Origin of the sequence: uncultured Shewanella sp. (assembly GCF_947495455.1) — a bacterium.
Taxonomy (GTDB): Bacteria; Pseudomonadota; Gammaproteobacteria; order Enterobacterales; family Shewanellaceae; genus Shewanella.
This window is the reverse complement of record NZ_CANLZC010000040.1, coordinates 1-45,018: the sequence shown is the minus strand read 5'-3', so window position 1 is coordinate 45,018 and position 45,018 is coordinate 1. Positions and strand designations below refer to the sequence as shown.

Genomic DNA, 45,018 nt, shown 5'->3' with positions numbered 1-45,018 from the left:
GAGCTTATTATGGTTGTTTGGAGTATTTTACCTCAAAACCCTTGATGTGGCTGCTTTATATAAGGGGACACCTAAGGTCTGACATAGGTGCAGGCTCCGCCCTTTTGGCTATTGGCTATTGGCTATTGGCTATTGGCTATTGGCTATTGTTTTTACTAGTTTTTGCTCTTGGCTATTATTTTTACAACTAATTCAGTCACTCAGCCGCGCTAGGCTAACTCACTCAAGCATTCAATCAGTCGTCTGTTTCTGCTTTGCCTTAACCTTGTGACAGGCTCCGCCATCTTGAATGCTTATCTCATTCAATCACTTCACTTATCAATCAATGACCGCTCATCAAGTTTTTATTCAATCCATGCTTCAGGGAAAATAATAGGATATTCCCCCTGAGACCCGCCTTCGAAAAATGCACAACTATCTTGGATTTATGCACCACATTTGTACTACTCCAAAGGAGTTAATTATTTCGAGACGATAAGGAAAGAACAGCTATCCAACCTAAGTAAACCCACAAGTCTGGCCAACAATGCTGCAAGTATATGAAATTAATGAAGTTCAAATGTAACAAGATGTAATAGATATTTTAAAATAAACATGTTAGTAATATTGGCAACCACTAATGGTCTAATATTAAAAGGAATTTCTAATGAATTTTAAAAAAAATATTCATCCTCAATGTCAACCCTCTCAACGTAAAAGTGATAAGCCAAACACTCAGTCAACAAGGCTATGAACTGCATATTATAGAAAGGGATAACCTACAAAAATATACGCATATTCAACCCGAACTCATTATTATGGATCTCACCCAAACACACTCAGAGCATGTGACCTATGTAATCAAGGCACTCACTAAAGACTTAAGACAAACTTACTCTACTCTCCCGCCTGTTCTGGCCTTAACTGACTTCGATCACACTAAAAGGACATCACTCTTAGCCACTGACATTACTGATGTATGTTACTCGCCCCTCATCGAAGCAGAGTTACTGTTACGTGTGGATCAGGTTTGCTTAACGGCCAATAAAAAAAAATAACCTGTAAAGCCTGTATTGAAAAAGCACACCACAGTGTGAATCAAGCAGTACCGAAACAGGCCGATCCATTACTCACTCTGGCCGAGAAGACCGCTGCCTACTTGCTCTTAGAAATGAGCAATGAGGTCAACCTCACTCAAGTTGTGAGCAAAATGGCCACTAATCGCAATAAACTGTCTTTAGCCTTTAAAACCCATTACGGTGCAACACCACTCAATTGGCTTAAACAGCAGCGCATGGAAAAAGCATCGCAATTACTCATCCACACTCAGCAATCCATTGCTGATATTACATTTGCCGTGGGCTATAAAGATTCCAATCACTTTTCCACCGCGTTTAAGCAACATCATGGCGTATCACCTAAACAATACCGAGAGCAATATGCCACTTCTAAAGCAAAGAATAAGCGTTAAAACAGCACTAAAAATGCAGGAGCATCTAAGGGATATCCCGCGATATGTCTTTTATAAGGGAGAAGAGACAAGTTTAAAGCAGCACTAAACGTCATTCTCTCGTCGATCTCGGCGTGAATGCAGTGCATTCACGCTTTGATAGCACTTACCCGCTCACTGTCGATTGAGTAGGTAAGTTTTTCTTATTCCATAAAGAAAGTTTAGAATGTAGGTAGCGATAATAGAGAGTAAAGATGTTCACAATCACCTTCATTTCACACTAAAGATAAAATACGCCAGTGATGAATGGACTAGGCCTATTCACCATTGGAGTTTATGTTTATCGAAACTGGCCATTTATTTTTTAGATAACGTACTGGATATTTAAATGTTATCGCTAACACAGAATGTTGAACGCCTTCTTTATAGTCGCGCTAATATTTCAGCCTGTTCACTCATTCCATTCTCAGTTAACGCTTCTCAATTAGAGCCTTGTTGAAACTCACCACAATCATCCACCCCTTTGCTTGAAGTGCGCCTGATCTGTATTACACTTTATATCTGTAAAGTGCGTCATGCTCAAAAAACCGTGCATTTTGTCATTTAGATAGGTTGAACAATGGAAGATACGAAAAGCAGCAGGATCATTGAAATTATTTGTCCCAATAAATTAAGGCCCACACCCACAGGCATCAAGTTCAACCACTTTAATGATCATGGCAAGGTGACTCTTCCCAAAGACTGCCAGTTTAATCGCTTCATTTGTCCATTATGCCGTGAGCAACATGACTGGACAATCAATGATGTCGTCGACTTTTAGCCAGCCAAAAGTGTATTGCAAGGCGTCATGACACTTAAGGACAAACATAGAATGTATATCGATAACATCACCTTTTGGATGACGTTTTACTTAATAATATTGGTGATATCGGCCCTCATTGGCCACCTAAAAGGCAATACGATTGCCGGTTTTTTATTAGGCTATGTACTAGGGCCTATCGGGCTGGTGTTAATCTTATTGAGTAAAAACAGACGTACCATTGAATGCCATGCTTGCCATGAAAAAATCCACAAACACTCTTATATTTGCCCACATTGCCAAACCAAAGTCCAGCATAAACACAATAAGCTGCTTAACTAACCTGATGTGATGATCTCATCCCTCACTACAGTATTACTCTGTCGTCATTGACCTTGTAAAATAAAATTAAAAGGTAAAAGAATAACTGATACTGATAGAACCATCGATAAAGCGGCCCGTGTCTTCCCCTCGATCGCTACTGTTCCAACGATTTCCAGAATAATTATTATATTGTATGGTGATGGTGCCTGGTCGCCAATCAAAATAGCCAAAACCATAGGTATAATCTGGGTTCCAAGGCTGTTTTTGTCCGCTATCTAAGTAATAAAATGCCGTACCATTCACATACCAATTACCAATAATGGCATATTTACACCCTAAACTGATGGTCTGCTGACCCGTGTGGTATTCCGATGAGGCTAAATCAAAAAACTCTGGCGTATAGTTGTAATCTAACTGACAGCCAATAGCCCCTTCCTCGGTAAAGGAAAACCAATCTCTCCAAGGCTCCCCCACAGGAAACTTCCAACCCAATGACCAAGTGCCTTGCCCAAATTCAGTGCTTTTTTGTCCCGGCTCAGGGGAAAATCGATTACCGCCATAATTCGAGTACAGCAAGCTTAAGGTATAAGGCCGCCAATCGCTGTAACCAAACACATAGGTATAATCCGGATTCCAAGGCTGCTGTAAATTTTCATCAAAATAATAATAGGCTGTCCCTGAAATAAACCAATTACCTAGAATCGAATATTTCAGTGATAAAGTCGCCGTTTTATTTTGATTACTCGGCCCAGACGTCGCTCCAGCAGGTAACACTTCTGGCGTATCCGCCAAGGGGTAACCTAGACTAATATTACCACTCCACCTTTTATACCAAGGCGTATCGGCATTCCAAGTGAAAAAAGGCAAGGCGAACGAACTGCTAACCCCCTGCCATACTTCATCAAAGGATGACACTTTTCGAGAAATATCTGTATTGCCACCAGCCGCCGTTAACGAAGGTTCTTGAGGCTTAGGCGCATGTTTGGCCATTTGGGTTTGATGGCCGCTTGCAAGAACAGGATTGGCAACACTTAGGGCAATGACAGCTAATAACGTGACCTGATTTCCCCAATATCGCCCTTGTTTTTTAACGTCCCTAGCCCTTGTTGTCATCATTTATTGTCATCATTTTATCGCCACAGTTTCATGATGTGTTATGTCTCAATACAGACTAAAATCACATCAAAATAGGAGTGTAGTTTCTCGATTTAAACCATAAGCTGACTAAAATTAATGCATTAGTATTAATATTATAAGCAACATTTTCCTTACCATCAGAAAATATTCCCGTGGGAACATGTCGATGTTTCAAACTGTGCTTGACCACTTGTTCTGCCAATAATCTGGCATAGTCATCATCAAACAACATGCTCATTGCAAATGCCGCTTTATTGCTGAACCTTTGCGTATCCTCTTTGGGCACATTTTTCCCTGATGATGACACGCTCCACCATGCATAACCTTGATAAAAAATATTATTATATAAAAACCACGGTCTTCGATTGAGTGAATCTTCGGCATACACTTTCAGCAAATTCACATTTTGATAATGCTGTTTATGTAATTGATATAAACGGTTAAGCTGGAACCAGCAGTCAGATGACAACCCCACTTCAATGGCATAAAGCAGATAAGGATCTAACGTAAAAAATGGCAAATTACGCTTATCAAGCAATAGGGTCACCCCTTCCACCTCAACCTCACCTAAATTGTCACAATCATAGGCTCGGTCTACATTGAGGCCTGCAAGTTGATAGCCTTTGGCCGCGTACTGTAAATATCCCAAACGGCCCTCTTGACGAAAATGCTCCCCTTTCGACGTTAACTTGACTCCAAAAAGGGTTTGATTTTTAACAGCATAATCAAGCTGCCATTTATCAGTAATGGCATCAACCTTTGATGATAATATTGGCTTTTGCTGCTTGATGACTTCCAGCCAAATATACAACCTACCTAAGTCTAAAGCAGACCAGCCATTCCCCTGATAACGGGACTGACTATAAGGACCCGAGGGCTTCCCTGTAACGGTATTATATTGTCGATTGGGCAGTTTATCATCGTATAAAGGCATACTCATTAACGTGGCTAACAACTTTTCAAGCCGGATCTGTGTCAGCCCCTTATCTGTCACCCCTAATGCATCTAAGGCTAAAATACCACTGATCGCACTGCCGAGATCCCACATCGTCGTTTGAGTATAACCATTCACCGAATCAATAAAACCTGTAGTCGCATTCCAGTTATCATCCATAAAACGTTGCGCTTTACTGAGTAACAATTTCTCTTGCCTTGTGAGGGGAAGGGTAATAGCAGATCCAGGGGACTTTTTGAGCTCTGAAGAAGCAACTTTACTCGTCTTGGTTTGAGCAGAATGATCTTGTGTTGGGATCACTGCTCGACGTTGAAAATGAAGCGTTTGTGGCTCACTAGAAGCTTCTGCCCCCTCGGCCTTCTTAGAAACAACTGGAGGTGAATCTGTTTTTGCTATATCAGTGTCAGTATTGGATGCCTCTGCAAACGCCCCCTTCTTAGGAAAAAATTGAGGGGGAGCTGTTTTTGCTATATTAGTGTCAGTGTTGGATGCCTCTGCAAACGCCCCCTTCTTGAGAACACCTTGAGGGGAGACTGTTTTGGCTGTACCCGTGTTGAATGCCTCTGAAGTTCTCTCTGCAGTTAATATGGCTGGGTTGCGTATGGATGACATTGATGGTTTTGAGGCAATTGAGCTTGATATATCAGAAATTGATTCTGTTGTGACCATGCCCTCCGTTAATTCAACTGAATACTCAGGCATCTCCCAAAGCAACCTGAAAGGCGCTTCCAGCTTCTCCATTATCACTAAAGGGTGGGGTAAATAAGGAAGAGGCTCATGAGCTAAGGAAGGATAAACAGGCCTCACACTGCGAGAAAAATTCGGTATTTCATTGAGCAAAGCTGTGGGTGGATTGTCTTTTGCTTCTTTTGCAATAGCGGACGAGATTGTGAGCAATATAGTGAATAATATTATCACTGCAAGGATAACCCCTCCCATCTGATACATTATCCTCATACTTTGCCTGTCGTGTATGTTTTTATCTTAACATTCAACCATCCAATCCTTTTTGCTCATACTGCTTTGCTTAACCCATTTATCATAACTACCATAACCTATTTACCATAACTCTTTTCACAACTTGCCCTTATTGCATTCCCACTTATCCCGCTTTCACTTGCGTTATCATCATACCTTGCCTGTCATATATCCTTTTATCTTAACATTCAACCATCCAATCCTTTTTACTCATACTGCTTTCCTTAACCCATTTACCATAACTTATTTAGCATATCCTATTTAACATAACCTATTTACCATAACTCTTTTAGCAACTTGGCCTTATTGCATTCTCACTTGCCCCGCTTTTACTTGAGCCAACCACAAAGATAAAGACTCGGGGGACATCAAGGCCTTTTTCCCTAAGGCACTATCAGGCACTTCATTAAGCTCAGGCGGTAATAAATCAATGATAAGCTCAAGATCTTTGACCGTTTTGACATGTTCATCAATCACTTTTGCCATGCCAGTATCATGCTCAATTTCTCTTGCTCGCACGGCTTTGACTAATCCCGTTAATAAAATAAGCCAAGTACTCATCGGCCCTTGCACCACAGAGGCTGACTCTGCTGCGGAATCAATAAAAGCAAAAGGGATCGTTTCAATGACCAATTGTTCTTTCATCGATGCTAGAATCCAATCGGTATCGAAAGAAAAATCAAACACAGTTGGTGCCGCCAAAATCATGGCAAGCGCATTTCGGCTAAATAATTTAAATGCCGCTTGAGTATCATGGATCCCTTTTGAGAAAATCTCTCTGCCCACCATGCGCTGCATATGCCTTAAGGTTTTAATACCAATCCCCCAGCGCTCCTCTTGTTTCACTAAAATAGATTGAGAATGCTTTCGGTTACCTAATACCACTTGTACATTTCGCTCTATAAAAGGCTCTAAAATTAATCCAAGCTGACCCAAATGCACAGAATTATCCGCATCGGTATAAATAATGGCATCCATCTCTTGCTCAAGCGCTTTAAGGCAGCCAAAAATAATCGCTCCCCCTTTACTGGAATCATCCGGTGATCTTAAATTTGCTAAAGGTCCATTATGTTCAATCAAGCCATCTCTTAAATGCAGTACATTGACGTGGCTTCCCTCCTCATGCTTACTGACAATATCTTGAGCGATATCATAGCTTTTATAGGGACAACCATCATCCACAGGATATAGGAACCAGTCCACCATGGAGCCCTGACATGCCCAATTTAATTGCCGAATCTTAGTGTTTAATGAATCTTCACCATTAGGGTTATGATCTGTTTTTTGACACAGCCGATTATGCTCTCCCCACATGGCATACACCACGCCAACATTAATGGGCTGACTAATCGTTAACATATAGCGCCTCGAACACACTAATTTAGCGGCAAGTTGAAACTCAAGAGGCGTATTGGGCTGTAAGGATAATTGGATCAGTTGACTGGATGAAATGTCATTTAACTCAAGTAATGCATCTGCCAGTGAAAGTAAATGATCTTGATGACTCGAATTTGTTAAATCAAAATGTTGATTGGCATGCTTAATCAGTGTCTCTAATCTTGATGTACTGCTCATAATGAATCCCTTCATATTGTTAACAAGTCTGGCGACATTTGATGACTCTATTTAACGCTTATTAAGGCCATCATTTTACCCACACTATCTGTCCTATATTAAGGCTAGTAATGACGACTCAAATTGCAAGTTATGCTCATATTCCTTCCCACGCTTTCCAGAGCACTTAAAGGCATGTGATTGTTAAATAGTGAATTCACTGTGCCTCTCATCTTCATTTTTCCAGCAAATGGATCCGCTAACGGCGTGTTTGACCGCTCATTGACTTCCGTTTTTGTATTGCCCCCTTATCTATAGATGATGTAGGCTTGGTCTTAGCACCATCGTTGCTTTCACTTCGGCTGTCATAGCGGCCTTCACTAAAGTTTTTACTAGCGCTTTTACTAGGATCACTAGAGCTTTTACTGAGATTAACAGGCTTATTATTTAACGGCGTATTTGACAGTCCATTGACTTCCGTTTGTATTGCTCCCTTATCTTTAGATGATATAGGCTTGCTCTTAGCACCATCGATGCTTTCACTGCTGCTTTCACTAACACTAACAGGCTTATTGTTTAGCGGCGTATTTGACTGTTCATTAGCCTCTGTTTGTATTGATAACTTATCTTTAGATGATTTAGATGATTTAGCATTGTTCTTAGCACCATCGCTAGTTTCATTCGGCACATCCTCTGCCAAGGGGACGGGTCGCGATGAATGTCGCTTCTGCCTCGATTCATATTTCTGCTCTTCAATAATAGACAAATTGCCCCTAGCCATTGGACTGGGCCTTGTGCTCACAGGCACATTCCCTTGAGCAGCAGAAGAGAGACTCGAATCACTTGAATTAATCACTGCACCTTTGGTCTCGATAGATTCCGCTTTATCAGGATTTCGATCTTTATCTAAGCTTGAGTCCGCATTCATCTTTTGGCTTTGTTCTGACTTGGCTGCATCCTCTGTCTCATTGCCAGCTATTTCTGTCACCGTAGGCGCGGTAATAAAGGACTGAGTCTGAGAAAAATTAGTATCAATCCCTGACAATTTCTTTTTTTGTCCACTGTTTTGCCCTTGGGAATGTGATTGAGTGCGATTCATTTGCCTCACATTGGTTACAGGCTGAGCATCTTGACTCGGCTCAACGTATTTTTTCAACCCAAGTTTAGGCGCCGTAAAAGCAAAAAAATTCAATTTCTCATCCCAAGCTTGCAATACAGAGAGTTCTTTCTCCAAGGACTCGTCCAGCCCTCCAGTCACATCATTGACTTGTAGTACGACTGACAATTGCGTATTGGCAGTTTCTAATCTTTGGTGCAGATGCGCTTGTACTTGTTGCCAATTAGTGCCCCCCGTTAATAAATATCGCGTACTATCGGCCCAATATTGGTACGCAATAGGGTCATTATTTTTATCTGCTGCAATACTGGCCAAAGCGGCCGCCAGTCCTGCTGATTGCCACATGGTTTGTTGATCAAGACCATGACGGTTGGCTAAAAACATGATGCTGAGTTTATCCCAATGCTCAGACACTTGTTTATAGCGCCCTTTAGACAATAAGTAGTTTGTTTTAGTGTAAGGTGAAAGATCTAACTCTTTGATCACGGCCTGAACGGCGGTGGGCCATGACAGACAAAATAGCAAGATTAACACCATAGCTTTTGCTAATGTCATCCTATTAGTCATGTTCATCTAAACGTCTCCACTAAACACTTACCGGGATGATAAAAACGAGAATCAAATTGAACATCACGGTATTCTTTATTGTTGTTCGCTTGATACAGTTTTCCATGGATCTTATAGAGCAATGCCTCCAACACTCCAGCATTGGTTTTTAATGTAATAATCTTTTCATAACGGCTTGAAGCTTCATAACGTCCTTCATACCACCCCCTCTGTGGGTTATACAGCTCTCTGACTAATGTCATTAGACGATCCGTATAATGGGTTTTCCAAAGCACCCACATTTGAAAAGCCACTCGAGTTGACACTAACGCCAAATGATCATGACTACTGCCGTCTTCTGCGACCGTGATCCAAGGTGTACCAAGGGCATAAATGGCGTCATACACAAAATAAGGCTCGCCTGAGACAACATGCTCACCACGGGCGGTATACACTCTTTCAACATCCCAACGGCTTTCTTGTACTTGATAGATCGAATCTGCCATGGCAGCTAAAATAGCATTACTGTGATTGGCATCAAATGAGCTATTATCATCAATTTCGTCCCAGTTGAACTCCAATCCCAGCCATAAAAAAGGTGTGGGAAAAACGGGCCTCAGCACATCATAATGACGGGGATCTCGACCATCGAAAAGCAAATCAATACCATTGATCGTTGTCACCTGATACGGCTCTAATGCAAGGGATTTACTGGGTATGATTTTCCAATCCATATAACCATATGACGCATATTCTTCAATGCCTAAACGCCCCTCTTTGTAAGTGGTCACTTGGCCATTATTAATATCTCCACCATATAACTCTCCTTTTCTGGACACCAACTCACAAAAATTCCAGCGTAAAACGGCTTTATCAATATACTCGGTAAATTCAGGATTACGTTGCTTTGTAAAGGCCAATGCAATTAACAAGCGTCCCGCATCAATAGCAGACCAGCCTATTTCAGCAGGTTGATTACCATAATCGACCATCTGCCCTGTCGTCGTTGAATAAACCTTATTGGGGACGCTTTTGCTCACCAATGGCATTGTCACCAGAAAATTAATGGCAAGCGTCAGCCTTTCATCATGCTCTTTGGAAGTGATCAGTTCAAATTGGCGGCCAGCTTCTAGTGCAAACAAATAATCTGCCAATGAGGATAAATCCATATTAGGATAATTATCGATAGAATTAACGAGTCCTGTGGCGAGTTGGGTATTGTTTTCGATATAAGTCCAAGCGATTTGTGCCCATTGCAACTCTTGCTCGGTGAGTGCCCCATAGCGACCTTGCCGAATCCACTGTGACTCATTGAAGCCCGTGACCCCCGACTGTACCCCTTGATATAGAACGCCACATGCCGATAGCATGTATAATCCTACCAATAGAACAATGTGAAAAATGACCCGTTTCAATGCCTCCCCTCCTCAATATAAATAAGTTATTGAGTACTGATAGAATCGAGGTTAGCCATGGTTTCAACTTTCTGCTTTTGACGAGGTAAACATTGCCCTTCGTGTCCAAATTGGGTTTCCAACGCCTTATCCCATAAGCTCGGCGCAATATCATCTCGGTAAGTTAAAATTTTGCCTTGGGTCTTATACAATAAAATTTCTAGTAAAATACCATTATTATTGGACGTAAAGGTATCAATAAGGCCCTTACCGTTCTCAAAAATGCCTTCATAAAAACCTTTATCTTCATCATAAGTGTGACTGACATGATCAAACAATAAATCCGTGTATTCGCTATCCCACAAAACCCACAACCCCATTGCCCCTTTAATCGCCACAGCAGCAAACTGAGGTAAATACTCACCCACTTCAGAAATGGTATTCCACGCAAAACCGTCAGTATAAATGGTGTCATACACAAAATAAGGCGGCCCTGCTAATTGATGCTCAGTTCGAGCGGTAATAATACCTGTTTCACGGTAACGCGCTTCTTGAACACGATAGATTTGTACCGCAAACTCTGCCATCCATTCGTGAGAATAATGGTTATCATGTGGGCTTCGATCGTCTGTCACATCCCAACCTAATTCAATACCGTCAAGCACGTAGCTTTCGGTCACAACATAACTGTGCGCCTTTAACTTACGAGGATCTCGAGTATCATAAGGCACATCATAACCAAAGAGGTTGATCGTGCCATAAGGCTCTGGCAATAAGGCTTGATCCGTATTAAACCCCCATAATTCAAACCCTTTTGCGGCGTACTCTTCATACCCTAGACGCCCTTCTTGCAAGTATTGCACTTCTTTGCCTTTTTCAAGCAGCGCACCAAACATGGTGCCATTCTCATCCACCACATTACAAAAATTCCACCGCAATACCGCAGAGTCTATGGCTGTAGCATATTCAGGAAAACGTTGCTTAATGATATATAACCAAATCAAGAGTCGACCTAAATCCAATGCTGAATAGCCGATTTCACCGGGTTGGTTAGCATAATCGACCTTAGCTGCGGTTTGAGTGTTATACACTTTATTGGGTAACTCACCTTTAAATAAATCGATAGTATTTAATGTAGCGACAAATTTCGTAAAACGGCGGTTAAATTCCGCTTTATCAATAATACCGAACTCATAAACACTGACCATACCCGCTAAATATGAGGCGGCATCCCACCAAGTCACCGAAGGGTAATTATTCACCGCATTGACTAACCCTGTTGACTCTTGATAATTATTTTCAAAGTATTTCCATGCGATATTTGCCATCGCTAACTCATGTTCCGTTAACGGGCCTGAGCGAGGAGAGGGTGTCTTCCAATGGCTTTCACGCTCAACCACATCACTGGAAAACCCCTGATAACGATTACCGCAGGCCACCATCAGTATGATGAATAAACAAGTCAAAAAAACACGCATATGACACTCCCTGTTCAAAGCTGCGTATCGACACCAATGTTTAACAGCGCCCCACTTTGCATATAAGCGAGAGATTCTAAAACGATACCATTAGTATTGGCTGTAATGGCGGTATTGGTTTTGCCATCTCGTTCATATTGCCCAGAATACCAGCCTTTACTTTCGTCAAATAAAGTCTCAACACCTCGAATAAGCTTGGCAGTGTAAGGTGTATCATAAAGCGCATACCAACCAAAAGCCGCTTTGGTTGATAAAGTTTTTAATTGAGACGCATCGGCCCCAGTATCAGAGATGGCATTCCATTCTTTACCATCAGAAAACACAGTGTTATAAACAAAATAAGGAGGTTGATCGACATTATCTTCACTGACAGCGGTTAAAATACCGAGACGATCAAAGCGATTTTTTTGCGCCTTATAGACTCGATACGCAAAAATACGAGAAATACTGTCATAGCCAAACTCTATTCCATCTAAAATATAGGACTCACTCACAACATAGTTATGAGCATGGTATTTAGCAGGATCCCGGCTATCCGTGGGTATTTCAATGCCATCGATAGTGATCAATTTCAAAAAATCAGCATATCTTAGGGCGTTAAAGACATCTCTTCCCATTAACGCCAGTGCCTTAGCGGCATATTCTTCATAACCAATGCGTCCCTCTTGCACTAAGTCAAATCCACTTCCCGTCTTTTTAGGCCTAGATCCAAACATATAACCATCAACATTCATGGCCTCAACTTTCCAGTGCTCTAATACCATATTCACTTGTTTATTAAAGTTAGGGTATTTCCAGATCAAGATATTAAAAGGCACCAAAATTCGCCCCACATCAATAGCAGACCACCCTATGCCCTCTGGGGCGTCTTGGTTTGTATAATCAACCATGGCTAAGGTTTTCGTATTATACGCTTTGTTAGGCAATAGGTTTTCCACTAAAGGCAAGCGAGCTAATGTCACTAAGGCTTTTTCCATGCGTAAATTAAACTCTGTTTGTGTGATCACGTTTAATTTCTGCGCTGAAATCAATGCCATCAGGTACGAAGCCGTATCCCACATAGTGGTTGAAGGATAGCCATCCACTGAGTTAACTAAGCCTGTGTTATCTTGGTAGTTATTTTCAAAATATTGCCAAGCGATTTTAGCCCATTGGTATTCTTCATCAGTCAAGACTCTGGCTTCACGAAACGGAATGGGCTCAGTTGCTTCAAAACTTAAGTTACCTAATACTTGGCTATAACTGCGGGTTTCAATAGCAAAAGCTAGTACCAGTGCCGTTGCTAAACCCGCTATAAACACAAAGTGATGGCGTGCTTTGACCCAAGAACTACTCGACTCCATAATCTAACTCCTCTCCTTGATTCGTACTAGGTGACCAAAAAGCAGAGGCAATCATGCCCCACATCGCCATCATATTATTTAACGTCCAAAAACTATTAAAGATTAATCCACCCAATGAGTAATCACCGAATAACCCACTGTAATAGGCATACCAGGCAAAGGCCATACTGAATAAGCTTAAAAAGAAGACGATCAATTGCGGGATCACTAGATGTAAAAAGACCCCTTGTTGCCGATCTTTTGGCGTGGTGGGAAAACTGATTTTCTTTCCTCGAAGTACCGTCCACAGCGCTCGCATATTGACGGGAAAAAATGAGAGGAAATTGGCTTTACCTTGATAACCGGATATTCCCCATGTTCCCACCAGCATGGCCAACTCTGCCGTTAGCACAAACGGAATAAAATGCAGGTAGAAAGTCACATCATAGGCACTCACTGGCGCAATACTGGTAAGAAAATACACTATGGGACAAGCGAGAAAAATCACATTCCAAATCGCAGATAAATTGGCCCAAAAACTTGCACCATACATGAGTTTCTGCTTTAAGTTCATGCCTTTTTTAAACAAAGGATTATCATTCATGAAAATATCAATTGAGCCACCAGAATATTTAAAGCGCTGTACTGTCCAACTTTGTAAGTCTTGCGGTGATAACATTTTACTTTCCACTTCAGGATGTTGTATCGAACGCCAATTTCTTTCTGTATCACCATGAAGAATAATTGACGTGTAAATATCCTCAGATACATGAAATTTATAGGGCGTAAATTCAGTATCTAAAATAATCTCTTGTCTTAAACCAGAAGAGATCTCTTCATCGACTTGCTTCTCTTTGGTTAATTTACGGATCTGTTTTTCAATGGCATCATGCTCTAAGCTAATTTGGTGACTGTAACTGCGAAGCGCCGCTTCCATCACCGCCTCGCGCCGATGAATAGAGCCCGCACCACAACAAAAAGACGCATTGACCCAATTACGCCGACGCTGAATAACGTCATAGAACATCTGAGGATCGTTCACAAAAGGATCCCGTCCTATGGTCACTGGCCCATAAAACTTTTCAACGACCCATCCAAACCAAGAAAAAGGTCTGCCTAAACGTCTTTTTAACCAAGCAGGTAACCTTTCTCCTGCGGGTAAATCAAAGAACCACTGAGGCGTTTGTACCCAAGCCACATCAGGATCGCGAAAATAGCCCAAGGTATGTTCTAAAATGGTGGGAAAAGGCCGTGTATCCGCATCACAGATCACGATGAAATCACCGTAAGTTTGCTCAAGCGCATTACGAAGATTACCCGCTTTATAACCTTCGTTATTCTCTCGTGTGATGTACTCAACCCCCATTTCCTTGGCCAATTGAGCCATTTCAGGCCTTCTACCGTCATCAAGAATGAAAATTTTAATGTCGATTTCATGGGGATAATGGATATTTAATGCATCCTGAATACTGAGTTTGACTAACTCAGGTTCCTCATCATAAGTGGGAAACATGACATCCACACCAAGTGGCCTGTCTTCTGTGGGATCATTAACACACTCACCAATACTTCTCGGCGCAGTTTGTTTAGGTTCATCCTGTGTTTTCCATAAATTAAACACAAACAATACCGAACCGATAAACGCACAAGATTCGGCAAAGGCCAGCGGAATGGCAAACCACATGGCATCGTAATTGAGTGCATAGCCCCAACGCCAAACAAGATACCAAATACCTAAAGTAATATTGCAGGTAGCCAGATATTGATATAATAACTCTCTAAAATGACTGTGTTTAACGGGATCTGGCGGCCTTCTATTCTCAAACTTATCAAAATAAAAATCCATTTCATTTCTCCCTATTGACCTGCTTTTAGCATCGCAAAATGTGTTGCTAATAAACCAATTAAACTGGCGTTATAATCAATGGCAAACTCATTGACCGCATATGACTTTTCATCATCTACATAGCTCAACATACCAAGCCCTTTAGGGGCGATATTTGCTTGAGCATGCTCATTGGGACCTCCCACTAAAAAACCGGGAATATTAACCCCACTCGCATTTTGATAGAGATGATGAATATGCTTCACAGAGCGACTGCCAAAACCTGTTACAAAACATAAATCAAAGGCATTCGCTCCTAATAAATAATCAATTTGTGACTGGCTGTACTGACCATGAGTTAAGGCTGAATGGGTTTTCCCCCCTAATTGAGATGACCAAGCCAGTAATAAACCAATTTCGGCGACCATTTTATTTGACCCCCAAATAAAACGATCGTTAGCCACAGAAAAAGGTTGTGATTGTGCAATCTTGGCGTAATAGGCCGCTTTTGCCTGTAAATCTTTGTTCAAGAAATTAAAATCAGTTTGTTGAGTAATAATGAGATGCCAAATCCCCATTAAAGCAGGGTTTTTCCATTCAAAAATGTCAAGATGTTCCGGTGAATAGAGGCTTAAAAAAGTCTGTTTGAATTGAGGATCTTTTGTCGCTAAATACAGCTCAGCTAATGCCCATAATCTATCGTCAATATCCGTTAGCAAACTGTTTTCGATGTCATGCTCATTACTGATATAAGGGCCTGAACCAGTATCATCGGCCTTTTTCCAATCGATAAATTGCTTAGGTGTTCGAGCTAAAAGCGCCCATGCTTTTAACGCCGCTTGTAAATATCGTTTAGCCACTTGAGGTTCAAAGGGAGCATAAATACGACTGGCAAAAGCTAAGGTCGCGGCAAATTTCGCCGTATCTGGACTACTGATCCCAAAAATATAACGAAGCTGAGTATCATTCCAAGGTGACATCACAGTAGGCCAATGCTTTCCTGAGACTTTTCGATACACTGCGCCATCGGAGCGTTGCATTTTCTCTAACCAAGTCAGTCCGACTTTGGCTTCTTGCAAAATATAAGGCAGCCCGGCTTGTTGAGAGCCTTCGGGTTGGAAAAATGCCGTTTCAAATAATTGAGGTGCCTGCCGATAGGCTTCCAATAAATGCGCGACAGTAATGGTCGTAGTCGCAACATATTTTCCAAAGTCTCCTGCATCGTACCAACCGCCATTGACGTCAATCCAAGCATTTTTCTTATTAAATTTATCTGCTCGAAATATGAGTCCATCATGAATATGGCTCGGTGGCCGCGACATCCCTGTCTCTCTATCTTCAATTGGAACACCTGAGCGCTGTAAATACAAAGCGCGAATGAGCCGATAGAGTAAGGGGCGATAAACGTCATCATTAATATGAAATGGCGCTGAAAATTGCTTTCCCGCTTTTAGCCGATACCAACCAGGCGTAGTGAAATGACTAAAATCAATACTGGATACCCTGCGGTTTTTACCTAATATGGCAGGCTCTGGGTTAACGGGATATTGCGTTACCAGACCTGTAGCCATATTGATTAAACTCACTGTATTATCTTGAGCGTCCATCCAATAGGCTCGCTTTTGAGCCAAAAGAGGATAACCTAATTGATTCACTACAATGGTATTTGTTGCCTGTGAATTGTCTGCCAAACTATTGAATGAAAATAAAAAATAAAAAATACTCAGTGCCCCTATTCTTTTTATTTTCATATTAATGCTCCCTCCAATTGTTGAGTATTATATTCATTAATCGAGAGCACTTTTCCAAAAGGATCTTTAACAATAAGGGAAAAATCCGCTATTTTAAGGCGAGAAATGGGTAACTGAATACGGGTTACCCCATTGGCTTTAATATCAACATCCACTTGAATAAGAACACTTTCATTGGTTTCGTCAACCACCCATAAAGACGCATTTTGATAGTGAATACGACTATCATTAACCAGTGCCACAGCAAGTAATTTCTGCTGCATATTTGGCAATGCTTCAACAATAGGAAGCAAAATTTGATAGGCTTGTTTGAGTGTATCAAATCCTTTTTTAGGACGACGCTGATAATCTAATACCGACCAAGTAATAGATGGCCAACTGTCAACAAACATAAATTGATAAATTGCCGCAATGTCTTTTTCTCTACGTAATCGCAAGCTTTCACTGGTATATTTAATTGAATGCGCTTGATAGTCTTGAGAGTTTTGAACAAATTCTTTTAAACTCTTTCCCGTCTCAACTTTGGCAATATTTAACGTTTGTTCAGGTTGATAATTATGATATTTAAGTAATTCAATATTCTCAAATGTTAACGGCCAAGCAATAGCAGGAGCAGCCAAGTTCTGCGCGCCTTGCGCCGATTGGAACAATATTTTTCGCATCAAACGTTCACTGGGTAATGCCTGAGCGCCAAATTCACTGACAATAGGGGCAAGGGGTTTGGTTCGATAAAGCTGATAACGTCCCCAATACCAACCAAACCAAGGATGCTCTCGAGTAAAGGAGGCTTTTCTGACCACGCGCTCATCTTGTGTTTTTAATAGCTGCTGGTAAACAGCTTCCGTTAATGCCTGATTATGATGAGGTTGATAACTTTTATAGAGGTGCTTCATCCAATCGGCGTCCCAAGGGGGTTCATTATGGCCACACCAGAATGCAATTGAGGCATGATTATATAAGGTATGGGTCATCACTTGTGTTTGCCTGACCGCCTCCTTAGTAAAATTGGGATCATCGACATAGCCCCATTGCAATGGAAAATCTTGCCATACAATTAATCCATGACGATCCGCTAATTGATAAAAATCCTTACCTGCCACGTGAGCATGCACTCTCACACTATTAATATTGGCATCTTGCATCAACAAAATGTCATTTTCATAATCGGCCAGTGTCATGTCACCTAGCCACTGACTGGCAATGTAATTTGTTCCGCGAATAAAATAAGCTTCTCCATTCACGTAAAAGGTGGCATTGTCTTCATCAAATTCAAATTGCCTAAACCCTATCTCTACGGTTTTCATATCAGACACTTTGTTAAATTCAAATAATTCATCAACAATCGCCACACTGGCTTTGACTGAATACAGTGATGGCTCCCCCCAATCCCATGGCCACCATAATTCACGGGGTTTCTCAGGCATGGTCCAATGTATTAATTGTTTATCTTGTATCACATTCACCAAAAAACTGTGTTGACTATCCAGAGTATTATCAGCCATGTTCATCATATGAAAATCAACTTTGACTTGCCCTCGAAAATAACTGTCAAGCTCAAGTGTTGCTAGGCCGCTGGTACGGCCATTTTTTAAATCAATGATACTTGGCATCACCTTAAGACTGGATATTGCTACAGGGCCTGTTTTCACTAAATTAACGTCACCCCATATGCCTCCTGAATTTCTATCTTGTCCAGAATCAGACCATGCACTACCTGGACGTGTATCATGATGACTCAATACGCCTTTAATCAGCGTTTTATTTAATGACCAATCCTCACCACTGGTTTCTATTGGGCTGGTCACTTTGACATTAATTTGATTCGCACCTTGATTCACTGCTTGAGTGATCTCCGTTTTAAAAGGAGAAAAATACCCTTGATGCTGAGAAAGTAATTTTCCATTAACACTCAAATCGGCACTGTAATCGATAGCATCAAACACTAACCATAAACGCTCGTGTTGGTTGATTGTTTTTAAAAATAATTCACGATGATAAAACGCTACACCATGATGCTCGATACCTTCACTCGACCAATTACTGGGTACCGATATTTGCGTGCTGATAAAAGATGAATTAGGAGACGATAAATATTCAAATAACCATAAACCATTTAAAGATTGCTCATTGGTTTGCCAAGTAGGCGGCAAGCAGCAACCTAAAGACAAGAAAAGTGCAACCGCAATGATCCCCCCTTTCATCCGCTTAACTCACTTAACTCTTGTGTAGAGCGAAATAAGGTTAGCGTATTGCGGCCCGTTTCTGTCATATACTCCGTTTTATCCGTCAACTCCTGAACAATCCTCAAGCCTCTATTACTTACCGTCCAAGTTTCAGGATCATCAGGATCGGGAACAACAAAGTCTTCCTTTAATTTATTGGCTAATAAATCTGCCGGCATGGCTATGCCATAATCAGAGATTTTAACCACTAAAGTAAGGCCACCGTCCTCACAATAAGACTCGATTTCTACCTTATCGCCTTCGACACTTTGATAGGAATGTTCAAACACATTATTGACAATTTCAACTAAACATAATTCCATTTGACAAATAAGCTCTTCAGCTAGATTCAATTCATGCCAAAAAGGAGTAATATCGGCAGAGACTTCTCGTGAAGTCTCTAAACAGCTGAGGTAACTTCGATTAAATCCCTTTAATACCGACATATGACATCCTTTTATTTTACAAGCTGTACTTATTTGACAGGTTGCACTTTAGATTGCTTAATTTTCGGCGCAAGCTCCGTAAAAACATCCACACTCTGCTCTATCTTAGATACGAATTTAGATAAACGTCTATCTTTCAAAATATGAATATAATCACTGTGCTCTAATAACTGTGTATAACCATCATGTCCCAGTAAGTAATCACCAAACATGGTTTTATTCACAACATAGGCTTCATCTGCAATATGTATATAATCACAAATAAGGGTATTGCTCACTAAGGCGTTTGAATCTATTTTACAATTTGCACCGATCACGGCTGGACCAATTAGCGTTGCGCCATTGCCAATCTCACATCCATTACTAATAATCACCGGCGGAGTGATCTGACACTGTTCAATGTCTATTACAGTATTAATCCCCACCCACACACCCGGCAAAACTTGGGTGCCAGGAATAGGATAGCCTTTAACCTTTCCATTTAAAATATCACTGGTAACGGACCAAATATCATTCACTTTCCCCACATCTAACCATTGAAAATCCATATTGACCGCATAAAAATCAATGGCTTTTTCGACTAATAAAGGAAATAAATCCCCTCCAATATCAAACTCAGTATGAGAAGGAATAAAATCAAAAATAGCAGGCTCAAAAATATAAATTCCCGTATTCACTTGATTAGATAGTGCTTTCTCTTTTTCAGGTTTTTCTTGAAATTGAGAAACTAAGCCATGTTTGTCGGTCACCACAACCCCGTATTGACTCACTTCCTCCATAGGCACTTCTTTTGTAATAATGGTTGCTATTCCACCAAATTGTTTGTGATGCTTCACCGCTTGTTTTAAATCCAAATCAATCCAAGCATCGCCGCACACCACCACAAAAGTCGTATCAAAGAATCCCGAAAAATCTTGAATTTTCTTCATCCCCCCGGCAGAGCCTATGGCTTGAGTGACATACTCCCCATCTTGCTCCGTTACTTCATAGGAGTAAGACAGTTGCACATTAAAATGATGCCCATCTCCAAAATAATTTTCGATATTCTCAGCCAAATGACTCGTGTTTATCACCACTTTATCGATACCATGTTTCGCAAAAAGTTGGATCATCGATTCCATAACAGGTTTACCCAAAATAGGGATCATAGGTTTTGGGATCATATGAGAAATAGGCCGAATACGTGTGCCCTTACCTGCTGCCAAGATCATTCCTTTCATCCACCTACCCTCTATTGACCGGACGTTGCCTCTTCCACCGTTGCATGGCTTAAAATTAACTTATCGATACGGGTTAATTTCAGCAATTCTTGCACTGACTTTTGTGGATTAACAATACTGATTTTCGTATTACGTAAGAGTTTATACACCCCCATTACTGCCCCCAGTCCACTGCTATCCATGAAGCGCACTTGACCTAAATCCAGCACTAAATGTTCCGCAATATTTCCTTTGACCAAATCGATTTCATTTCGAAAGGCCGGCGCTAATTTGGCATCAAACCTGTCTTCATTTATTTGAAGTACTGTGTATTTGTTTTCTTCAATGAGTTCGTATTGCATTGTTCATCTCCTTCTGGGTAACCTTTCCATTCAAATACCAACACACTCACATCATCATCGAACTGCTCTTTACCTTGCCACTGCCTCACTTCATTAATAACAGTATTGGCTTGCATAGAGGTAGGTTGCTCTCGTATTTCAAAAATGAGTTCTTTCAGCCTTGCTTCAGAAAACTGACGACGATCTTTTTCGGCTTCTGTGATCCCATCAGAGTAGAGCCAAATTTTATCCCCAGCAGTTAACTCTATGGTTCGAGTGGTATAATCTGCAAAATCAAATACACCGACGACATAACTGTCTTGCTCCACAAAAACCGCTTGTTCTTGACTATGTTGCACCCAGACTAATGGAGGATGGCCCGCAAAAGCATAAGAAAGCAGGCCAGTTTGCGTATTTAAAATGGCATACACCATAGTAAAATAAAGATCGCTGCCCTCTTGGCTCAAGTACAATTCATTGAGTTGCTGTATTACCTGACAAGGTGAGGTAATTTTATAATAAGGGGGTTTGTCCGTTTTTTGCCTCACCAAAGAAGCGTTATCGGTACCCACATTGATACTTTGCTGTATAGAAAAAGACATCAGTGCAGAAGAGACTCCATGCCCTGCAACATCAAACAAATAAATCCCTATGTTATTTTCATCAAGTTGCATGCAACCCAACATATCGCCGCCAATTTGCGCACTGGGAATAGAAACATAATTTAATTCTGCTCTGGCAAAATGAGGATCGCTAGGTAATAAGCGTTTAATGAACTCTCCTGCGGCCTCTAAATCTTGTTTGATTGTGGCATAAGCGGAATCGAGTTCTGTATTTTTAGACACCAGTTCATTGTGTAGTGCCAGTGTACGAAAGCCTGCTTTTAATCGCGCATCGAGCTCTTCAATATCGGTGTCTTTCGCAATGAAATCATCAGCCCCAGCATTAATGCCTTCAATGATGGAGTCTTGATCATCTCTTGCCGATAACAAAATAAAAAAGATATAACGTGAGTATTTTGAGGATTTTACTTGCTGACATAATTCAATGCCATCACACTCAGGCATAATCCAATCACTCAACACCATTTGAATATCAGGATATTCTTGCAAACGAAGGAGTGCTTCATTACCATCCATGGCCGTAATGACATCATAACCTCGAGAAGTGAGTTTCTTCTTAATGATCATCAATAAGACTTTTGTATCTTCAACCAGTAAAATAGTCTTCATATTAAATGTCAGTCCAAGTTATCTTGGTTGACTACGTAAAAAATACGAACATCAACACTAATAAATCCTTTTACTGATAAAATTCTAGTAATGAATCCTTATTTCAACAAGCTTAGGCCGACTTTATCACTTCATTGACAATGTCATCATGCTCCAATACGGCCTTATTTTTAATCGTTTGCTTCCTAAAACCAATAATCTTCCCTTCCTGAATTAACCCTTAATATGGTATAACCTATTAGTATTAAATCAGTTCAATCATCTTCACTGTTTTTAATTATTGCAACAAAAACTAAAGTACTAACCCTTTAGCATTAAATTCAAACAAAAGAATTAGAGAGCTTAAAAATGCTAAAAATGATGCATGTGATACCCGTGAGATTTCAAGATGCTTGTTTTCAGAGTGCGTAAAAGTGCCTAACTCAAGACGCACTCTTTTAAAAAGACAAAAATGCTTATTGCCTTTTCTTTAAACTAACTTAGTTGATCATCATTGAACGCAATATTGCCTGCATCTAAATCACTCCATATGACAACATCACCTTCTTCACTAGAGAAAACAAAACCTTGAAGCTGATCGATATCCACACCTTCAGACTCATATCGCTCTTTTAAATCTTGATCTAACGCTTGACTGGGTAACATAGACTCAGACTGACTCCAATGATCACCAGACACATTTAAATGACCACTTCCGACGACCAGAAAATTACTTTCTGTCGTGACTTCTCCTTCATTTTGTAAATGTGTATTTGTCCCTTCTTGATAAATTTTATCCAATGACAACATAAGTTGAACGTCATCAACATCATCATCAACAATAAAGGCTTCCACATTTTGAATGGCCCCTCCTCTCATATCAATCACCTTATCATCAAGATCAGAGACTTGGACAACATCAAATCCACTCCCGCCATCATAACGAAAAGTTGAGCTATCCATTTCTCCCATTGCATTTTCACCAAAATCACTGCGATCAAACATGAGGATATCATCACCATCACCACCGAAAAGAGTATCAACCCCAGAACCACCAACTAAAAGGTCATCACCCGCTCCGCCGTAAAGTTCATCGTTACCACTTCCCCCATCTAATACATCAGCCCCCTCACCTGCAAATAACGAGTCATTACCTGATTGACCTTGCAAGTTATCACGGCCTTCATTCCCAAATAACTGATCGCTTCCTCCTCCTCCTAGTAGCTTATCATCACCTTCACCGCCATAAAGTTCATCGCTCCCTCCATCCCCTGATAATTGATCATGACCCGCTTCCCCAAATAATTGATCATTACCACTTCCTCCTTTTAGAGTATCTTGTCCTTCTCCTCCAAATAATAAGTCACTTCCCCCCCCTGCATTTAACCTATCATCACCTAAGCCACCTTCTAAAAAATCACTGCCTCTACCTGATGTGAGACTATCATCACCAAGGCCGCCAGATAATTGGTTATCGCCATCGCCTGCATTAAGAACATCGTCGCCTTCATCACCCGATAGCACATCATTGCCAGCCCCTGCAACTAAACTATCATTACCATCGCCGCCGGATAACTGATTATCCCCATCGCCTGCATCGAGTACATCATCGCCTTCATCACCAAAAAGCACATCATTGCCAGCACCTGCCACTAAGCTATCATTTCCATCGCCGCCCGATAACTGATTATCGCCATCGCCTGCATTAAGGACATCGTCGCCTTCATCACCCGATAGCGCATCATTGCCCAAACCTGCCACTAAGCTATCATCACCCGCGCCGCCTGATAACTGATTATTACCGCCACCTGCATCGAGTACATCGTCACCATCATCCCCCGAGAGCACATCATTGCCAGCCCCAGCCATTAAAGTATCATGGCCACTCCCGCCAGATAACTGGTTATCGCCATCACCTGCATTAAGGACATCATCGCCTTCATCACCAAAAAGCGCATCATTGCCAGCACCTGCCATTAAAGTATCATGACCACTCCCGCCGGATAATTGATTATCGCCATCGCCTGCATTAAGGACATCATCGCCTTCATCACCAAAAAGCACATCATTGCCAGCCCCAGCCACTAAGCTATCATCACCGCTACCCCCTGATAATTGGTTATCGCCATCGCCTGCATCAAGTACATCATCGCCTTCATCACCGAAAAGCACATCATTGCCAGCCCCTGCCACTAAGCTATCATCACCCGCGCCACCGAATAATTGGTTATCACCAATTAAAGCTTCTAAGCGATCTTCTCCTTCCCCTCCCTCCAAGGTATCATCACCCACTCCTGCATAAAGCGTATCGTCTCCAGCCCCCCCTTTTAAAAGGTTGTCACCACTTTGTGCATGTAATTCATCATTACCTTCTCCGCCATCTAAGGTATCATTACCGTCACCTGCAAATAATTTATCACTACCTTGCCCGCCTGATAGTTCATCCTGGCCCTCACCACCAAAGATCACATCATCACCCGCTTCACCTTTCACGCGATCATCACCCGTGCCAGCATCAACAATATCGGCCCCCTCACCCGCTAGCACTTCATCATGGCCGCTACCACTGTATAACAAATCATCACCTTCATTGCCTTGCAGCTTATCATCTCCCTCACCGCCATATAGCTCATCTTGCCCCATTCCTCCCACTAGCGTGTCATTCCCTGACTCTCCAAAGAGTCGATCATCCCCTTCTCCACCCGAAACGGTATCAGCCCCTTCGCCACCAAAGAGGCTATCTTTCCCTTCATTTCCCGCTATAACATCATCTCCACCAGCGCCAAAGGCGGTATCATCACCTTCTCCACCACTAATGGTATCTTTACCCAATCCCCCATCAAGAAAGTCATCTCCAACTTGTCCAAAAAGGTGATCATTGCCTTCACCGCCATACACTATATCGGCATCCTCTCCGGCATAAACTGTGTCTGATCCAATACCACCATAAATCTCATCACTGCCTTGCCCTGTGGAGATAGTGTTATCGCCAGCCTCACCAAAGACACGATCGTCACCGCTACCAGACACGATTTCATCATCACCACTGCCCGCAAAAATAATATCTTGACCACTGCCAGCAGAAATCACATCGTCACCGCGGCCTCCAGACACTAAGTTATCTCCTTCTGCTGCGGTAATAGTGTCATTTCCTCCATCACCATAAAGCACATCATTCGCACTTCCACCGATTAACGTATCGTGTCCTTCTCCACCAGACAGTAGCCCTAATTCGTCCTCTGCCCGTAAGGTGTCATTTCCACCTTCACCATATAATTCGTCATAACCTTCACCCCCTATTAATTCATCATTCCCCTCTCCACCATAGAGTAAATCATTCCCTTGACCTCCTAATAAAATATCGTCACCCGCTCCTGCATAAAGACTATCGTCACCTTCTTCACCAAACAAACTATCATTACCGCCATCACCAGATAGAAGATCGTCATCCTTCCCACCATAGAGTAAATCAGCACCACTTCCGCCAATTAACCTATCCGCTCCTTCTTCTCCTTCCAGTACATCATTGCCACTGCCACCGTCGAGTAAATCATCCCCTATACCAGAGACTAAGTGGTCTTCATTATCTCCCCCATAAAGACTGTCGTTACCTTCCCCGCCCAACAGTACATCATCACCACCGCCGCCAAACAATTGATCATTCCCCATCTCTCCTTTAACAATATCATTCCCACCTCCCGCAAAGGCCACATCATCTCCCAAGCCCGTTTCGACAATATCATCTCCCGCTCCCGCATCTATGGTATCGCTGCCGCCGGCAGCAAAAATCTCATCATTGCCCCCCCCACCTAATAGCACGTCATCTCCCTCTTGGGCCATTAGTACATCATCACCGCTGCCACCATCGAGTAGGTTATTCCCACTGCCAGAATATAATTCATCATTCCCTTCTCCGGCTCTGATCTCATCGTCACCCAGTCCACCTGTTAACGTATCGTCTCCTGCCCCTCCAAATAAAATATCTTGCCCCACTCCCCCCGATATCACATCATCACCATCATCACCAAAAAGGGTATCATCACCACTTCCCCCCTCGACAATGTCGTCTTGTGCGCCTGCATAAATCAAATCATCTCCACTGCCCCCATCGATATTGTCTTGCCCACCTTCGGCATAAACCACATCATCTCCCATGCCAGCAGTAATCATATCTCTCTCATTGCCAGCATAAACAGTATCATCGCCTGAGCCCGCATCAATGATGTTGTCCCCAGCTCCGGAATAAATATGATCGTCTCCCTCACCCGCCATTAAATGATCATCGCCTGAGCCCGCATAAAGTGCATCATCACCTGAGCCCGCATCAATGGTGTTGTCACCTTCTCCACCATAAAGTTGATCGCGTCCTTCCCCTCCAAATACAGTATCATCACCCGCTTCGGCATAAACTAAATCATCACCTGAGCCTGCAATAATATGATCCTTATCTTTACCCCCAAAGACAGTATCTTGCCCATCACCTGCATCTAATAAATTACTGCCAGAGAGGCCGTATAACACATCATCTCCCTCACCTCCCAAAAGCACATCATCCCCACTGCCAGCATGAAGCTCATCATTTCCTAAGCCTCCTTCTAAGTGATCGTTCCCTTCTTCCCCAAATAAGGTATCATTTCCCTCTTCGCCTAAAAGAAGATCATCCCCTTCACCGGCTAAAAGGGTATCTGAACCACTGCCACCGGATAAATGATCCATCCCAGTGCCAGCCACCAGTACATCTTCACCTTCTCCTCCCATTAATACATCGTCACCTTCATCCCCTTGTAAAAAGTCATCTCCTGTGCCACCTTCAAGTAAATCATCTCCTTGGCCGCCATATAACTGATCATGACCCGCATCTCCTGATAACTTATCATCTCCATCATCTCCTATGAGTTGATCGTTACCTTCCCCGCCAAATAAGGTATCATCACCAAGCTCACCCATGATGACATCATCGCCTGCTCCTCCTTGCAGGAGATCGGCATCATCTCCTCCCATAAGTACATCTGCTCCTACTCCCCCACTGAGAACATCGTCACCTTGCCCTCCCATTAATAAGTCGTCACCTTCGTTACCATAAAGGTGATCATTATTAATTCCCCCTTCTAATTGATCATCCCCCAAGCCACCACTGAGAGTATCTTCCCCTTGCTGCCCCATAATAACGTCGTCACCTTCTCCCCCTTCTATGACATCGTCATACATGTTATGAGTCACCAACTCAACACGATCAATATCAATAACAAGATCCGGCTCAGAAGTTTGTAACTGAATTTGAATATCTTCATTTAGATTGATTTGCTCGGGAGAGAGTTCAAAATCAAGCTGCATTACGCCATCGCCTTGATCATTGAGCAAAGCCGTTGCCACAATGACCATTTGCCCCGTTAAATCTTCTCCCATAATATTCACTGACAAGGCATTATTACTCGTCAGTGCAGGACTCCCCTCTGGTAAGTGAAGGTTAAGTGAAAAGTGTCCTCCATCGTTATTCACAAATTGATCAACAGCAATATTTTGAGTCGCAACCTCGTTAGCCGAAACTTGACTTAAACCGTTTTCGATTGCTAAATCACTGTCATAGACACTTTGTTCTACTCCCCATGCAGTTGTCTCTTTTGTTTCTACAACAGGTGTTACAGGGGTACTGGGATCGGCCAACATTTGATCGCCTAGAATGAAATCTTTGCCTTCTTGGCCGGATATACTATCGTTGCCTTTACCACCAATAAGATAATCATCACCGGCTTTACCATCGATCACATCATTACCACTACCACCATCGATATCATCATCAATATGAGTGCCAATCAACACATCATCTTTATCTGTTTTTTCCATGGTAAGCTCCTTTTAACCTAAATGATGACTCAACTACATGACTGAATATTTGTGTCTTCAGTGAGGCTAACTTTCTCTAAAGGCTGAATTAAATGAATGAGTAAAAGGTGAAACAAGATAATCAAGTAAAGTTCTAGGGGCGAGCACTATATAGACATCGGCAGACATTCCGGGATAAAGCTTAATGGCTTTGTTCTGCAAACCCCTTCCACTTAACTTCACTTTGACTAAATAACCATCCGTGTCTTTCATATTAGTGGCAAAGAAACGATCGGCAGATACATGAATAATTTCTCCCTCAATGGGCGCAACATGTCTACCATCATAAGCGGTTAATCTCACTTGAGCGGGTAACCCAGCATAAACCACATCAATATCTTCTGGTTTGACGTAAGCTTCGACAATAATCGCATCAGAATCTGGTACCAATTCCATCACCACTTGCCCAGGAGAAACCACCTCTCCAATGGCATGCACTTCCATGGCAACAACAGTACCACTATGTTCTGCATGTATATTAATGTCTTGCCTTGTTTCAGTATGTGCAGTTAACAACTGCGCCGCTTCATCTCTAAGCTGTCTCTGCTTTTGAATATGATCTGCAAGCCTTTGTTGAGATTTAGCAAAGTGGCTATTATAACCTTGCTCTAATTCACCTAATTGGGCTTGAGTGACAGCTTGCTTGGACTCAAGCTGGATCAAAGTGGCTTCGATGCTAGCTTGGGTTCGCTGAATGGATAAATGGCGAGATTTTGAAACATAACCATCGGCAAGCAGGACTTCATTCATATGCACTTCTTCTCTCACCAAGGCCAACTGTTGCTGAATCGACTTTATTTCAAGAGCAATACCATCAAGGGAATGCTTAATTTGTCTTTTTTTAAAATCAAATTGCTGCTTAACATGCTCATCATCAGATTGCTGCCTCTCAAACATGAGCAATTGCATCGCCATCAACTGCACTATCTCGATTCTTTGTTCATGTTCAAGCAGTAAAGGAGAAAAGTTAAGCTCACGCTCCCCTTTTAATAAGGCGGTAGCTCTGTCTATCTGAGCCTGTGCATTGAGCACTTTTAATAACACGCGCTGAAAATCAGCTTCGACTTGATGATCGGCCAAGGCGATTAAGGCTTGACCTTTTATCACTTTTTGCCCTTCCTTCACCAGAATCTGTTTAACTTGTCCACCATGGAGATGCTGAATTTTCTTTCTCTGACTTTCAACCACTAGAGTCCCTGAAGCGACGGCGGCCGCATCGACTTTGACCATTGAAGCCCACAACACAAAACCACCAATAGCAAAAATAATAATGCCGATCCCAAATTGGATGAGCCTCTTGGTATTAAAGACCATATTGCTATCCATAGCACACTCCTTACTGCTTCAATGCTTTAGGCTTATCCACTGCTTCGACGCTTTGATTCGTTTGCTGACTGATCTCTTGAATATCTGAAATAAATTTTTCTTTGGGGCCCGCTTTCTCTATGCGGCCATCACGTAAACACACCACCCAATCCATTTGCCTTAAGAATCCGGCACGGTGACTTATCATGATGACTGTGATGTTATTTTCTTTACAGTTCAGTAGTACAATAGCCAATGCCACTTCACCCTCAGGATCTAAATTGGAATTAGGTTCATCTAAAATAAGAACTTTAGGCTTAGAAAAAAGCGCTCTTGCCAATGCTAAACGCTGTTTTTGACCACCACTGATTTGCACACCATTTTCCCCCAGTAAGGTCTCATATCCTTCGGGTAGTGCAATAATCAATTCATGAATACAAGCCTGCTTTGCCGCATTAATAATGTCATCAGGCTTTGCATCAGAAAATCGGCAAATATTTTGTGCCACTGTGCCTGCAAGGATTTCAACATCTTGAGAGACAAACCCAATATAATGCCCTAATTCTTGAGCATTCCATTGACTGATACAGGCGCCATCTAATTTAACTTTACCCGCCGTTGGCTGAATGATCCCCATTAATAACTTCACTAATGTCGATTTACCCGAACCACTTGGACCAATAATGGCCAAAGATAAACCTGCTTGCAGTTTAAAACTGATATTCTGTAATATCGGTGCTTGTTGAATAGAGGTGCGGTATATCACTTTATCGAGATGAAACTCCCCTTTCGGGGCGGGCAATGTCGTTTTGGCCACTTCAGGTTCTCTTGCTATAGAAACTAATAAACTTTGATAAGCATTCCAAGCAGACTCCCAATTTTTCCAACTACCAACCGCTTGTTCGATAGGGGCCAGCGCTCTGCCTAAAATAATAGACGCTGCAATGATTTCACCTGCACCCAGTTGTTGCGATAACACCAACCCGACTCCAATACCAATAACAGCCACTTGAAGTAACGTTCTCACTAATCGAGTTAGCACTAGCATCATGCTAACTTTATCCGCCACCAACCATTGCAGAAAAAGTAAATGTTTATGACTTTTTCCCCAGTGCTTAGCCACATTAGATGCCATTCCCATAGCTTGTAATGAACTAGAATGTCTTAAAATATCATTAATTTGCATACCACTAGCAATAACGGCTTGTGATGCCTCATTATCGGTCAATAGTGCAGCTTTCTTTACACCATAAGCGAGCAAGGATAAGGCTATGGCGCCCACTGTAGCCGTAATACCTAAAAGAGGGTGAAGCATATATAACACTAAAATAAACACCACAACCCAAGGTAAATCAAAAATAGCACTTGTCGAAGGCGTCAATAACACGCTTTTGACTTCGCGAACATCCAGTAAGCTTTGCTTATTAATTCCTCCTCCTTTTGCAGAATCTTTAATCGCTTGACTCACCAAAGGTAAACTCAAACTCATTTCAAGTTTCAAGCCACTTTGCTGCATCAATTTATTACGAAAAAAATCCAAGCAAGTTTGTGTCACTAAAAGAAAAATGACTAAGTAGGTAAGATTTAATAAAGTATCGATACTTGAACTGGCTAATACTCTGCCAAAGAGTTGTAAACTATAAAGTGGCAAAGCCAACATTAGAAGATTAATAAAAAAACTAAAAATGGCGACATACTTAAGTTCATATTTCAATCGTAAAATAATGCTTTTCCATGTCTCTTGCATCTTATTGCACTCCATTGCAATACCTTACTTCGCACCATTAATACTGATTATAGTCGATATTCAACTATCGCACTTATTAGCTAGTACAAAAGATGTAATCCATCAAAAATCATTGATGACATTAACTAACCTGAACTCAGGATAATGAGTGTCAACAATATTATGGAATTCTTTTAATATCAACAAATTAAATTAAATTGGGTTATCCTCTATTTTCGAAATTGGCTTAATACTGCAATTTTTGTCGATATCAAGGCGAGATTTCGTATCTAATAGCAGGCTATTAGTAGAAAGCACAACACAGATAGGGGCAAAAATAGCGCTATTAAGCGGCGCTGCTTATCCCGAGTTCAGGTTAACTCACATGCTCAACAAATGGAGTCAACTAAACCCTTTACTCTATCGTAAGTTCCAAGCGTAAATCTGCAAACAAAAACCACAACAAAATGAATGAGCATGCCAGCAGTGCCAATGCCTTCTAATACCATATTCACCCCGTTTTTGTGTATATTCACCCCAGCATTAGAGCATAATGATCTACTGGTTTTAATCATTCAATAATGAAATCACTACCTTTCCCTTAGCTCGCCCTGAATTTAAATAAGACAAAGCGCTTTTACTGTCTTTAAAAGCATAATGTTTATCAATAACAGGTTGAATAACATTATCTTGGTATAATGCTTTAAGTTCTTTGAGCTGTTCACCATTTGCCTGCATCAATACCATGCGATATAACGCGGACTTCTTTTTCGCGGCTTTCATAATCATCCGTGACTTAAAACCAAGCAAGGTTCGAATAACCCAATTAAGCCCAAGCATTTTCGTTGTTTGAGGATCTAACTCTCCAGCAATAGACACCACACGTCCTCCTAACTTTATCACCTTAAATGCATCCAAAGTGTATTGACCACCAAGCGTATCGTAAACAAGGTCAATACCTGTCAGCAGATCCAAATAATCCGTTTTTTTATAATCAATAACACGATCTGCTCCCAAGGCTTTCACCCAAGGCACATTAGCCGTACTCGTCGTCGTGATCACATAGGCCCCCACTGATTTCGCTAATTGAATCGCCATCGAACCAATGCCACCAGAGCCTGCATGAATAAGTACTTTCTCACCTTGCTTCAACATACCAATTTGAAGCATTGCTTGATAAGAGGTCAATCCCACTAAAGGAATACTCGCAGCCTCTTGATAAGACAAATTTTGCGGTTTTTTAGCCACATGGGCAGCATCAATGAGCATAAATTCGGCAAGCGTGCCCACATGCTCCTCACTCACACGTGCAAAAATGTCATCGCCTATTTGATATTCTGTTACCTTAATCCCTACCCCGATCACTTCTCCACTCACATCCCGTCCAATACCTGCAGGGAACTCAATCTTTTTTAGCGCTTTAAAATCACCTCGTAATATTTTACTATCAATAGGGTTAATACTCGCCGCATGCACTTTCACCAAAATTTCGTTATCCGCAGGCTGCGGGATCGCCATTTCCTGAAATGCTAGACTGGTTTCAATATCACCGTATTGGGTCATTCTTAATGCTTTCATTATTATTCCACTTATTTTGACAATTGACTTGTTAAAGCCAATGCTACTTATTCATGGCCATTGGAAACAGTCCCAAAGCAGTAGAAAGCTTTTGTCTTTTAAGCAATAATAAAGCGGTTTTTGACCCATAACAGCATCTTTTAGAGCCAATAATGGATAAAATTAGAGCATTACGTTATTTTAAACGCGTTGCAGAACTTGATAGTTTTACAGCAGTTGCACAAGAGTTCCACGTTCCCGCATCTTCCATTTCTCGCCGTATTCGCGATCTTGAGGCCTCACTTGGCGTCACACTCTTACAAAGAAGTACTCGCCAAGTTGAAGTTACCGAGCTGGGCAAGTTATATTACACTCTGATAAGCAAAGGGATGGCACAATTGGATCAAGCAGATGAACTGATCAGCCAACAACATGATGCACCCAGTGGGTTGATCAGAATCAGTTGTATGCCTTCATATGGAGAGCAAAAATTGCCCCCTCTTCTGGAGCAATTTTCACAACGATACCCGAATATTATTTTCGACTTACATTATAGTGATGACATTATCAGTTTAGGCAAAGACCCTATAGATATTGCCATTCGAGGGGGCTATGCGCCAGATGAACATGTGATAGCAAAACGATTATCAAGTAATCAATTTATCTTGGTTGCAACCCCACAATACATCGAAAGGCTAGGTCAACCACTCCCATTAACAGCAGCAAGTATACAAACGGCATCTACCCTACAATATAGAGGACCAAATGGTCTCATCGACTGGCACTATTTAAATAATAAACATTCCGATAAGCCCCAATGGGAAACGTTAACCCTATCCCCCTCTTTAATCAGTAACAACGCCAAAGCCTTGGCAACGGCCTTATTAAACCATCGCGGCCTCGCTTTAATTCCAAATTGGAGCCTCTATGATCACCTGAAAACAAAAACATTAATAGAAGTCCCCACCGAAAGTCCCCTCACAGTCGCTCCCAATCGTGACATAGGTATTTTTTTACTTTATGAACGTAACAAATATCAAATTCCCAAAATACAACTCTGTGTCGATTTCTTGGTAAAACAATTAACGGACATTTAAACATATATCATAAACTTATCATTATCACCTAAACTGGGCGACGAATGGAGTCGACTAAATCCTTTATGCTATCGGGTGTTTTAGGTGTTAATTTGCACACAATAAAGGCCACAATAAAATTAATAAGCATTCCTAAGGTACCAATGCCTTCAGGTGAAATACCAAACCACCAATTTTCAGGCACATTCATACCTGGCGCCGCGATAAATTTAAAATAAATAATATATGAGGCCGTAAAACCTATTCCACAAAGCATACCACTTACCGCCCCTTCACGGTTCATGGCCTTATAAAAAATACCCATAATAATCGCAGGAAAAAATGATGATGCGGCAAGCCCAAAAGCAAATGCCACCACCGACGCCACATAATCCGGTGGATGAACACCTAAATATCCTGCCACACCAATCGCGATACCAGCCGCCACACGCGCAAATAATAATTCTTGTTTTTCAGTAATATTGGGCATGAGGTTGCGCTTACATAAATCATGGGAAATCGCCGATGAAATCACCAGTAACAGGCCCGCCGATGTGGACAGCGCCGCTGCAATCCCTCCAGCCGCCACCAGCGCAATCACCCAATTAGGCAGATTGGCGATCTCAGGGTTAGCTAATACCATGATATCACGATCGATGATCATCTCGTTGCGAGCATCACCTGAATAATACATGCGCCCATCACTATTGTTATCCTGCCATTGAATTAATCCGGTTTTCTCCCAGTTTTTTATCCAATCTGGCGCATTGTCATGCAAGACCCCTTGATTATTCTCACCGTTAATAGTGCTAATCATATTCACACGTGCAAAAGCCGCAATTGATGGCGCTGTGGTATAGAGTAACGCAATAAAGAACAATGCCCAACCTGCTGATTTTCTGGCATCCTTAACTTGAGGAACAGTAAAAAAACGCACGATAACATGAGGTAAACCCGCCGTTCCGACCATCAATGCACAGGTGATAAATAACACATCGAGTTTACTCTTATCACCCTGAGTATAAGCGGAAAAACCCAGTTCATGGGATAAGGCATCGAGTTTATGCAATAAATACATCTCTGAACCATCATGCATTGTCGCCCCAAAACCAAACTGAGGAATAACATGACCTGTCATCATGACTGAGATAAAAATAGCAGGGACTAAATACGCGAAAATTAATACACAATATTGGGCGACTTGGGTATAAGTGATCCCTTTCATTCCCCCTAATACGGCATAAAAGAAGACCACTGCCATGCCAATCAAGACACCAATCACAATATTCACTTCTAAAAAACGTGAAAACACCACCCCCACACCACGCATTTGCCCTGCAACATAAGTAAAAGAAATAAAAATGGTGCAGATCACGGCAACCGTTCGAGCCGCTTGAGAATAATAACGATCGCCAATAAAATCAGGCACGGTAAACTTGCCAAATTTACGCAGATAAGGCGCAAGACACAGTGCTAACAGCACATAGCCGCCAGTCCAGCCCATTAAAAATACACCGCCATCGTATCCCATAAATGAAATGAGACCCGCCATGGAAATAAAAGATGCCGCCGACATCCAATCTGCCGCCGTAGCCATACCATTGGCTATAGGATGTACACCACCGCCAGCAATATAAAATTCTTTCGTTGAACCTGCTCGGCTCCATAGGGCTATGACAATATACAAAACGAAACTGGCGCCAATCATCATAAAAGTGAGCATTTGCACATCCATTATTGTGCATCTCCATGATTTGATGAATCACTTTCATTTTCTTGTACTTCATAGCGCTTATCAAGCCGATTCATTTGCCGAACATAGATAAAGATAAGCACGACAAACACATAAATACTGCCTTGATGGGCAAACCAAAATCCCAGTTTAAAACCAAAAAAAGTCACTTGATTGAGAATATCCACCCACAAGATGCCACAACCAAAAGACACAAAAGCCCAAATAGACAGTAAACTCAACACCAAGCGAACATTCGCCTGCCAATATTGTTTTGATTGAGAAGCTGCCATACTCATCACTCACCGCCGGAACATGCACGCACATCAAGCATCATGGCACGGATCATGGCAAAAATACTCAGTCGATAATTTATAGCACTAAACATGAATAGGCTTTTCCTATTATTGAGGCTTTATTCCTAATAAAAAAACAGTACCAATAAATACTTAAAAGCAACATCCCCCATTTAGACTAAAACATAAGCCGCACCGCAATCGCTTTTGTTGTCGACTAACTTTTGTTGTCAGCTAAAAAGTCATCACCTCGTGGTAGAGAAAAATAATAACAATAACGACATTAAAGTGATCCTTATTTCAAATTCAACCGTATTGGAGTATAAACACATCAAAGAGTTGGTCTAAAATGCAGGTAGGCATACAGAAATACGAACAGGATAAGGAGTATCATATTCCACTTCATGCTTCCCAGACTGTGGAGCTAAGTCGTTGCCTTCGTGCGGTCGCAGACAACAAAGATAAGCACGCTTTCACTCTGCTTTTTCAGTTTTTTGCACCAAAAATAAAACAATTTGGCATTAGCAAGCTCAACAGTGATGCCATGGCCAATGAGCTCATTCAAGAAACCATGACGAATGTTTGGAAAAAAGCCCACTTATACCAACAAAGCAAAGGGGCTGCCACCACTTGGGTATTTACCATCATGCGCAACACCAGCTTTGACATGCTGCGCAAAATGAAAACGCAATCTGAGCACATTTTTTCAAATAATATTTGGCCATTAGAAGATATAGGTGAATCAACAACGCAGCATCACAACTTTAGCGATCACTTACAAGACAAACAATTACTCAATTGCATTGATACCCTCCCCCCAGCTCAACAAGAGGTGGTCAAAGGCATTTATTATGACGAACTCTCGCAAGAGCAACTGGCGAAGCGACTGAATGTGCCGCTAGGAACCGTAAAATCTCGCCTCAGGCTTGCACTTTCCAAACTCAAGCAGCAATTGGGAGAACAACATCATGATTAATTACCATCCCTCAGACGCAATACTCACCCGTTTCGTCGAAGCCGATTTAAGCATTAGTCTATCAATCATAGTGTCTAGTCATATTGAAATGTGCACTGCTTGCCAGCAAAAAGTGGCCAAGCTCACTGAAGAAGCCGCCTCGCTGCACTTTCAATTAGCTGATAACGATATTCACGGAACTGACACTGTCCATGTGCCAATGAGTGAACCTGACACCGATCTCATCAATAAAATCATCAACAGCCCACAAGAAGACACATTTTCGCTACCTAAAACCATTACAGAAATTGAAGTCGAAGGTCAACGCCTCCCTTTGCCAATGGCGTTACAGTCTATTGCACTTAACGAATGGCAAGGCATAGGAAAAATATCTCGATCTCGACTCAATGTCGATGATGATGAACGCAGAATGAGCTTATTGAGTATAGCCAAAACAGGCAGTGTACCTCGGCACACTCACAAAGGATTTGAAATCACCTTATTATTACAAGGTAGCTTTGAAGATGAGATGGGCACCTATCAAGCTGGAGACTTTATCTGGTTAAATGATGAACATACTCATCAGCCCGTTTCAAAAAGTGGCTGTGTTTGCCTCACCGTTTCCAGTGACGCGCTTAAATTTACTCAAGGCATATCACAAATATTAAATCCTCTTGGTAAATTAATTTACTAATAAGGAGCGGAGTACCCTAATGAGTAACATAATCAACAAAGTGAAGATAGGTATTAGCGCCTGTGTCATGGGGCAAAATGTTCGATTTGACGGAGGACATAAACGCTCTGTGTTTTGCACTGAACAACTGAGTCAGTATGTACAATTCAAACCCATTTGTCCTGAAGTTGCAGTGGGCCTTTCCACTCCGAGAAAAACCATTCGGCAAATAGAAAAAGACGGGCAAATCCTTCTTTCACGCCCCGATGGCAGCCAGAATGTCACTATGGCCATCACCCAATATGGTAAAGACATGGCCAACACTTGCTCGGATCTGGCAGGATTTATTTTTTGTGCAAAAAGCCCAACTTGTGGCATGGAAAGAGTAAAGGTCTATCATCATCACGGTAAAGGCTCAAGTGCAGTGGGTATAGGGCTATTTGCTCGTCAAATCATGGACGCCAACCCCGCCTTACCAGTGGAAGAAAATGGCCGCCTTAACGATCCACTATTACGTGAAAACTTCATTACTCGCATTTTCACCTATCAAAAGTGGCTAACACTTAAAGCCAGCGGCTTAAGCAAGCGCAAACTGATCAAGTTTCACAGCCAAGTCAAATATTTAGTTATGAGTCATCATTCTGAAAGCTACCGTAAACTTGGGCAATTAATAGGAACCCAATCCACTCTATCCATTGATGCGTTAGGCGATGAGTACATCCATTTGCTCATGGACGCATTGCGTCACTTAGCCTCAAAAAAATCTCACACTAATACGCTACAGCATTTACAAGGTTACTTTAAAAAACACTTAAATAAAGACAAACGAGCAGAGCTGACTCAAGTCATTGCCTCTTATCGTAAAGGTTTGACGCCACTATTAGTGCCATTAACATTGATCAAGCATTATTTACGTGAGTTCCCTAATGAATATTTAAGCCAGCAAGCTTACCTTAATCCACATCCAGAACCCCTTAAATTGAGGTATGGCTATTGAATTCCTTACTTTGGTTACGTCGTGATCTTCGCGTTCACGACAACCCCGCTTTAGTGCAAGCCATACGATCAGGGGCGACCACCGCCTTGTATATTTCAACCCCCCTTCAGTGGCAACAACATCATATGGCTCCTATTCAAGCCGATTTTATTGCAAGACATTTAAACATGCTCAAGCAACAACTGGCTTCATTTGGGATCACACTCATTCACTTATCAGCCCAATGTTATAACACACAAAATAAAGCCTTAAGGCTTTATTGTCAGCAACATACTATCACACAAGTTTTTGCCAATCGTGAGCATGAAACCAACGAAATGAGGCGCGATAATGCCTTACAAGACGCTTCATTTGAGCTGACCTTGTTTGAATCAGATATTCTGGTAACGCGAGGAAAAATACTCAATAAACAAGGACAAATGTTCAAAGTCTTTACACCCTTTAAAAAAGCATGGTTAACCTATGTACAAACAAACGGCATCGAATGTGTTGACACGCCTAACCAACATACGAGTGTTCATCCTGCAGAGTCAGGCACACAGACTTCCATGCAAGCCGTACCTGCTCAGGCTTTTCAATTTGATTATCCCAGAAAAAGCTCCAAGGCTTGGCCTCTGAGTCATCAAATGATGACCCAAGTACTGCCACTATTTTTACAAAAAAAGGTACAAGACTACACAGCAGATCGTGATTTTCCCGCCATTAAAGGCACATCAGGACTTTCCCCCTATTTTGCAATAGGGGCCATTAGCCCTCGCTTAGTGGCCACTCAACTCATTCAAGCCCAGCCTCAAGTCCTCTTTGATACTGAACACCCGCATTTTTCTTGGCTTAATGAACTTATATGGCGTGATTTTTACAAGCACTTGCTGTTTCACTTTCCAACATTGATCCAAGGAGAATGTTTTCAACGTCAATATCAGCACTTACCTTGGCTCAATTCAATGGATCATTTCAATGCATGGTGCCAAGGAAAAACAGGCTATCCGATTGTCGATGCCGCCATGCGTCAATTATTGAAAACCGGTTGGATGCATAATCGCCTAAGAATGATCGTGGCCAGCTTTTTAACTAAACACCTGTTGATTGATTGGCATTGGGGCGAGCAATTTTTTATGTCTCACTTGATTGACGGCGACTTCAGTGCCAACAATGGAGGTTGGCAGTGGGCCGCAAGTACAGGCTGTGATGCACAGCCCTATTTTAGAATTTTCAATCCCATACTTCAAAGTCAAAAATTTGATCCTAACGGGGATTTTATTCGTCGATATTTACCCGAATTGCATGCTGTGCCCAATAAAGCGATCCATTTTCCCCACAACTACCTGAAACAATATTCTAAAACAGCTCATTACTGGCCAGCACTTGTGGAACATAAGCAGGCAAGATTAAGAGCACTTGATTTTTTTAAAAAAGGATCGCAAATGCGTTAACACAGTTAATTGAAAGTCAAGAGAATAATGATAGTTCCACTCAGGAGATAATAATGGCAGATCCACTATGGTTAAAGGCATTTGTTGAGCTATACAATCGGCTCGGCACAGATAACTTAGGGTTAATCAAACAGGTTTACCACAGCGATGTTCACTTTACCGATCCAATGCACACGGTCAAAGGAGTCGATAATTTACTCCACTATTTCGAACGAATGTACCAGAACATTATCAGTTGTCAGTTTCAAATAGAGCATACTTTTTATCAAAAGCATGAAGCAGCCATCTATTGGAGTATGATCTTTTGCCATAAAAAATTAAACGGCAAACGTCCCATCACAATCCAAGGCCACTCACACTTAAAAGCTCAAGATGAACAAGTGATCTTTCATCGTGATTATTTGGATTTAGGTGCCATGATTTATGAACACATTCCCGTTTTAGGCCATGTTATTACTCACATCAAACACAGAGCGAGTCAATCATGAGAATTCTCATTACAGGTGCAACCTCAGGCATTGGCTATCAGCTAACACGGGAATATGCCAAGCAAGGCGATACAGTCATTGCTTGTGGTCGCAATCCACAAAAATTAGAACAACTCACAGCGTTAAGTTCCAACATCAACACGCTTTGTTTTAATTTGACCGATTATCAAGATTACCCTCAGCTCGATGCCCCTATTGACTTACTTATTTTTAATGCCGGAAATTGTGAATATATCGATGATTGCATTGACTTTGATGCACAAAAATTTGAAAGGATCATACATATTAACCTTATTGCTATTGCCTATGGGCTCCAAAACTGGCTTAAACATATCAAAAAAGGAGGCAGAGTCGTGTTTATTAGTTCAAGTGCAGCTTTGTTACCTCTGCCTAGAGCTGAAGCTTATGGCGCGTCAAAAGCAGCATTAAGTTACTTGAGTCAAACCTTATCGATTTCATTGCACCAGCACCAAATCAACACCACCCTTATCCATCCAGGATTTGTGGACACACCACTGACCAAGCGCAATCAATTTGCTATGCCAATGTTAATGGACAGCCAACAAGCCGCTATCAAAATTATTCGCGGCATTGCTAAAGGAAAATCCATCATTAATTTTCCCATTGTATTTGTCTGCGTCATGAAGTTATTGCGATATTTACCTCTGTCAATTTGGCAAAAGATCGCCACAAGGATGATAAAAGAATGAAAAAAATTGCCATTATTGGCTCTGGAATATCCGGCCTCACTTGCGCCTATTTACTGAATAAGCAGTATGATGTCACTGTGTTTGAAAAAAATAATTATGTGGGTGGACACACGGCAACAGTTGATATTACTCATCAAGATCAAACCTTAGCTATCGATACTGGGTTTATTGTTTTTAATGACCGCACTTATCCCAATTTTAATCAGTTGCTGAAGCGACTCAACATATCACGCCAAGCAACCGAAATGAGCTTTAGTGTTCATAATAGCCATTCAGGTTTTGAGTATAATGGACATAATATCAACTCCTTGTTCGCTCAAAGGCGCAATCTTTTTCGACCGCAGTTTTGGCGGTTTTTACGGGAAATAATCAGGTTTAACCGTGATTGCAAACGCACTTACTCACAACACAATATCGACCCCACTCTCACTTTAGGCCAATACCTTAAACAACAAGGATTCTCGACATTTTTCAGTGAGCACTACATTCTCCCTATGGGAGCCGCTATTTGGTCCACTAGCTTAGAAACGATGCAAGCCTTTGAACTTAAATTTTTTATTCAATTTTTCTATCATCATGGTTTACTCAATGTCCTCGATAGACCTCAATGGTATGTGATCCCAGACGGCTCTCACTCCTATGTCAAAGCCATTCAAGCACAATTAAAAAGGCCTATTTTACTCAACTGTCAAATTAACCATATCAGTCGCCAACCCCAAGGTGTCACGATTGAAATGCACAATGGTGACAAACATCGTTTTGATGAGGTGATTTTTGCCTGCCATTCTGATCAAGCGTTGGCCTTACTCGCCGATCCAACACCAAGTGAAACCGACATATTAACTGCAATCCCTTATAGTCGTAATGATGTCGTACTCCATACCGATACAGATTTACTGCCACAAAAATCACGGGCGTGGGCCAGCTGGAATTACAAACTGGATAATGATAAAACCTGCCCGGCTTGTGTAACATACAATATGAATATTCTTCAAGGACTCCATAGTAAGACCACCTTTTGTGTCACCTTAAATCAAAATGAGTACATAGATCCCACTAAAATACTGCGATCTTTTGTTTACCACCATCCAATCCTCAACAGTCACAGTGTCAAAGCACAACAAAAACGCCCAGTCATTAATGGTCAAAAACATACCTATTATGTCGGCGCTTATTGGTATAACGGTTTTCATGAGGATGGTGTCAAAAGTGCCTTAGATGTCACTCAAGCCTTAGGTGTCCCTTTATGACAATACACAGCGGCATTTATAAGGGGCACGTCCGCCATCGTCGATTTGGTGCCATCCCCCATCAATTTAATTATGCCATTTATATGATGGGGCTGGATCTTGATGAACTCATCACTGTCTCTCAAGTCAGCCCTATTTTTGGTCTGCAATGGTTCAATCCCATCCGTTTTCATGAAAAAGATTATATCAAAAGTGAACCAGGGAACTTAAAACAACGTATTAGCTATAAAGTGCGCGCGCTTGGCGGCCATTGGTCAAGCCAAAATCGAGCCATGATGTTAGTTCAGTGTCGTTGCTTAGGCCTCTATTTTAGTCCGATCAATTGCTACTTTTGCTACGACGATAATCAAGTCTGTCAATATATGCTAGCAGAAGTCAGTAACACACCTTGGCGAGAGCGGCATTATTATTTAATTAACATGAGTGAAGAAATGAAAATCAAGAAGAATTTCCATGTCTCACCTTTTATGGACATTAACATGATGTATCACTGGCGTCTCACCCCACCTGGTAAGCATGCCATGGTGCACATCGAAAATCATCAAGAGCAAAAAGTCTTTGACGCAACCCTGTCTCTTAAAAAACACACCATCAGTCGCACTGAGTTTTGGCGCATACTCATGACTGTTCCATCGATGACGTTGAAAATTGTTATCGGCATTTACTGGCAAGCACTGAAACTATTCATTAAGCGTGTCCCGTTTATCGAGCACCCAAAGCGTAAAACTTAACAGTCAAACTATAACCTTAGAGGTAGACATGGAACAAACAATAAAGCAAAAGCCTTCACTAAAATGGATATACGACGCCTTGATAAAAAAAATGCGACCTGATCAGCAATATAGGCAACTGATTTTTCACATCTTAAAACAACTCACAGCAGTGAGTTTAGAGATAGAAGAAAACGAAAATACCTATTATTTTGGCAATCAAAGTGCCGCCTTATCAGGCAAAATCAAGGTTCATGATGTGAGCTTTTATCAAGATTTAATTTTTAAAGGCAGCATAGGCGCTGCACAGGCATACATTGCAGGTAAGTGGAGCAGCCCTAATCTAACCCATGTCATTCAAATTATGGCTAAAAGCCAACAACAATTAGATGCCATTGAGCGTAAAACCCAATGGTTAGTCACCCTTAAAAACCAATGGTTGAGGCTTAAAAATAAAAATTCAAATCAAGGTGCAAAACGCAATATTTTAGCCCATTACGACTTGGGCAATGATTTATATGAAAGCTTTCTCGACAGCTCAATGCTCTACTCTTGTGCAATATATCCAAAACACAATGCCACATTGCACCAAGCGCAACAGCATAAAATGCACACTATTTGTCAACAATTAGGCCTAAATGAACAAGATCATGTCATTGAAATCGGCACAGGTTGGGGCGGGCTTGCCATTTACATGGCACAGCATTATGGTTGCAAAGTCACCACAACCACCATTTCTGAAGCGCAACATGATTTGGCAAAAAAAACCATTGATGCACTTGGGCTTACCAACCAGATCACCCTACTCAAGCAAGACTATCGACAATTAAGCGGCCAATTCGATAAATTAGTATCAATAGAGATGATTGAAGCCGTTGGGCATGAATATCTAGCGACATTTTTCAAAACTTGCTCTGCCCTATTAAAGCCTAACGGCAAAATGTTACTGCAATCCATTACCATTGCCGATCAACGCTACGAGCAATATCGTAAAGGCGTCGATTTTATTCAAAAATACATCTTTCCAGGAGGATGCCTGCCTTCTATTTCTGAAATCGCCAAACACTTTTCTAACCATACCGATATGGTGATCCATGAAATCAATGATATCGGATTGCATTACGCCCGCACGCTTAATGATTGGAGAGTCGCGTTTTTGGCAAACTGGTCAGGACTCGATCCACAAAAGTACGATGAAGAATTTAAACGCCTATGGCTTTTTTACTTCAGTTATTGCGAAGGGGCCTTTCGTGAAAGAGTGATCAGCACCCATCAAATTCTAGCGAGAAAACCTGACTACAAAGGCTTAAAAGATGAAGCGCTTTTGGATTATTAATCTCATTCTATTTCAAGCCAGTTGGGCAGCCGCCGCGTGGTATCCCCAACAGGCGGCACTCATCATAGCAAGCTTATTGGTAGTACACTTTTTATGTTCTCCAAGTCCAAGATTTGACAGTAAAATATTACTTTTATCCCTCATTGGGATTTCCGCAGACGCACTTTTACTCTTTTTAGGCGCCTTTTACAGCCCAATGGCTTTTTTTCCCTTATGGCTGCTACTGCTCTGGTTTATGTTTGTCATCAGTTTAAATCACTGTTTACACTGGCTAATCAATCAACCTATTGGCTTACTCGCCTGTTTTGGTGCATTGGGCGGAACCTTAAGCTATTGGGCAGGCATTCAAGCGGGCGCTTTACAAACACATTGGCCAATCACTTGGCTCATTGGCAGTCTGATGTTGACTTGGTCAATATTATTGCCCTTATTAATTTATGGTTATCGATATCTTCAAATGATCTTCAGGGATCTATCGAGGTGATGTATGTACAAATGGCTTTTACTTTTTATGCTCTCGATCCCTGCCTTCGCAGCTCCTCTTCAACACTTAACTAAGTTGGGACAGGGAGAAATGGATTATTTATTTTGGACAGTGTATGAAGCCGAATTATACGCCCATAATGGCCATATTTCGCCAACATACCAAAATACCGCCCTTAAACTGACTTATGCCAAATCCATATCGAAACAAACCTTACTTGAAGCCACACAAGATCAGTGGGAATACTTAGGCTATCGCTCACAAGATATCGAGCGTTGGCTAGCCAAGCTCTATCCCATATGGCTTAGGTGTCCCCTTATATAAAGCAGCCACATCAAGGGTTTTGAGGTAAAATACTCCAAACAACCATAATAAGCTC

At 41.6% G+C, this 45,018-nt stretch carries 37 protein-coding genes; 17 read left to right on the top strand and 20 right to left on the bottom strand.

Annotated features, from left to right (window positions below; all coding sequences use genetic code 11):
- From Q0791_RS12100 to Q0791_RS12080, 5 genes are all read left to right on the top strand, one after another.
- Nucleotides 1-191, top strand: a 191-nt coding sequence (locus Q0791_RS12100; protein WP_299006565.1) for a hypothetical protein, incomplete at its 5' end; no start/stop codon positions are given.
- A 507-nt stretch (nucleotides 192-698) separates the two neighbouring features.
- Nucleotides 699-1,037, top strand: coding sequence for a hypothetical protein (locus Q0791_RS12095; RefSeq protein WP_299006563.1), 339 nt, complete (start codon nucleotides 699-701; stop codon nucleotides 1,035-1,037).
- A 35-nt stretch (nucleotides 1,038-1,072) separates the two neighbouring features.
- On the top strand, nucleotides 1,073-1,450 hold the full coding sequence (locus Q0791_RS12090; protein ID WP_299006560.1) for a helix-turn-helix transcriptional regulator: 378 nt from the start codon (nucleotides 1,073-1,075) through the stop codon (nucleotides 1,448-1,450).
- 598 nt (nucleotides 1,451-2,048) lie between these two features.
- Entirely contained in the window at nucleotides 2,049-2,249 is a 201-nt protein-coding gene (locus tag Q0791_RS12085; RefSeq protein ID WP_299006557.1) for a hypothetical protein, read from the top strand.
- Nucleotides 2,250-2,300: 51 nt separating this feature from the next.
- Nucleotides 2,301-2,570 carry a hypothetical protein gene (locus Q0791_RS12080; RefSeq protein ID WP_299006554.1) on the top strand — a complete coding sequence of 90 codons (270 nt, stop codon included), beginning with the start codon at nucleotides 2,301-2,303 and terminating at the stop codon, nucleotides 2,568-2,570.
- Nucleotides 2,571-2,636: 66 nt separating this feature from the next.
- Here the strand turns inward: Q0791_RS12080 and Q0791_RS12075 are convergent, their stop codons facing one another.
- From Q0791_RS12075 to Q0791_RS11990, 18 genes are all read right to left on the bottom strand, one after another.
- Nucleotides 2,637-3,668 carry a hypothetical protein gene (locus tag Q0791_RS12075; RefSeq protein ID WP_299006551.1) on the bottom strand — a complete coding sequence of 344 codons (1,032 nt, stop codon included), beginning with the start codon at nucleotides 3,666-3,668 and terminating at the stop codon, nucleotides 2,637-2,639.
- A gap of 61 nt (nucleotides 3,669-3,729) precedes the next feature.
- On the bottom strand, nucleotides 3,730-5,583 hold the full coding sequence (locus Q0791_RS12070) for a DUF3131 domain-containing protein (protein WP_299006548.1): 1,854 nt from the start codon (nucleotides 5,581-5,583) through the stop codon (nucleotides 3,730-3,732).
- Nucleotides 5,584-5,925: 342 nt separating this feature from the next.
- The gene (locus Q0791_RS12065; RefSeq protein WP_299006545.1) at nucleotides 5,926-7,197 is read right to left on the bottom strand and encodes a glycosyltransferase; all 1,272 of its coding nucleotides are present in this window, start codon (nucleotides 7,195-7,197) and stop codon (nucleotides 5,926-5,928) included.
- Between the two features lie 238 nt (nucleotides 7,198-7,435).
- Entirely contained in the window at nucleotides 7,436-8,866 is a 1,431-nt protein-coding gene (locus Q0791_RS12060) for a hypothetical protein (protein WP_299006542.1), read from the bottom strand.
- Nucleotides 8,863-10,209 carry a DUF3131 domain-containing protein gene (locus Q0791_RS12055; protein WP_299006540.1) on the bottom strand — a complete coding sequence of 449 codons (1,347 nt, stop codon included), beginning with the start codon at nucleotides 10,207-10,209 and terminating at the stop codon, nucleotides 8,863-8,865. The genes Q0791_RS12060 and Q0791_RS12055 overlap by 4 nt, the downstream gene beginning before the upstream one ends.
- Nucleotides 10,210-10,280: 71 nt before the next feature.
- Complete coding sequence (locus tag Q0791_RS12050; RefSeq protein WP_299006538.1) at nucleotides 10,281-11,711, bottom strand: DUF3131 domain-containing protein; 1,431 nt, start codon at nucleotides 11,709-11,711, stop codon at nucleotides 10,281-10,283.
- 14 nt (nucleotides 11,712-11,725) lie between these two features.
- On the bottom strand, nucleotides 11,726-13,054 hold the full coding sequence (locus Q0791_RS12045; protein ID WP_299006535.1) for a DUF3131 domain-containing protein: 1,329 nt from the start codon (nucleotides 13,052-13,054) through the stop codon (nucleotides 11,726-11,728).
- Nucleotides 13,041-14,879: a glycosyltransferase gene (locus Q0791_RS12040; protein ID WP_299006532.1), complete on the bottom strand. Its 1,839-nt coding sequence runs from the start codon at nucleotides 14,877-14,879 to the stop codon at nucleotides 13,041-13,043. Before Q0791_RS12040 ends, Q0791_RS12045 begins: the two co-directional genes overlap by 14 nt.
- Before the next feature lie 11 nt (nucleotides 14,880-14,890).
- The gene (locus Q0791_RS12035) at nucleotides 14,891-16,609 is read right to left on the bottom strand and encodes a glycoside hydrolase family 9 protein (protein WP_299006530.1); all 1,719 of its coding nucleotides are present in this window, start codon (nucleotides 16,607-16,609) and stop codon (nucleotides 14,891-14,893) included.
- Nucleotides 16,606-18,810 carry a glycoside hydrolase family 2 protein gene (locus Q0791_RS12030; RefSeq protein ID WP_299006528.1) on the bottom strand — a complete coding sequence of 735 codons (2,205 nt, stop codon included), beginning with the start codon at nucleotides 18,808-18,810 and terminating at the stop codon, nucleotides 16,606-16,608. Before Q0791_RS12030 ends, Q0791_RS12035 begins: the two co-directional genes overlap by 4 nt.
- Nucleotides 18,807-19,277, bottom strand: a complete 471-nt coding sequence (locus Q0791_RS12025) for an ATP-binding protein (RefSeq protein ID WP_299006526.1) — start codon at nucleotides 19,275-19,277, stop codon at nucleotides 18,807-18,809. Before Q0791_RS12025 ends, Q0791_RS12030 begins: the two co-directional genes overlap by 4 nt.
- Nucleotides 19,278-19,306: 29 nt before the next feature.
- Nucleotides 19,307-20,497 (bottom strand): NDP-sugar synthase, encoded by a 1,191-nt coding sequence (locus Q0791_RS12020; RefSeq protein WP_299006524.1) that lies wholly within the window; start codon nucleotides 20,495-20,497, stop codon nucleotides 19,307-19,309.
- Between the two features lie 11 nt (nucleotides 20,498-20,508).
- Complete coding sequence (locus tag Q0791_RS12015; protein WP_299006521.1) at nucleotides 20,509-20,838, bottom strand: STAS domain-containing protein; 330 nt, start codon at nucleotides 20,836-20,838, stop codon at nucleotides 20,509-20,511.
- The gene (locus tag Q0791_RS12010; RefSeq protein ID WP_299006516.1) at nucleotides 20,790-22,049 is read right to left on the bottom strand and encodes a SpoIIE family protein phosphatase; all 1,260 of its coding nucleotides are present in this window, start codon (nucleotides 22,047-22,049) and stop codon (nucleotides 20,790-20,792) included. Before Q0791_RS12010 ends, Q0791_RS12015 begins: the two co-directional genes overlap by 49 nt.
- 474 nt (nucleotides 22,050-22,523) lie before the next feature.
- Nucleotides 22,524-27,872 carry a hypothetical protein gene (locus Q0791_RS12005; RefSeq protein WP_299006513.1) on the bottom strand — a complete coding sequence of 1,783 codons (5,349 nt, stop codon included), beginning with the start codon at nucleotides 27,870-27,872 and terminating at the stop codon, nucleotides 22,524-22,526.
- Between the two features lie 66 nt (nucleotides 27,873-27,938).
- Nucleotides 27,939-29,237, bottom strand: a complete 1,299-nt coding sequence (locus Q0791_RS12000; RefSeq protein WP_299006510.1) for an HlyD family type I secretion periplasmic adaptor subunit — start codon at nucleotides 29,235-29,237, stop codon at nucleotides 27,939-27,941.
- A 10-nt stretch (nucleotides 29,238-29,247) separates the two neighbouring features.
- Nucleotides 29,248-30,978: a type I secretion system permease/ATPase gene (locus Q0791_RS11995; RefSeq protein ID WP_299006507.1), complete on the bottom strand. Its 1,731-nt coding sequence runs from the start codon at nucleotides 30,976-30,978 to the stop codon at nucleotides 29,248-29,250.
- A gap of 531 nt (nucleotides 30,979-31,509) precedes the next feature.
- Nucleotides 31,510-32,520, bottom strand: coding sequence for an NADP-dependent oxidoreductase (locus Q0791_RS11990; protein ID WP_299006505.1), 1,011 nt, complete (start codon nucleotides 32,518-32,520; stop codon nucleotides 31,510-31,512).
- 152 nt (nucleotides 32,521-32,672) lie between these two features.
- On the opposite strand from Q0791_RS11990, the gene Q0791_RS11985 reads away from it, so the two are divergent.
- A complete protein-coding gene (locus Q0791_RS11985; protein WP_299006503.1) occupies nucleotides 32,673-33,596 on the top strand; it encodes a LysR family transcriptional regulator in 924 nt (307 codons plus the stop codon).
- Between the two features lie 28 nt (nucleotides 33,597-33,624).
- Here the strand turns inward: Q0791_RS11985 and Q0791_RS11980 are convergent, their stop codons facing one another.
- Both Q0791_RS11980 and Q0791_RS11975 read right to left on the bottom strand, forming a co-directional pair.
- On the bottom strand, nucleotides 33,625-35,310 hold the full coding sequence (locus tag Q0791_RS11980) for a sodium:solute symporter family protein (protein ID WP_299006500.1): 1,686 nt from the start codon (nucleotides 35,308-35,310) through the stop codon (nucleotides 33,625-33,627).
- Entirely contained in the window at nucleotides 35,310-35,606 is a 297-nt protein-coding gene (locus Q0791_RS11975; RefSeq protein WP_299006498.1) for a DUF4212 domain-containing protein, read from the bottom strand. Before Q0791_RS11975 ends, Q0791_RS11980 begins: the two co-directional genes overlap by 1 nt.
- A 346-nt stretch (nucleotides 35,607-35,952) precedes the next feature.
- Here Q0791_RS11975 and Q0791_RS11970 point away from each other — a divergent pair, with 346 nt between their 5' ends.
- The 11 genes from Q0791_RS11970 to Q0791_RS11920 are packed head-to-tail and all read left to right on the top strand — an operon-like array spanning nucleotide 35,953 to nucleotide 44,963.
- A complete protein-coding gene (locus tag Q0791_RS11970; protein ID WP_299006495.1) occupies nucleotides 35,953-36,579 on the top strand; it encodes a sigma-70 family RNA polymerase sigma factor in 627 nt (208 codons plus the stop codon).
- Nucleotides 36,572-37,252 (top strand): ChrR family anti-sigma-E factor, encoded by a 681-nt coding sequence (locus Q0791_RS11965; RefSeq protein WP_299006493.1) that lies wholly within the window; start codon nucleotides 36,572-36,574, stop codon nucleotides 37,250-37,252. The genes Q0791_RS11970 and Q0791_RS11965 overlap by 8 nt, the downstream gene beginning before the upstream one ends.
- Before the next feature lie 19 nt (nucleotides 37,253-37,271).
- A complete protein-coding gene (locus tag Q0791_RS11960) occupies nucleotides 37,272-38,228 on the top strand; it encodes a DUF523 and DUF1722 domain-containing protein (RefSeq protein ID WP_299006490.1) in 957 nt (318 codons plus the stop codon).
- Nucleotides 38,225-39,661, top strand: a complete 1,437-nt coding sequence (gene phrB, locus Q0791_RS11955; protein WP_299006488.1) for a deoxyribodipyrimidine photo-lyase — start codon at nucleotides 38,225-38,227, stop codon at nucleotides 39,659-39,661. The genes Q0791_RS11960 and phrB overlap by 4 nt, the downstream gene beginning before the upstream one ends.
- A gap of 53 nt (nucleotides 39,662-39,714) precedes the next feature.
- Nucleotides 39,715-40,149: a nuclear transport factor 2 family protein gene (locus Q0791_RS11950; protein WP_299006485.1), complete on the top strand. Its 435-nt coding sequence runs from the start codon at nucleotides 39,715-39,717 to the stop codon at nucleotides 40,147-40,149.
- Nucleotides 40,146-40,859 (top strand): SDR family NAD(P)-dependent oxidoreductase, encoded by a 714-nt coding sequence (locus Q0791_RS11945; protein ID WP_299006483.1) that lies wholly within the window; start codon nucleotides 40,146-40,148, stop codon nucleotides 40,857-40,859. The genes Q0791_RS11950 and Q0791_RS11945 overlap by 4 nt, the downstream gene beginning before the upstream one ends.
- Nucleotides 40,856-42,109, top strand: coding sequence for an FAD-dependent oxidoreductase (locus tag Q0791_RS11940; RefSeq protein WP_299006481.1), 1,254 nt, complete (start codon nucleotides 40,856-40,858; stop codon nucleotides 42,107-42,109). The genes Q0791_RS11945 and Q0791_RS11940 overlap by 4 nt, the downstream gene beginning before the upstream one ends.
- Nucleotides 42,106-42,840, top strand: a complete 735-nt coding sequence (locus tag Q0791_RS11935; RefSeq protein ID WP_299006479.1) for a DUF1365 domain-containing protein — start codon at nucleotides 42,106-42,108, stop codon at nucleotides 42,838-42,840. Before Q0791_RS11940 ends, Q0791_RS11935 begins: the two co-directional genes overlap by 4 nt.
- Nucleotides 42,841-42,868: 28 nt before the next feature.
- Nucleotides 42,869-44,155 (top strand): cyclopropane-fatty-acyl-phospholipid synthase family protein, encoded by a 1,287-nt coding sequence (locus Q0791_RS11930; RefSeq protein ID WP_299006476.1) that lies wholly within the window; start codon nucleotides 42,869-42,871, stop codon nucleotides 44,153-44,155.
- A complete protein-coding gene (locus Q0791_RS11925; protein ID WP_299006474.1) occupies nucleotides 44,133-44,639 on the top strand; it encodes a DUF2878 domain-containing protein in 507 nt (168 codons plus the stop codon). The genes Q0791_RS11930 and Q0791_RS11925 overlap by 23 nt, the downstream gene beginning before the upstream one ends.
- A gap of 3 nt (nucleotides 44,640-44,642) precedes the next feature.
- Nucleotides 44,643-44,963: a hypothetical protein gene (locus Q0791_RS11920; RefSeq protein ID WP_299006472.1), complete on the top strand. Its 321-nt coding sequence runs from the start codon at nucleotides 44,643-44,645 to the stop codon at nucleotides 44,961-44,963.
- Nucleotides 44,964-45,018: the final 55 nt, after the last annotated feature.

Coding starts and splice junctions, on each gene's coding strand:
- Q0791_RS12085 (WP_299006557.1), top strand. CDS start 2,049: ATGGAAGATACGAAAAGCAGCAGGATCATTGAAATTATTTGTCCCAAT.
- Q0791_RS11920 (WP_299006472.1), top strand. CDS start 44,643: ATGTACAAATGGCTTTTACTTTTTATGCTCTCGATCCCTGCCTTCGCA.
- Q0791_RS12040 (WP_299006532.1), bottom strand. CDS start 14,879: ATGGATTTTTATTTTGATAAGTTTGAGAATAGAAGGCCGCCAGATCCC.
- Q0791_RS12015 (WP_299006521.1), bottom strand. CDS start 20,838: ATGCAATACGAACTCATTGAAGAAAACAAATACACAGTACTTCAAATA.
- Q0791_RS12060 (WP_299006542.1), bottom strand. CDS start 8,866: ATGAACATGACTAATAGGATGACATTAGCAAAAGCTATGGTGTTAATC.
- Q0791_RS11950 (WP_299006485.1), top strand. CDS start 39,715: ATGGCAGATCCACTATGGTTAAAGGCATTTGTTGAGCTATACAATCGG.
- Q0791_RS12065 (WP_299006545.1), bottom strand. CDS start 7,197: ATGAGCAGTACATCAAGATTAGAGACACTGATTAAGCATGCCAATCAA.
- Q0791_RS12000 (WP_299006510.1), bottom strand. CDS start 29,237: ATGGATAGCAATATGGTCTTTAATACCAAGAGGCTCATCCAATTTGGG.
- Q0791_RS11985 (WP_299006503.1), top strand. CDS start 32,673: ATGGATAAAATTAGAGCATTACGTTATTTTAAACGCGTTGCAGAACTT.
- Q0791_RS11990 (WP_299006505.1), bottom strand. CDS start 32,520: ATGAAAGCATTAAGAATGACCCAATACGGTGATATTGAAACCAGTCTA.
- Q0791_RS12010 (WP_299006516.1), bottom strand. CDS start 22,049: ATGAAGACTATTTTACTGGTTGAAGATACAAAAGTCTTATTGATGATC.
- Q0791_RS11995 (WP_299006507.1), bottom strand. CDS start 30,978: ATGGAGTGCAATAAGATGCAAGAGACATGGAAAAGCATTATTTTACGA.
- Q0791_RS11945 (WP_299006483.1), top strand. CDS start 40,146: ATGAGAATTCTCATTACAGGTGCAACCTCAGGCATTGGCTATCAGCTA.
- Q0791_RS11940 (WP_299006481.1), top strand. CDS start 40,856: ATGAAAAAAATTGCCATTATTGGCTCTGGAATATCCGGCCTCACTTGC.
- Q0791_RS11930 (WP_299006476.1), top strand. CDS start 42,869: ATGGAACAAACAATAAAGCAAAAGCCTTCACTAAAATGGATATACGAC.
- Q0791_RS11935 (WP_299006479.1), top strand. CDS start 42,106: ATGACAATACACAGCGGCATTTATAAGGGGCACGTCCGCCATCGTCGA.
- Q0791_RS12045 (WP_299006535.1), bottom strand. CDS start 13,054: ATGGAGTCGAGTAGTTCTTGGGTCAAAGCACGCCATCACTTTGTGTTT.
- Q0791_RS12020 (WP_299006524.1), bottom strand. CDS start 20,497: ATGAAAGGAATGATCTTGGCAGCAGGTAAGGGCACACGTATTCGGCCT.
- Q0791_RS11925 (WP_299006474.1), top strand. CDS start 44,133: ATGAAGCGCTTTTGGATTATTAATCTCATTCTATTTCAAGCCAGTTGG.
- Q0791_RS12005 (WP_299006513.1), bottom strand. CDS start 27,872: ATGGAAAAAACAGATAAAGATGATGTGTTGATTGGCACTCATATTGAT.
- Q0791_RS11965 (WP_299006493.1), top strand. CDS start 36,572: ATGATTAATTACCATCCCTCAGACGCAATACTCACCCGTTTCGTCGAA.
- Q0791_RS11970 (WP_299006495.1), top strand. CDS start 35,953: ATGCAGGTAGGCATACAGAAATACGAACAGGATAAGGAGTATCATATT.
- Q0791_RS12035 (WP_299006530.1), bottom strand. CDS start 16,609: ATGAAAATAAAAAGAATAGGGGCACTGAGTATTTTTTATTTTTTATTT.
- Q0791_RS12030 (WP_299006528.1), bottom strand. CDS start 18,810: ATGAAAGGGGGGATCATTGCGGTTGCACTTTTCTTGTCTTTAGGTTGC.
- Q0791_RS11975 (WP_299006498.1), bottom strand. CDS start 35,606: ATGAGTATGGCAGCTTCTCAATCAAAACAATATTGGCAGGCGAATGTT.
- Q0791_RS12050 (WP_299006538.1), bottom strand. CDS start 11,711: ATGCGTGTTTTTTTGACTTGTTTATTCATCATACTGATGGTGGCCTGC.
- Q0791_RS12080 (WP_299006554.1), top strand. CDS start 2,301: ATGTATATCGATAACATCACCTTTTGGATGACGTTTTACTTAATAATA.
- Q0791_RS11980 (WP_299006500.1), bottom strand. CDS start 35,310: ATGGATGTGCAAATGCTCACTTTTATGATGATTGGCGCCAGTTTCGTT.
- Q0791_RS12055 (WP_299006540.1), bottom strand. CDS start 10,209: ATGCTATCGGCATGTGGCGTTCTATATCAAGGGGTACAGTCGGGGGTC.
- Q0791_RS11960 (WP_299006490.1), top strand. CDS start 37,272: ATGAGTAACATAATCAACAAAGTGAAGATAGGTATTAGCGCCTGTGTC.
- Q0791_RS12025 (WP_299006526.1), bottom strand. CDS start 19,277: ATGTCGGTATTAAAGGGATTTAATCGAAGTTACCTCAGCTGTTTAGAG.
- Q0791_RS12075 (WP_299006551.1), bottom strand. CDS start 3,668: ATGATGACAACAAGGGCTAGGGACGTTAAAAAACAAGGGCGATATTGG.
- Q0791_RS12070 (WP_299006548.1), bottom strand. CDS start 5,583: ATGGGAGGGGTTATCCTTGCAGTGATAATATTATTCACTATATTGCTC.